Genomic DNA, 55,820 nt, shown 5'->3' with positions numbered 1-55,820 from the left:
CCGTGCTCGTCGCCTTTTGCATCGTCGTTCCGCAAGCGATCGTGGCGCTGGTGTCGCCGACGGTCGGGCGCAAGGCGCAAGCATGGGGCCGCCGGCCCCTGCTGCTGATCGGATTCGGCGCACTGGCGATCCGCGGCCTGTTGTTTGCGACCGTGCGCGATCCGTATCTGTTGGTGCTGGTGCAGGTGTTCGACGGCATTACCGCCGCGGTATTCGCGGTGATGATCCCGCTGATCGTCGCCGACGTCGCGTTCGGCAGCGGGCATTTCAATCTGGCGCAGGGGATCGTCGGTACCGCGATGGGCATCGGCGCGTCGCTGAGCACGGTGCTTGGCGGCTACGTCAGCGACAAGTTCGGCAATGCCACCGCGTTCATCGGGCTGTCCGGCGTCGCCGCAGCGGGACTGCTGCTGATCCTCTTTGTGATGCCGGAGACGCGGCGCACGGGTCTGGTCGCCGCGAAAGAAATGGCCGGCTGAACGAGTTCAGCCGGCCAAAGTGGTTGGGGAGGTAGATTAAGGATCAGGCGTCGAGATTGTGCAGGCGCTGGCGGTTGCGCAGCACGATCTGGCGGGCGCCGGAGAAACCGAGGATGCCCTGAGCGTGAAGCTGCGACAGCGCGCGCGACACGGTCTCCAGCGTGAGGCCGAGATAGTCGCCGATGTCGCGGCGGCACATCGGCAGCGCCATCATGCCGGCAACGGCGAGGCGGCGATCCATTTCGAGCAGGAAGGTCGCAACGCGCTCCATGGCGGTCTTGCGGCCCAGCAGCAGCATGTGGTCCTCGGCATGGCGAAGCTCGCCGGCGGTCATGGCCCAGAGCTTGCGGGCGACCTGCACGTCGGTGCCGGCGGCCTTTTCGAGGCTCGCGCGCTTCACGAGGCGAACGGTGGTGTCGATGATGGCTTCTGCGGCGAGGCGGTGCGTGGGACCGGATTCGAGGCCGAACACGTCGCCGGGAAGATGGAAGGCGCCGATCTGGCGGCGGCCGTCGGAGAGAAGCTTGTAGCTGCGCACCGCGCCGGTGACGACCTGGTAGACATATTCGGCCGCCTCGTCCTCGCCATAGATCTCCTCGTCCTTGCCGTAGGAGAACTCGGTGGCGACCAGGCCGACATGGCCGGCGATGGCGCCGAACTGGTCGGTAACGGGGTGGGCAGGAGCAATCTTGCCACCGACTTGGGTGTTGATCGCCTGGGTGTTGAGCGTCTGGGTCAGCATCTGCGCCATCTCCGTTGTGATGACGCTTTCCTACGCGGTATCGGGTGCTTCGAAAATTTCGCGAGATATCTTAAGGGGGGTGCCTTACGTAGAATCCCGTAGGTCAGGCGTGGGGGCGGTCCTTGATCGCGTGGCGGATGCATTTGACGAGATTTTCGTCGAGAAGCGGCTTCAAAACCACGTCCTTGATGCCCGCCGTCGCAGCCCGGGCCGAGATGTTCTCGTCGGGATAGCCGGTGATCAGGATCACGGGCGCGTCGCGGTCGGATTTGCGCAGCCGGCCGGTCAGGTCGATGCCGTTGATGTCGGGCATCTTGTAGTCGATGACGTAGCAGTCCGGCCCTGGCGCGGCGCCGAGATTGAGCAGCGCCGTGCCGCTCCTGAAGGTTCGCACGGCGAAGCCGTCGGTCTCCAGCAGAAACCGCAGGGATCCCAGGACTGCGGCATCATCGTCGACCACAAAGACGGTGGGCTGTGGGGAGGACGACGGCCGCGCACGATATGGGCTGACCTCAACCATGCTCTCTGGTTAGCACGGCGCCGTGAAGCCGCCTTGACCTGCCTCAATCCTTGAGCATGCCGGCGCGCATCGCCAGGCGAACCAGTTCCGAAAGGCTGCTCGCCTGCATCTTGGTCATGACGTTGGCCCGGTAGACCTCGATCGTCCGCGGGCTGATGTCGTATTCGCGGGCGATCAGCTTGTTGGAGAGGCCCGCGACCAGCCCCTCCATGACCTGGCGCTCGCGCGGGCTCAAGGACGCGACGCGGGCAGCGATGTCCTGCGCGACGGCCTCGTTCTTGGCGGCGGGCTCGGCCTGGCGGATCGCCGATTCGATCATGGCGGTGAGACGGTCGTCATCGAACGGCTTTTCCAGGAAGTCGACGGCCCCGAGCTTCATCGCCTCGACCGCCAGCGGCACGTCGCCATGACCGGTCATGATCACGATCGGGAACGGGCTTTGCTGCGCCTTCATCCGCTTCAAGAGCTCGATGCCGTCGAGGCCGGGCATGCGCACGTCGGAGACGATGCAGCCGAAATCGAGGCCGGGCAGGGCTTCGAGAAAGGCGAGCGCGTCGTCGAACAGGGTGACGGCGAAGCCGGCGGAATCCAGCAGGAAGTTCAGCGAGTCCCGCATCGCCGCGTCGTCGTCGATGACGTAGACATGTCCCTTGGTCGTCATGAATCAGCTCTCGTCGGTTGCCGGCAGGGTGAAGCGGAATGTCGCTCCGCCCGCTGCGTTGCTCTCGGCCCACATGCGGCCGCCATGGGCCTCGATGATCGAGCGGCTGATCGAGAGTCCCACGCCCATGCCGGTGTCTTTGGTGGTGAAGAAGGTCTGGAACAGGTTTGGAATGATGTCTTCCCGGAACCCGATGCCGGTGTCGGAGACTTCCACCTCGATCATGCCGTCGGCGACGCGGGTGTTGGCGACGACGAGCTCGCGCCGCTGCGACTGCGCCATGGCCTCGAGCGCGTTGCGGAACAGGTTGACCAGCACCTGCTGAATCTGCACCCGGTCGGCGAGAACGAGGTCGGCGTCGGGATCGAGGCTGAAGCGGAGCTGCACGTTTTGCTCGCGCGCGCCGGCGAGCCCGAGCGCGCCGGCTTCCTCGATCAGCTTGGACAGGCTCTCGACCCGCTTCTCCGATTCTCCGCGGGAGACGAAGTCGCGCAGGCGGCGGATGATCTGGCCGGCGCGCAAGGCCTGCTCCGCGGCGCGGTCCAGCGCGCTTTCGACCTTCGGCATGTTGGGATCGGTGCTGCCGGCGAGGAGGCGCCGCGATCCCTTCATGTAATTGCTGATCGCCGCCAGCGGCTGGTTGAGCTCGTGGGCGAGGGCGGAAGCCATCTCGCCCATCGCGGTGAGCCGCGACACGTGCACGAGCTCGGATTGCAGCTCCTGGAGCCGCGCCTGGGTCTGCTGGTGCTCGGTGAGGTCGCGCACGAAGCCGGTGAAATAGGGCTCGCCCGCGCGTTGCGTCTTCCCGACGGACAGGTGCATCGGGAACGTCGTGCCGTCGCGGCGTTTGCCCGTCACGATCCGGCCGATGCCGATGATGTGCGGATCATTGGTCCTGAGATAGCGCGCGAGATAGCTGTCGTGACGCGACTGATCGGGCTCCGGCATGAGAATGCTCACGTTCCGCCCGATCGCTTCCTGCCTGCTGTAGCCGAACAGCCGCTCCGCGGCGCTGCTGAAGAGCTGCATGATGCCGCGTGAATCGATGACGATCATGGCGTCGGGCACCGTTTCGAGAATCGAGCGAAGATGATTCTCCTGGGAGCGCAGCGCCTCCTCGAGCTGCTTCTCCTCGTTGATGTCGAGGAATATCCCGCTGAGGTGACGCGGCGTGCCCGCATCGTCCCGGATCACGCCGGCCCTGGCCCGGATCCATTGGCCGTTACCGGACGCGCCGCCGATCTTGAAGGACAGGTCGAGACCCCCGCCGCCTTCCGAGGCGCGCCCGATCGCTTTCAGGAGATGGTCCCGATCGGCGGGCTGCAAGAGCGAAAGAAAGAGATCGTAGCTGACGGCCTGGTCCGGCTGCAGGCCAAACAGCCGCCTGGCCATGTCCGACCATTCGAGTTCGCGGGTCTGCAGGTCGAGGTCCCAGGTGCCGACGCCGAATCCCTCGATGCGGACCCGGAAATGCTCGCCCCGACCATCGTCTGCCGGATGGGTCACGCGGGTCGGCGCCAAGCTCTGCTCCTATTCTCGGCGGGCCGGCAGGATGCCTTTACCGCTTCTACAATGTCGCCCAAGGCTTGCCAGGAGGCAAGCGCGGACGTTGAATCCACTGGCGGATTCCCATCGCACGGAGAGCGGGCCACCAGCAGCGTCGGATTTGATCTATCTCAGCCTGTTGCGCGGCAGCAGGTCTAGGATTCGAAAAAATTCTGTAATGCTGGAGATATCCGATGACATACGCGACCGTCATGGTCAGCCTGGCGCTCGATCAGCCCAACGAAGCGCGTCTTCAGGTCGCAGGCGAGCTCGCCGAACGATTCGAGGCGGCCATCATCGGGGTCGCAGCAGCGCAGTTCGCCCCGCCGCTCTATTTCACCGACGGCGCCGAGGCGCAAGCGCTGATCGACGACGGCGAAGCTTCGATCAGGCGGCGGCTCGCCGGCCTCGAAGCGCAATTCCGCGCGGCCGTAAAAAATCGCGGCGGGCATGCGGAGTGGCGCAGCGCCATGGACTATCCGGCGCGCTTCGTCGCGGCGCAGGCGCGTTGCGCCGACATCGTCGTCAGCGGTGGGCAGAGCCCGGCCTTCTCCGATGCTTTCTCGCTGGCGAGCCCCAAGGACCTGGTGATGCAGGCCGGCCGCCCGCTGCTCGTCGTTCCCGACAGGGCCAACTGGCTCGATCTGCGCAACGTGCTGGTGGCGTGGAAGGACACGCCGGAAGCGCGGCGGGCGGTGGCGGGCGCGCTGCCGATGCTGCACAAGGCGAAGGACGTCACCATCGTCGAAATCCCAGAGCGGGGCGACGACCGTTCGGCCGTGATGGCCGGGATCAGCGACGTTGCCGCCTGGCTCGGCCGTCACGGCGTCACCGCGACGGCGCGGGTCCTGGAGGCCGCAGGAAACGAAACCGCTGCTGCGCGGTTGGAGAAAGTCGCCGGTGACATCGGCGCCGGCCTGATCGTCGCGGGCGCCTATGGTCATTCGAGATTTCGCGAACTGATCCTCGGAGGCGTCACCCAATATCTGGTGACGCAAACCGCCCGCAGCGTGCTGCTGTCGCACTGACCATCCGGCCGGCCAATTGAGGAATCGAGGAGGACGCGCCGTGTATCAATTTCTTGAACAGACCGTCGACGGCTACATGACGCGCAACGTCAAGACGGTGCAGCGCGGCCTCGACTTGTTCCAGCTCAGCGAGATGTTCGAGACCGACGATTTCAACTCCTACCCCGTCGAAGACGACGGGCAGGTGGTCGGCATCGTCACCAAGTTCGACATCCTGAAGTGCTTCGCCTTCACGCCGAGCCAGATGTTGCCGCGCTACGACGACCTGATGAGCCGCAAGATCGGCGACGTCATGACGCCCGAGTTCATCTATGTGAGCCCCGACACGCGGCTGACACGCGTGCTCCAGATCATGGTCGAGCACCGCATCAGGAGCATCATCGTGCTCGACGGCATAGAGAAGCTGGTCGGCATCATCGCGCGCGAGGACGTCATCGCGGCGCTCAAGGCGACGGCGCGGGAGTGACGTCTGGATACTTCGGTTCCAACCTCCGTGATTTCACGGAGGTGTCTCCAAGCATGCCTACAGAACCAAGCTCTCGCGTGTGATGGCGCTGCGCGCGGGGCGAAAAGGCACTCAGCTGGCGGCACATCGGCTCACATTAACAGAAATCCATCCATCTTGATTTCAATCAATTCCCCGCGAGGGTGGATGTGGTTTCTGGCAGCGTGTTCTTTCAGAGAGAATCCGCATGAGCCAGCCCTCCATCTCAAAATCCATGACCATCGGTGAAAGCGGCTTGGCTGTCGTATTCGCAGTCACCGCTTTCCTCTGCGTGATCGCCTCGGCCAAGGCGCTCGATGCGCCCTTCGCATTCCACGCCGCGCTCAGCGCGGCGGCGAGCGTGGCTGCGGTGTTCTTCATCGTCAACCGCTACTTCGAACGGCCGGCGGCTTTGCCGCCGCAGGAAATCAACGGCCGACCCAACTACAACATGGGGCCGATCAAGTTCTCCGCCTTCATGGCGATGTTCTGGGGCATTGCCGGATTCCTCGTCGGTCTCATCATCGCCTCGCAGCTGGCCTGGCCCGCGCTGAACTTCGATCTGCCGTGGACCAGCTTCGGCCGCCTGCGGCCGCTGCACACCTCCGCCGTGATCTTTGCCTTCGGCGGCAACGTACTGATCGCGACCTCCTTCTACGTGGTGCAGAAGTCCTGCCGTGCGCGCCTTGCCGGCGACCTCGCGCCGTGGTTCGTCGTGGTGGGCTACAACTTCTTCATTCTGATCGCTGGCACCGGCTATCTGCTCGGCGTCACCCAGTCGAAGGAATATGCCGAGCCGGAATGGTACGCCGACCTGTGGCTGACCATCGTCTGGGTGGTTTATCTGCTGGTCTTCCTCGTCACCGTCATCAAGCGCAAGGAACCGCACATCTTCGTCGCGAACTGGTTCTATCTCGCTTTCATCGTGACGATCGCGGTGCTGCATCTCGGCAACAATCCCGCGCTGCCCGTGTCCGTGTTCGGCTCCAAGTCCTACATCGCCTGGGGCGGCATTCAGGACGCCATGTTCCAGTGGTGGTACGGCCACAACGCTGTCGGCTTCTTCCTGACCGCCGGCTTCCTCGCCATCATGTACTACTTCATCCCGAAGCGCGCCGAACGGCCGATCTATTCCTATCGGCTGTCGATCATCCACTTCTGGGCGCTGATCTTCCTCTATATCTGGGCCGGCCCGCACCATCTGCACTACACGGCGCTGCCTGACTGGACGCAGACGCTCGGCATGACCTTCTCGATCATGCTGTGGATGCCCTCCTGGGGCGGCATGATCAACGGCCTGATGACGCTGTCGGGCGCCTGGGACAAGCTGCGTACCGATCCCGTGCTGCGCATGCTCGTCGTCTCCGTCGCCTTCTACGGCATGTCGACCTTCGAAGGCCCGATGATGTCGATCAAGGTGGTCAACTCGCTCAGCCACTACACCGACTGGACCATCGGCCACGTGCATTCCGGCGCGCTCGGCTGGGTCGGCTTCGTCTCCTTCGGCGCGCTGTACTGCCTGGTGCCGTGGGCCTGGAATCGCAAGGGTCTCTACAGCCTCAAGCTCGTCAACTGGCACTTCTGGATCGCCACCCTTGGCATCGTTCTCTACATCTCGGCGATGTGGGTGTCCGGCATCCTGCAGGGCCTGATGTGGCGCGCCTACACCTCGCTCGGCTTCCTCGAATATTCCTTCATCGAGACCGTCGAGGCGATGCATCCCTTCTACATCATCCGCGCCGCAGGCGGCGGCCTGTTCCTGATCGGCTCGCTGATCATGGCCTACAATCTCTGGATGACGGTTCGCGTCGGCGAACAGGAAGTCCAGATGCCCGTCGCTCTTCAGCCGGCGGAATGAGGAGCTCAAGCAATGTCGTTCTGGACACGCCACCAAATCTTCGAAAAGAACTCGATCATCCTGATCGTCGGCATCCTGCTGGTGATTGCGGTCGGTGGTCTCGTCGAGATCACCCCGCTGTTCTACCTCAAGAGCACGATCGAGAAGGTCGACGGGGTCAGGCCCTACACGCCGCTCGAGCTCGCCGGACGTAACGTCTACGTCCGCGAGGGCTGCTATCTCTGCCACTCGCAGATGGTCCGGCCCCTGCGCGACGAGGTCGAGCGCTACGGCCACTTCTCGCTCGCCGCCGAGAGCATGTACGACCACCCGTTCCAGTGGGGCTCCAAGCGCACCGGTCCGGATCTCGCCCGCGTCGGCGCCAAGTATTCCGACGAATGGCACGTCACCCATCTGACCAACCCGCGCGCGATCGTGCCGCAGTCGGTGATGCCCGGCTATCCGTTCCTGAGCAAGGCCGAGGTCGACCCGGATGCGATCGCCGGCGACATGCGCGCGCTCAAGACCGTCGGGGTCCCCTATAGCGACGAACAGGTCGCCAATGCCGCCGCCGACCTGAAGGCCCAGGCAGATCCGGACAATGCCGGCACCGACGGCTTCACTAAGCGCTACGCCAAGGCCGTCGTACGCAATTTCGACGGCAAGACCGGCACGCCGACCGAGATGGACGCGCTCGTCGCGTACCTGCAGATGCTCGGCACGCTGGTCGACTTCAAGATCTACAACGAGAAAGCCAATCTTCGCTGAGAAGGCATGAACGATGAAAGCCATCCTGACCGTCCATAATCTTGCGTCCGATCTCGTGACGACGATCTGGACCCCGGCGTTCGTCGCGATCTTTCTCGCGATCATCGCCTACGCTTTTTGGCCCCGTAACAAGGCTGCGTTCGACAAGGCAGCGCACCTGCCCTTGCGGGAGGAGTGAGACATCATGACCGATCATTCTAGCGACATCGATTCCGTCTCGGGCAAGTCCACGACCGGGCACGAGTGGGACGGCATCAAGGAGCTCAACACGCCGCTGCCGCGGTGGTGGGTGATCTGCTTCTACCTCACCATCGTCTGGGCGATCGGCTATTGGATCGTCTATCCGGCCTGGCCGCTGATCCAAAGCAACACCACCGGCCTGTTCGGCTACTCCTCGCGCGCCGACGTCGCCGTCGAGCTCGCCAACCTCGAGAAGATCCGGGGTGACAAGATGGCGGCGCTGGGCACGGCCTCGCTCGTCGATATCGAGAAGGACCCGGCTCTGCTGGCGCTCGCCCGCGCCAAGGGCAAGACCGTGTTCGGCGACAATTGCGCGCCGTGCCACGGTTCCGGCGGTGCCGGCGCCAAGGGTTACCCGAACCTCAACGACGACGACTGGCTGTGGGGCGGCACGCTCGACCAGATCATGCAGACCATCCAGTTCGGCGCGCGTTCCGGCCACACCAAGACCCATGAGGGCCAGATGCTCGCCTTCGGCAAGGACGGCGTGCTGAAGGGCGACGAGATCGTCACGGTCGCCAATTACGTGCGGTCGCTCTCGGGCCTGTCCACCCGCAACGGCTATGACGCCGCCAAGGGCCAGAAGATCTTCGCGGAGAATTGCGCCGCCTGCCACGGCGACGCCGCCAAGGGCAACCAGGAGATGGGCGCACCTGATCTGACCGACAAGATCTGGCTCTACGGCTCCGACGAGGCGAGCCTGATCGAGACCATCAGCCAGGGGCGCGCCGGCGTGATGCCGGCCTGGGAAGGCCGGCTCGATCCCGCCACCATCAAGGCGATGGCGGTCTACGTCCACTCGTTGGGCGGCGGTAAATAGGCCGTTCCGCGACCGACGACTTCCGGCGGGGGCGAAGAAAAGCGCCCCCGTTTGAGCTGGATCAACTGATGCGGCGGTGTCGGGTCTAGGTTTAATCGCACCTCTTGAAAAGTTTTGGCGATGAACAAGACCGTGAACCCGAAAGACCTCACAACGGACGATGACTACGGGCCACTCTACGCAGCCCGCAAGAAGGTCTATCCCCAGAGCGTGTCCGGTACATTCCGCCGGATCAAATGGGGCCTGATGGCGTTCTGCCTCGGCGTCTACTATTTCCTGCCCTTCGTGCGCTGGAATCGCGGTCTCGGCGCGCCGAGCCAGGCGGTGCTGATCGATCTTCCCAACAGCCGCTTCTATTTCTTCTTCATCGAGCTGTGGCCGCAGGAGGTCTATTACTTCACCGGCCTGTTAATCGTCGCCGCGGTGGCACTGTTCCTGATGAACTCCATCGGCGGCCGGATCTGGTGCGGCTATCTCTGTCCGCAGACGGTGTGGACCGACCTGTTCTATGCGGTCGAACGCCTGATCGAGGGCGACCGGCGCGAGCGCATGAAGAAGGATGCCTCGAGCGATCCGATGAAGCTCGAGCGCATCTCCGAAATCGTGCTCAAGCATTCGATCTGGCTCTTGATCGCCTGGTGGACCGGCGGCGCCTGGGTGCTCTACTTCAACGACGCGCCGACCCTGGTGAAGGAGCTCGTCACCTTCCAGGCGCCGATGATCGCCTATACCTGGATCGGCATCCTCACCGCGACGACCTACATCCTCGCCGGCTACATGCGCGAGCAGGTCTGCACCTATATGTGCCCCTGGCCGCGTATCCAGGCCGCGCTCACCGACGAATGGGCGCTCAACGTCACCTATCGCTATGACCGTGGCGAGAAGCGCACCTCGGTGAAGAAGGCCGCCGAGCTGCGCGCGCTCGGCCAGCAGGTCGGCGATTGCGTCGACTGCTACCAGTGCGTGGCGGTCTGCCCGACTGGCATCGACATCCGCAACGGACCGCAGATGGAATGCATCCAGTGCGGGCTCTGCATCGATGCCTGCGACAACGTGATGACCAAGATCGGCCGGCCGAAGCGGCTGATCGGTTACGACAACGACATCAACATCCACCGGCGCCAGGAGGGCAAGGCGCCGATCTACCGGATCGTCCGCGCCCGCACCGTCGTCTACAGCGCGATCATCGCGGCGGTCGGCGGCATCATGATCTATACGCTGGCGACCCGCAGCCTGCTCGACGTCAACGTGCTGCACGACCGCAACCCGGTCGCGGTCAAGCTCAGCGACGGCTCGATCCGCAACGCCTATACGGTGCGGCTCCTGAACAAGAGCGGCTATGACCGCGTCATCGCGATCGACGCCAATGGGCCGGTCAACTCGACCGTTCACGTCGTCGGAGTCGATTCGGTGACGCCGGACCGGCCGATGATCGTGATCCCGCGCGATGCCACGAGCGAGCTGCGGCTCCTCGTCACCGCGCCGGCCGACAACAATCCGGAGAAGTCGATTCCGGTCCACTTCCACGTCACCGACATCGGGCTCGGCGTTGTCGCTTCCGCCACCGACAATTTCGTCTCGCCTTGAGAATCAGGAGACTGCCATGGCTTCCAAGCCGCTGACCGGAACCAAAGTCTTCCTGATGCTGGTCGCTTTCTTCGGCCTCGTGATCGGCGTCAACGTCACGATGATGAAGCTCGCGATCGCGACGCTGCCCGGCACCGACGTCGACAGCCCCTACGCCGCGGGCCTGACCTATGAGCACGAGATCTCGGCGGCGCAGGACCAGGCCGCGCGCAAATGGAAGGTCAACGCCCATATCGAGCGCCGCAACGACGGCGGCGCTTCGGTCCAGGTCGAAGCCCGCGATGCCGGCGGCCAGCCGATCTCCGGGCTGAAGTTCGGCGGCCGGCTGGAGCGGCCGACCGACAAGCGCGCCGACCTTGCGGTCGAGCTCAGCGAAGCCGGCAGCGGTCTCTATCGCGGCAATGCGGCGTCGGTCGCGCCGGGCCAATGGGACCTGGTGATCGAGGGCGAGGCGCGGGGGACGCGCGTGTTCATGTCGCGCAACCGCGTGATCCTGAACTGAAGGATTCCGTCATGCAGGTCACGCGCGATTTCTCTCACTATGTCCGCGACGCGGGTGAGGGCCTCCGGCACATCGATCTCGCCGTCGAGGGCGTTCACTGCGCCGGCTGCATGGCCAAGATCGAACGCGGGCTCTCGGCCATCCCCGACGTTACGCTGGCGCGCGTCAACCTCACCGACCGCCGGGTCGCGCTGGAATGGAAGGCGGGCACGCTCGAGCCCGACCGCTTCATCGATCGGCTCGAAGAGCTCGGCTACAAGGCCTATCCGTTCGAGACCGAGAGCGCCGAGGTCACCGAGGTCGCCGAATCCCGCTTCCTGCTGCGCTGCCTCGGGGTTGCGGCCTTTGCCACCATGAACGTGATGATGCTGTCGATCCCGGTGTGGTCGGGCAACGTCTCGGACATGCTGCCGGAGCAGCGCGACTTCTTCCACTGGCTGTCGGCGCTGATCGCGCTGCCGGCGGCGGCCTATGCCGGCCAGCCGTTCTTCCGCTCGGCTTGGCGCGCGCTGTCGGCGAAGACCACCAACATGGACGTGCCGATCTCGATCGGCGTGATCCTGGCGCTCGGCATGTCCGTGGTCGAGACGATCCATCACGCCGAGCATGCCTATTTCGATGCGGCGATCATGCTGTTGACCTTCCTGCTGGTCGGCCGCTTCCTCGACCAGAACATGCGACGGCGGACCCGCGCGGTCGCCGGCAATCTCGCGGCGCTGAAGGCGGAGACGGCGGCGAAGTTCGTCGGGCCCAGCGAGATCTCGCAGGTGCCGGTCGCGGCGATCCATCCCGGCGACATCGTGCTGCTCCGGCCCGGAGAGCGCTGCGCGGTCGACGGCACCGTGATCGAAGGGCGTTCGGAGATCGACCAGAGCCTGATCACCGGCGAGACACTCTATGTCACGGCCGAGCAGGGCACGCCGGTCTATGCGGGATCGATGAACATCTCCGGCAGCTTGCGGGTGCGGGTCTCGGCCGCCTCCGAGGCGACGCTGCTCGCCGAGATCACGCGGCTGCTCGACAACGCGCTCCAGGCGCGCTCGCGCTACATGCGCCTCGCCGATCGAGCCTCGCGGCTCTACGCGCCCGTGGTGCATGCGACCGCGCTTTTGACCATCCTCGGCTGGGTCATCGCGGGTGCCTCCTGGCATGATGCGATCGTGACCGGCGTTGCCGTGCTGATCATCACATGTCCCTGCGCGCTCGGGCTCGCGATCCCGACCGTGCAGACGGTGGCCTCGGGGGCGATGTTTAGGGCAGGTGTGCTGCTCAATGCGGGCGATGCGATCGAGCGACTGGCCGAAGCCGATCATGTGATCTTCGACAAGACCGGCACGCTGACGCTGCCCGAGCTCGAAGTCATGAACGCGGCCGATATCCCCGCCGATATTTTCGAGCTCGCCGGCCGGCTCGCGCTCTCGAGCCATCATCCGGTGGCGGCTGCGGTTGCGCAGGCTGCCAGTGCGAAGTCTCCGATCGTCGGCGCTGTGGAGGAGGCCGGGCAGGGCGTCCGTGCGACCGTCGACGGCGTCGCGCTTCGCCTTGGTCGCCCCTCCTTCTGCGGCGCCGAGGCGCTGGTCGGCGTCGCCGCCCTTGATCCCGAGGCCTCCATCGTGGCGTTCAGCAAGGGCAGCAAGAAGTTCATCCTCTCGGTTCGCCAGGGCCTGCGCCCCGATGCGCAGGCCGTGATCGCAGCGCTGAAGGAGCGCAACGTCGGCATCGAGATCTTGTCCGGCGACCGCGAGCCCACGGTGAAGGCGGCGGCGCATGCCCTCGGCATTCCCGAATGGCGTGCCGGCGTCACCCCGGCCGACAAGATCGCGCGCATCGAAGAATTGAAGCGGCGCGGCGCAAAGGTGCTGATGGTCGGCGACGGCATGAACGACGCGCCCTCGCTGGCGGCGGCCCATGTCTCGATGTCCCCGATCTCGGCCGCGCATCTCAGCCAGGCCACCGCCGATCTCGTCTTCCTCGGCCGGCCGCTGGCCCCCGTCGTCGCCGCCATCGACGCTTCGCGCAAGGCGCTGCACCTGATGCGGCAGAACCTCTGGCTTGCGATCGGTTACAATGTGCTCGCGGTGCCGGTTGCGATCAGCGGCGTCGTGACGCCCCTGATCGCGGCCGCGGCCATGAGCGGATCGTCGATCCTGGTGATGCTGAACTCGCTGCGCGCCCGCAGCGCCTCGCGGGAGTTCGTGTGATGGAGATCCTGGTCATCCTGGTCCCGCTGGCCTTGATGCTCGGAGGTGCCGGCCTCGTCGCTTTCCTGTGGTCGCTCAGGAGCGGCCAGTACGACGATCTCGACGGCGCCGCCTGGCGTGCGATTGCCGACGACGAGCCGCCGCAGGAAGCGCCGGCGAAACGCTAGCGTTTGAGGGCGAAAGTAAGCAAGGCCGCTAGCGCGAGGACGGCCCCGACACCCCAGATGCAGGCTTGCCAGCCGAAGCTGTCGAACAGCCGGCCGAGCACGGCCGTACCGACCAGCCCGCCGCAGAAATAGCACGCGAGATAAGCCCCGCTGGCGATGCCGCGGTTGTCGGCTGCGGCCTGTCCGACGAAACCCGTCGCGGCGGCCTGCGCGAAGAACGTGCCGACGCCGACCAGGACCATGCCGGCGAGCACCTCGCCGAGATGCGGCGCCAGCATCAAGGGCAAGCCGAGCCCAGCGACGGCGAGCGCACTCCAGATCGTGGGCCGCGTTCCCAGCCGCGCGGCAACCTTGCCGGCCAGAAGCGTCGTGACGATCGAGGGCAGGAAGACGAAATAGACGAGGCCGAGATCCATCATGCCGAGCGACAGCGGCGGCCGCACCAGCACGAAATTGACGTAGGTGAAGGTGCCGATGAAGGCGAACAAGATGCAGAAGCCGATGCCGAAAGCGGCGCGCAGCTGCGGATTGCGCCAATGCTCGATGGTGGCGGCAAGCGGCGAAGCCGCCGGCATCATCGCATGCATCGGCCGCACGCGGTTGACGGTGAGATAGACCAGCGCCGCGCCGGCAAGATTGAGCGCCGCGAAGAAATAGAAGTTCCAGGCGAGGCCGAGGCCATCGGCCAATGCGGCCGAGATCAGCCGGCCGACGAAATTGCTGGCGACATTGCCGGTGATGTAGGCGGCAAACGCGCCGCCGGCGTCCATGGCGCTGCATTGCTCGCCAAGATAGGTGAGGGTGAGCGCGAAGGCCGACGCCATGCACAGGCCCTGCGCGACCCGCAAGGTGGTGAAGACGGCAAGATTGGGCGCGACGGCCAGCAGGCTGGTGGGGATCGCAAGCAGGGCCAGGCTCAGCAGGATGCCGGTTCGCCGGTCGATATGCGGGCTGAAGAAGCCCACCACGAGACTTGCTGTGGCCATGCCGAAGGTGCTGGCGTTGACGGCAAAGCCCATTGCCGCGGGCGTGACGTCGTAGTGCCGCGTCAGCGAGGGCAGGATCGCCTGCGTCGCGAAGAGATCGACGACCGTCAGGAAGGCGGTGAGGCCGATCACGAGCGAGCGAAACGCGAGGCCAGGGGAATGCGCATCCGCCGTCATCGCGGTCGGTTTCACGGACGCAGAGAGAATAGTCATGACGGGGCTCTCTTTTGAGTGGCCATTCCGGGTTCGATGCTGCGCATCGCCCCGGAATGACGGGACACCTAAGGCTGTCACATGTGATGGTCGTTGGGATCCTTGCGGACGTCGCCGACGTAGAGAATGACGGTCTCCTTGCCGAGATTCTTCCACCAATGCGAGGTGCCGTAGACTTCGGGGCGGATGTCGCCGGCCTTGTGCACGATCGGGTCGACGCAGTTGGAGGCGTATTCGACGATCTCGCCCTGCTGCACGAAGATCAGGGCGGGGCGGTCGTCATGGCTGTGCCAGGGCACGATGCCGCCGGGCTCGATGGTCAGCTTGCGGAAGCGCAGCTCGCGGCCCTCGATATGGGCGGGCTGCTTGCCGAGATCGATCGCGCCGAGCGTCACGTCGGTGACGCCGACGGGCTTGTAGTCGACCATCTGCTGCGCGTTCGGCTTGGTCTTGCCGGCCGGACATTCGCCGGCGAAAACCGGCGTCGCAAATGTCAGCGCGCCGAGAGCGGCAACGCCGGTCCAAACCACGCGCGACATTGTGAGATGGCTAGACATGGAAAGTCTCCTCTGTTGGCCGCGAGCCCTGATGGCCGCGGGCTATGGCAGGAGCTTCGCCCGAGACCCTCTCCATCTTGAAATGCCGGCTTGCTCTCGATGCGATAGCCCGGCGCTATGCCGATAGGCGGCAGCTATCGAACCGATTGGGCAACGGCATTTCCGCTTTCGCGGCATTCAGCGTCCGATGCCAGCACGCCCGATTGGATTGCGGTCGCCTCTTGCGGGCGGGCGAACCGGGAAACTAATATTCGCCCTCAGAGAAAGCCGGAGCAGGAAGATGACGTCTCTCTCGCCAGCCGACGCCGAACAGCTCAGGCTCGCGTTCCAGCGCTGCCGCGACATGGACGGCACGCTGAACGAACAGCTCCGCGCCTATGCCGATGCCAGCCGCAAGGTCTTTCCGGCCTATGGCGAGGCGGTCGATCGTCTGGTCGCGCGCTTGAACGGCAACGGCGGTGGCGAGACCGCACCGCGGCCGGGCGATCCGATGCCGCCGTTCATGCTGCCGGACGAGGGTGGGCGTCTCGTGTCGCTGCCCGCGCTGCAGGCGCGCGGGCCCGTCGCGGTGATGTTCTTCCGCGGCCATTGGTGCCCCTATTGCCGGCTCAATGTCCGTGCCGTGGTCCAGTCGGTGGACCGCATCAAGGCGATGGGGGCGCAGGTCGTCGCGATCATGCCGGAGACGCAGGAATATACCGGGCAGCTCAAGGCCGAATCCGGCGCGCCGTTTCCGATCCTGACGGATCTCGACAACGGCTATGCGCTGTCGCTCAACCTCGCAATCTGGCTCGGCGCCGAGATCCAGCAATTGCTGTCCTATCAGGACATGGCGAAATTCCACGGCAATGAGGGGTGGATGCTGCCGATCCCGGCCGTGTTCGTGGTCGGGCGCGACGGCATCGTGAGGGCTCGTTTCGTCGATCCGGATTTCCGCAAGCGCATGGAGATCGACGATCTGATCGAAGCGCTGGAGCGCGCGAGCCGGGAGAATTGAGCGTCGGCGCTATCCCGCGATCTCGCGCCAGTCGGCGCCGCGCAGCATGCGCATCACGGCGTTGCCCACGGCGGTGCGTTGCCGGCCGGCGACCCCATAGAGGTTGACGGTGCGGCGGGTGTCCAGCCCCGTGACTGCGGCGCGGGTCAGCCGCTCCGGCACGGGTGAGGTGTGCGGCACCATGGCGATGCCCATGTCGGCCTCGACCAGCTCGATCAAATCGCGTTCGTTCGAGACCTCATGACCCTGTTCGATGTCGATGCCGTGCTCGCGCAGGCTCGCGGAGATGCGGCGCGCGTGCTCGCAGAAGGTTCGGCTCAGCAGCAGCTCCGATCGCAGATCGTCCAGCTCGACCGAGCTGCGGCCGGCCAGGCGGTGCCCGTCGCCGACGACGAGCTCGAAGCTCTCGGTGAACAGCGGCCAGACGTCCAGCCGGTCCCAGGCCTCGTCGATCTCGGCCGCAATGCCGAGCTCGGCTTCGCCCTTCTTCAGGAAGTCGCCGACCTCGCGGCCCGAGCCGCGCAAGAAGCGGAATTCGAGCCGGTTGAACTGCCGCTTGATCTCGTTGAGATGGGGAATCAGCAAAGCGAGGTCGATCGAATGCGTCAGCGCAATGCGGAGCGCGCCGATCTCTCCGCTCCTGAACGAGGAGGCGAGCGAGCGCGCGCCGATGGCCGCGTCATAGCACTGCTTCAGAAGCGGATGCATGCGCTGGCCGAGCTCGGTCAATTGCGCGGCGGGGCGCTCGCGGCGGAACAGGTCGCCGCCAAGCTCGGCCTCGAGCTGCTTGATCGCGCGCGTCAGCGACGGCTGCGTCACGTTGCACTCTTCGGCCGCGCGCGTGAAATTCAAGAGCTGCGCCACCGCGAGGAAATAGCGGACCTGGTGCATTTCCATGGATCGGCTCCCAGCAGAAATCGACCGGAAATCTAGCCGATCAGGGCAGGAAATGACATCCCGCCTGCGATAGCGCGGGCGTATGGACTCGGAAGCCAACCGGCATTTCCGCAAATCCCGGAGATCCCGCACCTTTCGCTCCAGCCATGGCGCAGGTCGCGCTCAGAAGAGGTCCGGATCATGAATATCCCCATCAAGACGCAGACGTCAGCTTCGTCACGCGTGCTGGCCGGCAAGGTGGCGCTGGTCACGGGGTCGACCAGCGGCATCGGTCTCGGCATCGCATGGGCCCTCGCCGCCTCTGGCGCCGACATCGTGCTCAATGGCCTTGGTGTCGCCAGCGAGATCGGCCGGACGCGCGAGCAGATCGCCGCCGAGTTCGGCGTCAAGGCCAGCTATTCGCCGGCGGACATGACGAGGCCGAATTCGATCGCCGAGATGATCGCGGCGACGGTGGCTCAATCCGGCCGGCTCGACATCCTGGTCAACAACGCCGGCATCCAGCATGTCGCGCCGCTCGACCGGTTTCCGGTCGAGAAATGGGACCAGGTCCTCGCCATCAACCTGTCCTCGGCGTTCCACACCACGCGGCTCGCATTGCCGGCGATGCGGCAGAACGGCTTTGGCAGGATCATCAACATTGCTTCCGCGCATGGCCTGGTCGGCTCGCCGTTCAAGGCGGCCTATGTGGCGGCCAAGCACGGTATCGTCGGCCTGACCAAGGTGACAGCGCTTGAAACTGCGGAGGAAGGCATCACGTGCAACGCGGTCTGCCCCGGCTATGTCTATACCCCACTTGTCGAGGCACAGATCGACGGGCAGGCGAAGGCGCACGGCATCTCGCGCGATCAGGTGATCCGCGACGTTCTGCTGGCGCAGCAGCCCAACAAGCGGTTTGCCACGGTCGAGGAACTCGGGGCGCTGGCGGTGTTCCTGTCGACGGACGCGGCGGCCTCGATCACCGGCGTTGCGCTGCCGGTCGACGGCGGTTGGACCGCGCATTGACATGAGCCGGCGCAGCAAGTCGAATATTCGAACGGTGCAAGCTCACCAGGAGCGAGACATGGGCACGCAGGACAATTCGCAGCACAAGAAGTTCGACCTGCCGGGTCAGATCGTGCTCGTGCTTCAGGGCGGCGGCGCGCTCGGCTCGTACCAGGCCGGGGTCTACCAGGCCTTGCACGAAGCCGGCATCGAGCCGGATTGGATCATCGGCACCTCGATCGGTGCGATCAATGCGAGCCTCATCGCCGGCAACGCGCCCGAGCACCGGCTCGCGCGCTTGCGGGAGTTCTGGAAGCGGATGGAGCAGCAGCCGGTCTGGGACTGGCGCGCCGCGTTTCCCGGCTTCAACGAGAAGCTGGCCTATTGGTCGACCGTGACCCACGGCATTGCCGGTTTCTTCCGGCCCAATCCGCTGGCCCATGCCGGCGATTCCTATCCGCTGGGCGCCGATCACGCCGGCTATTATTCGACCGCGCCGCTGGAGAAGACGCTGAGCGAGCTCGTCGATTTCGATCTCGCCAACCGCTGCGCGCCGCGCCTCACGGTCGGTGCGGCTCACGTCGGCACCAGCGAAATGCGCTATTTCGACAGTCGCGACGGCGAGCTGACGGTGAAGCATGTGATGGCTTCGGGCGCGCTGCCGCCGGCCTTCCCCGCCGTGCGCATCGACGGCGAGCTCTATTGGGACGGCGGCATCCTGTCGAACACGCCGACCGAAGCGGTGTTCGACGACAATCCGCGCAGGGACTCGCTGATCTTCTCCGTGCATCTGTGGAATCCGGTCGGGCCGGAGCCGACCACGATGGCGGAGGTGCTGAACCGGCACAAGGACGTGCAATATTCCAGCCGCATCGCGAGCCAGATCGTGCGCCAGCAGCAGGCCCATCGCCTGCGCCACGTCATCAACCAGCTTGCGGCGCGGCTGCCCGAGAGCGAGCGCAACGATCCCGCGGTGAGGGAGCTGACGAGCTACGGCTGCCCGACCCGCATGCATGTGGTGCGGCTGCTGGCGCCGCAGCTCGAGCACGAGACCCATACCAAGGATATCGACTTCAGTCCGTCCGGGATCACGCGGCGCTGGCACGCCGGCTATGCGCACACGAAGTCGGTGCTGGCGCGCAAGCCCTGGATCGGCGAATTCGACCCGCTCGCCGGCGTTGTGCTGCACGAGCATCTGGACGAGATGCCGATGGCGGCGGAGTGAGGGCTCTGTCCGTCATAGCTTCGCACGACGACGATTTCGCAGGCGCGCGGTCCGGAGTATGGTCGCCGTATCTTCGTCGCGAGGCCTGCAATTGGTCGCTGAGAAAGATCTGGAGGAGTCGCTCGATACGCTGCGTGCCAACGCGGCGGGACCGGTCGCGGGCGTGTTCGGTCCGGCCTCGCTGACCTGGCAGATCGACCGGGAGGCCGTGATCTTTCTCGGCGCCGGCCGTGCGCTGCTGCTGCAACTGGCCCATCCATGGGTGGCGGCGGCGATCGCCGAGCATTCGCGCACCCTTGCCGATCCGATCGGCCGCTTCCATCGCACCTTCGACATCGTCTTCACGATGGTGTTCGGCTCGCTGGACCGGGCGCTGCTGTCGTCCCGGCAGCTGCATCGGCGTCACAGCATGATCGTCGGCGAAATGCCCGAGACCGTGGGTCCGTTCGTGGCCGGCTCGCGCTACTGCGCCAACGACATCCCCGCGCTGCGCTGGGTCCATGCGACGCTGGTCGAGACCGCGCTCATGGCACATGATCTGGTGCTGCCGCCACTCTCGGCGGAGGAGCGCGATCGCTATTGGTGCGAGGCCAGGCTGTACGGCGCCCTGTTCGGATTGACGGGGGATGATTTGCCGGCGAATTGGTCCGGCTTCGCCGCCTATACCGCGGCGATGGCGCAGTCGGAGACGCTGACCGTCAGCAGCGCAGCACGCGAGATCGCGACGCAGATCTTCACGGGCGCACGCCCGTGGTTGCGGCCGCCGCGCTGGTATCGCGCGCTCACCGCGAGCATGCTGCCCGAGCGCTTGCGTGTAGGCTTCGGCTTTGAGCTCGACGCGCGCGGAATCCGATCCGCCGACAACGCACTGCGGTGGATCAGGCGCACCTATCCGAAATTGCCTGACCGGCTGCGCTATGTCGGCCCCTACCAGGAAGCGCAGGCGCGGCTGCGGGGCGAGCTGCAGCCCGACTGGATGACACGGTGTCTCAACCGCGCATGGATCGGCCGGTCGCAGATGGACGTGCGTCGCTGAGCGCTCCCGGCGTGTCCCGGACAAGCTGCAACGCGTGGAGCGTTGCAGCGCAGAGCCGGGACCCAGGGGCCACGAGCTCAGTCGAGACATGGGCCCCGGCTCAGCAGCGCACCACGTCGCAAGGGCGACGCGCTGCGCTGCGTCCGGGGCACGAGAGGGCAGTTGGACACGCAACCTTCTCCGCGTCGTCATTGCGAGCGCAGCGAAGCAATCCAGACTGTCACCGCCGAGGGATTCTGGATTGCTTCGTCGCTTCGCTCCTCGCAATGACGGAGTATGCGGAAACGCCTCAGCGTCACACCGACGCCAGCTTGCGGTACAGCGCGCTGTAGCTGCCGGCCGAGATGCTCCAGGAGAACGAGCGTCCCATGGCGCTACGGCGCATCGTATCGAGCTGGTCGTGGGCCATGAAGGCCGAGAAGGCGCGCCGCACGCCGCCGAGGAAGGACTCGCGCGAGGGCCTCGAGAACAGGAATCCGGTCTCGCCGTCGCTGATGGTCTCGGCGAGGCCGCCGGTCTGGTGACCGATCGGCAGCGAGCCGAAGCGCTGGGCGTACATTTGGCTGAGCCCGCACGGCTCGAACCGCGACGGCATCAAGGTGAAGTCGCTGCCGGCGAAGATGCGTCGCGCCTGGGCGTCGTTGAAGCCGATCGCGACCCCGATTGCGTCGGGGCGACGGCGGTGCGCGTCGATCAGGGCCTGCTCGAGCGCCGGCTCGCCGGAGCCGGTGACCACGATCTGCCCGCCGGCGTCGACGATCTCGTCCGCCGCCGACAGAACGAGGTCGATGCCCTTCTGATGCACGAGTCGCGCGACGATGCCGAACATCGGCCCGCGCGAGACCGCCAGCCCGAACTGCTTGCGGACGTAGTCCGCGTTTGCCTTCTTGCCGACCCAGTCGCCGGCGCCGAATTGCTGGGCGAGCTGGGCGCAGGAGCGTGGGTCCCAGCTCTCGTCGATACCGTTGAGGATGCCGGTGAGCTCGGCGGCGTCCGAACGCAGGCGGAGCAGGCCCTCCAGGCCACAGCCGAACTCGGCCGTGGTGATCTCCCGCGCATAGGTCCCGCTGACCGTGGTGAGGTGCGAAGCGTAGACGAGGCCTGCCTTGAGAAAGGAGACCTGATCGTAGAACTCGACGCCGTCGATGTGGAAGGAGCTCTCCGGTGCGCCGATCCGCCGCAGCGAGTCCTTAGGGAAGAGACCCTGATAGGCGAGGTTATGAATGGTCAGGATCGACGGCAGCTTGGCGCCGCGCCAGGCAAGGTAAGCCGGCACGAGCGAGGCCTGCCAGTCATTGGCATGGATCAGGTCTGCTGCCCAATTCTTGTCCAGCTTGCCCATGGCGAGCTCAGCCGCCGCCGAGGCGAAGCGCGCGAAGCGGATGTCGTTGTCGGGCCAGTCGCGCCCGAATTCATCGCCATAGGGGTTGCCGGGCCGGTCGTAGAGCTGCGAGCACAACAGCACATAGACCGGCAGGCCGTCCTTGGTCGCGGCACGGCCGAGCGAGCAGGCCGGCATCTCCGCGAATGCAGGACAACGGCCAACGACCTGAATATGCGTGAGTTGCTCGATGATGTCGCGATAGCCGGGCAGCATGATCCGGATATCGGCGAAGGAGCGAAGTGCGCGGGGGAGGGCGGCGGAAACGGCTCCCAGTCCGCCAACGCGGACGAAGTCGTCCATCTCTGTGGTGACGAACAAGACCCTCAAGAACAGCCGCCCTCTTCAGACCCCGCTTGCTGCTATGCAAGAACGGGTCCAGTTGTGCTGGAATTCCAAAGCCCGCCCACGCGGCACGTCTGTTCGGTAAACACTTTCCTACTCAGCCGCCGCCCTCTAGGGTCGCCGCATCAACAACAAAGAACTTCGACGGTTCCAAAGAGTTCCGAGGACGCAGGCAGGCATGCAGCTAGCAGATAAGCATGAGGGGACGACGACAAAGGCCTTCGCAGGCCTGCGGGTGCTGGATTTTTCGACCACGATCGCGGGGCCCCATTGCACGCGGATGCTCGCCGACATGGGCGCCGAGATCATCAAGATCGAGACCGACGGCGGGGAGACGATGCGGACCCGGCCTCCCTTGCGCAACGGCTGCAGCACCGCGTTCGGCCAGCTCAATGTCGGCAAGAAGAGCGTGGTCCTCGACCTCAAGTCCGAGGATGGCAAGGAGGCGGTGCGCCGGTTGGCCGCGACATCGGACATTCTGGTCGAGAACTTCCGTCCCGGCGTGATGCGTCGCCTTCGGCTCGACTACGACAGCCTGCGTCAGGTCAACCCGAGGCTGATCTACTGCTCGATCTCCGGCTACGGCCAGACCGGCCCTTCGGCCGAACTGCCGGCCTACGCCCCGGTGATCCACGCGGCCTCAGGCTACGACATGGCGCATCTCGCCTACCAGCCGGGTCGCAACCGTCCGGACTATTGCGGCATCTACCACGCCGACGTCGTCACCGGGACCTACGGTTTCGGCGCGATCGCGTCCGCGCTCTATCAGCGCACCGTGACCGGTGTTGGCCAGCACATCGACGTCTCCATGCTGGAAACGATGCTGTCGCTGACGCTGACCGAGTTGCAGAGCTCGCAATTCACGGTGGCGCCGCCGCCACGCTCGATGTTCGGACCGACCGAGACGGCAAGCGGCTACGTCATGATCACGATCGCCAGCGAGAAGACATTCCAGGCCCTGATGGGGGTGATCGGCCGCCCCGACTGGGTCTCCGATCCACGCTTCGCCACCTATGCCGCGCGCCGCGAGAACTGGGCCGAGCTGATGGATGGCGTCGAAGTCTGGTCGCGGCAGCTTTCGACCGATGCATGCCTGCGCGTTCTTGGTGCTGCCGGCGTGCCGGCCTCGGCCTATCGCAGCGTGTCCGAGGCCTTGGCCGATCCGCAGCTTGCACATCGCCGGGCGCTCTCGGAGGTGCGGGACGAGGGCGGCTCGTTCCAGGTGCTCAACCTGCCGTTTCGGATGTCCGCGGCTGACACGACGCCGGCCAAGACCGTGTCCGTGCTCGGCGAGCACACAAGCGCGTTGCGCGAGGAGATCGGCCTTGCGAGCGGCGTATCAATTCCGCCAGGCAAAACAGCCGCGACATCCTGAGTCGCATCGCCGCCACATGCGGCGTTTGAACTCTCGTTGGTTCCTCTTGCCGAGGCGAGCATTTGTCGCCAAGCTCGCGTCCGAGTCATTCAACGATCCGAAACATCGGACGCGGGATCCCGGGAGGAACCATGACGAACGCGGCGGCCGTGGCACGCAAGCGCGTGCCTATTTTCCTCGTTGCGGTATTTGCACTGGCAACGCCGGTGCAGGCGCAGAAATCGGGCGGCAGCATCACCGTCGGTCAGGAGCTGGAGATCGCAGGCTTCGATCCGCTCAAGGTCGGCGTCTATGACACCTCGACCTTCACCGCCGCCGCCGCGATCTTCGACACGCTCACAACGCTGAATGACAAGGGCGAGGCGGCGCCGAAGCTCGCGCTGTCCTGGACCCATTCCGACGATTACAAGAGCTGGACCTTCAAGCTCCGCGAAGGCGTGAAATTCCACGACGGCACGCCATTCAATGCGCAGGCCTTCAAGGAGAATTTCGACCGGCAGAAGGACCCCGCCAACAAGTGCCGCTGCGCCTTCTACATCACCAACGTCAAGGAGGTGCTGGCGCCGGACGAACATACGGTGATCTTCAATCTGACCGATCCTTCGGTGAATTGGCCGGCAGTGATCACCATCCAGAGCTCGAACAACGTCATTCATTCGCCGACGGCCTGGAAGACCAAGGGCGATGATTACAACCGCAATCCCGTCGGCACCGGTCCCTACATCCTGAAATCCTGGACCGCCGGCGACCGCATGGTGCTGGAGAAGAACCCCAACTACTGGGACAAGGGCCGTCCCTATCTCGACCGCATCATCCTGAAGCCGCTGCCGGATGCGCAGTCGCGCTTCGCCTCGCTGCAATCGGGCGAGGCCGACATCATCTGGGACGACGAGAACGACGCCGACAACATCATGAAGGCGCAGAAGGACTCCAAGCTCACGGTGCACACCTACAAGGGCTCGGGCGCGCAGGTCTACGCCTTCAACACCAAGGTGGCGCCGTTCGACGACGTGCGGGTGCGGCAGGCGCTGGTGATGGCGATCGACCGTCCGAAGATGTCGCAGGCGATCAGCAATGGCCTCAGTCGGCCTGCGAGCAATCCCTACGGCGACGGCTCCTGGGTCAAGTGCAAGGACGACGGTGCGCTGCCGTTCGACGTCGAGAAGGCCAAGGCGCTGATCAAGGAGTACGGCAAGCCGGTCGAGTTCAAGATGCTGGTGACCGCAACGCCCCGCGGCCGCATGATCGGCCAGGTGCTGCAGCAGTTCTGGAAACGCGCCGGCGCCAACATGGAGATCGAGCAGGTCGATCAGGCCACGATTCCGACGCGCGCCTTCACCCGCCAGTTTCAGCTGACGCCTTGGCGCATCGTCGATCTCGCCGATCCCGATCCGCAGATGTACGCGAATTTCCGCAGCGGCAGCCCGCTGGCGCTCGCCGGCTTCTCCGATCCCGAGCTCGACAGGCTTCTGGACCACGCACGCGTCACCGCCGACATCACCCAGCGCACCGAAGATTACTGCGCCATCAGCCGCCTGATCAACAAGGAGGCGATCTGGTTCTGGACCTTCCAGAATACTTACTACGCGCTGTCGAGCGCCAGGCTGAAGGGCTTTCCCAAGATCTACAACGGGGTGATCGACGTCTCGACCACCTGGCTGGAATGACCTCGCGATGCTGAACTTCGTCGTTCGGCGGCTCCTTGCGATGCTGCCGGTGCTGCTCGCGGTCTCGCTGCTCACCTTCCTGATCGCCTCGCTCTTGCCGGGCGATCTCGCGCTCGTCATCCTCGGCGACCAGGCAACGCCGGAAAATGTCGCGGCGCTGCGCCGTGACATGGGGCTCGACCAGCCGTTGTGGTGGCGCTACCTGAGCTGGCTTGGCCATGTGTTGCAGGGCGATCTCGGCCGCTCGTTCCGCACCGGGCAGACGGTGCTGCAGGCGGTGGCCGAGCGCATTCCGGTTTCGCTGCAGCTGATGCTGATGGCCGAGTTCATCGGGCTCCTGATCGGCGTTCCCGTTGCGATCGCCTGTGCCGCGCGCGCCGGCGGCGCGTTCGACCGCTTCATGACCGGCAGCGCGTTCGCGATGCTGTCGATGCCGTCGTTCCTGACCGCGATCCTGCTGATCTATCTTTTCGCGGTCGAGCTGCGCTGGCTGCCGGCGACCGGCTATGTGCCGTTCACCGAGGCACCGCTGGCCAATTTGCGCTTCTTCGTGCTGCCGGCGCTGACATTGGCGCTGGCGGAATGGCCGGGCATCATGCGCGTGCTGCGCTCCGACATGATCGCGACCTTGCAGGAGGATTACATTGCGCTGGCCAAAGCAAAGGGCCTCAAGCCATCGCGCATCCTGTTCGTGCATGCGCTCAAGCCTTCGTCGCTGACCCTGGTGACGGTGACCGGCATCAATATCGGCCGCCTGCTCGGCGGCACGCTGATCGTGGAATCGATCTTCGCGCTGCCCGGCATCGGCCGGCTGCTGGTCGGGGCGATCTACACCCGCGACCTCGTCATCCTCCAGGGCGTGGTGCTGCTGGTCGCCTGCGGCTTCGTCATCGTCAATTTCATCGTCGACATGCTCTACGCCGTGCTCGATCCGAGGATCCGCCATGGCCACGCTTGAGCTGTCGATCCAGGACGAGGAGGCGGTTGCGCCGGTCGGCCGCAAGCGCAAGCTCGGCCTGTTGTTCTGGATCGCAAGCGCCTGGCTTGCGATCATCCTTTCGCTCGCGATCCTGGCGCCGGTGCTGCCGCTGCAGAACCCCGTCGACATGGACATGCTGGAACGGCGCGCCGCCTTCTCCTGGGAGCATTGGCTCGGCACCGACGGGCTCGGCCGCGACGAGCTCGCCCGGCTGATCTTTGGCGCGCGTGTCTCTCTGGCAGTCGGGCTGATCGCGCCCATGATCGGCCTCGTCGTCGGCGGCGCGCTCGGCCTGCTGGCCGGTTATTTCCGTGGCCGGTTCGAGACGCTGGTGGTCGGCAGCATGGACGTCCTGCTCGCCTTTCCGCCGCTGATCTTCGCGCTCGCGGTGGTCGCCTATCTCGGGCAGTCGGTCCCTAACCTCACAATGGTCCTTGGCGTGCTCGGCATTCCCGCCTTCATGCGCGTGGCGCGCGCGGCGACGCTGACGCTGGCGCGGCGCGAGTTCGTGATCGCGGCCGAGGCGCTCGGCGCCAGCCATGCGCGCATCCTCCTGCGCGAGCTGCTGCCGAACGTCATCCTGCCGCTGCTCGCCTTCTTCCTGCTCGGCGTCGCCGTCACCATCGTGGTCGAGGGCGCGCTGTCCTTTCTCGGCCTCGGCGTGCCGCCGCCGATGGCGAGCTGGGGCAGCATGATCGGGGAGGGACGCGACAGCCTCGACGTCGCGCCGCGCCTCGCCTTCATGCCGGCGGCCGGACTGTTTCTCACCGTGCTGGCCTTCAACCTCGTCGGCGACACCTTGCGGGCCCTCACCGACCCACGTCAGGGGGCACTGTGAGCGCGCCGCTCTTGACCATCGAGGATGTCGCGGTCGAGCTCCCGACCCCGCGCGGAAACCTGCGCGCCGTCGATCATGTCGACCTTTCGCTGGAGGCCGGCCGCACGCTCGGGATCGTCGGTGAATCCGGCTGCGGCAAGACCATGCTCTCGCGCGCCGTGCTGCAGCTGCTGCCGAAGAAGGCGAAGCTGACGGGCCGGGTGATGTTCGACGGACAGGATCTGGTGCGGCTCGAGCCTGAAAGCCTGCGGCGCTTGCGCGGACGCGATCTCGCGGTCGTGTTCCAGGACCCCATGACCTCGCTCAACCCGGTGCTCACCATCGGCACGCAGCTGATGGAGACGATCCAGGAGCACCTCGAGCTCGACGCCCCCGCCGCGAAGGCGCGCAGCATCGAGCTGCTCGCCGCCGTCGGCATTCCCGCGCCGGAGCAGCGGCTCGCGCAATATCCGCATCAATGCTCCGGCGGCATGCGCCAGCGCATCGCGATTGCGATCGCACTGTCCTGCGAACCGAAGCTCCTGATCGCGGACGAGCCGACCACCGCGCTCGACGTCACCATCCAGGCGCAGATCCTCGATCTGCTCGCGCGCGAGCAGCGCCGCCGCCACATGGCGATGATCATTATCACCCACGATCTCGGCGTCGTCGCCGGCCGCGCCGACGAGGTCGCGGTGATGTATGCCGGCAGGGTGGTGGAGCGCGCGCCGACGCAGGCCTTGTTCAAGCGCATGCACATGCCCTACACCGAGGCGCTGCTGGCTGCGATCCCGAAGCTCGAGACCGCGCCGCATACGCCGCTGCCGGCGATCTCGGGCCGTCCACCCGATCCGACGCGGCCGCTGAAGGGCTGCTCCTTCGCGCCGCGCTGCAATTATGCCACCGCGCGCTGTCATGAGGCCAAACCGGTCCTGACGAGTGCCGAGATGCCGGGGCATGTCTATGCCTGCTTCCACCCGATCCGGATGACGGAGGGGATCGAGGCATGATGCAGCTTGCTGTGCGCCCCGCGCCGCTTCTGAGCGTCGACAATCTCGTCGTCGAATATGGCCTCGGCAACAAGATTGTTCATGCCGTCTCCGGTGTCAGCCTCCAGGTTGCGCGCGGCGAGACGCTCGGACTGGTCGGCGAATCCGGCTGCGGCAAGTCGACGCTCGGCCGCGCCGTGCTGCAACTGCGCCGCGCCAAGTCCGGCCGCGTGATGTTTGACGGCGCGGACCTCACCGCGATGGAGGGCGAGGCGCTGCGCAGGATGCGCCGCCGCGTGCAGCTGATCTTTCAGGACCCGATCGCCTCGCTCAACCCGCGCCGGCGCATCGGCGACATCGTCGCCGAGCCGCTGATCATCGCTGGCGTCAAGGATGCCGCCGAACGCAAACGGCGCGTTCACGAGGTGCTCTCTGCGGTCGGGCTCGACCCCGATCTCGTGGCCAACCGCCTGCCGCACGAATTCTCCGGCGGCCAGTGCCAGCGCATCTGTATCGCGCGGTCGCTGGTGCTCAACCCCGAATTCATCGTCTGCGACGAACCGGTCTCGGCGCTCGACGTCTCCATTTGCGCGCAGATCCTCAACCTGCTGGAGGAGATGAAGGCGCGCTTCGGCCTGACGCTGCTGTTCATCGCCCATGACCTCGCGGTGGTCAAAGCGGTCAGCGATCGCGTCGCGGTGATGTATCTCGGCCGGCTCTGCGAGGTCGGCCCTTCCGAGCAATTGTTCGCGCGGCCTGCGCATCCCTACACCGCGCTGCTGTTGCGGGCGATCCCGGCGCCCGATCCAGACGTGCGTCCCGCCGAAAGTGTGGCGGCCGGCGAGCCGCCATCGCCGATTGCGCCGCCATCCGGCTGCCGCTTCCGCACCCGCTGCCCGCGGGCCGATCAGCGATGCAGCGCGGAGATACCGGAGTTGCGCGAGGTCGCTCCCGGCCAGTTCGCGGCTTGCCACCATCCGCTGGCTTGAACTAAGACCGGTTTGTCTCGCCCCGCCGACCGTGGCATGGTGGCGCGACAACAAGAAGCATGCGGGAGGACGCCGATGAAGAGTTCAAGGTTGCCGATTTCAAGGCGCCGCTGCAGGAGTTCGACGAGGCTACGCCGCAGCCCGCGGGCACGCAGGTGCTGATCAAGGTGAAGGCCGCCGGTGTCTGCCACAGCGACCTTCACATCTGGGAAGGCGGCTACGATCTCGGCCATGGCCGCAAGCCGCTCTCGTTGAAGGACCGCGGCATCAACCTGCCGCTGACCATGGGCCACGAGACCGTCGGCGAGGTCCTCGCCTTCGGCCCGGACGTGAAGCCGACCGACCAGGGCGACCTGAAGGTCGGCGATGTCGGCCTGGTCTATCCCTGGATCGGCTGCGGCAAATGTGCCACGTGCCTCGCCGGTGACGAGAACATGTGCCTGACGCCGCGCTCGCTCGGGGTCTATTGCGACGGCGGCTATTCCGATCACATGCTGGTGCCGCATCCGCGCTACCTGCTCAATCTGAAGGGCCTCGATCCCGCGACGACCGCGCCCTATGCCTGCTCCGGCGTCACCACCTACAGCGCGCTGAAGAAGGTCGAGCAGCATTTCGACACGCCGATCGTGATGTTCGGCGCCGGCGGTCTCGGCCTGATGGCGCTGTCGCTGCTGAAAGCGATGGGCGGCAAGGGCGCGATCATGGTCGATATCGACGCCAGGAAGCGCGAGGCCGCGGAGAAGGCCTGCGCGCTCGCGACCGTCGATCCCAAGGCGCCGGATGCACTGGAGCAGCTTGCCAAGAAGGCCGGCGGGCCGATCCGCGCCGTGATCGACCTCGTCGGCAACTCTGCTACGACGCAGCTCGGCTTCGATTGCCTGACCAAAGGCGGCAAGCTCGTCATCGTCGGCCTGTTCGGCGGCGGTGCGACCTGGGCGCTGCCGCTGATTCCGATCAAGGCAGTGACGATCCAGGGCAGCTATGTCGGAAACCTGCGCGAAACGCAGGAGCTGCTCGACCTCGTGCGGTCGAAGAAGGTGCCGCCGATCCCGGTGACGCAGCAACCGCTCGCCAAGGCCAACGACGCGCTGCTGCAATTGCAGCAGGGCGCGGTGGTCGGGCGTACGGTGCTGACGCCGTAACGAACGCTCTCTCCGTCGTCATTGCGAGGAGCGAAGCGATGAAGCAATCCAGGCTGCCTCCGCGGAAAGATTCTGGATTGCTTCGCTTCGCTCGCAATGACGACTTGGCTAACTCCTTCCTCGAGGCTTCCATGTCCGCAAACAACGCCTTCCACATTGCCGTGCTCGCCGGTGACGGCATTGGTCCGGAGGTCATGGCGCCGGCGCTCGAGGTGCTGCGCAAGGTCGGCGAAAAATCCGGCCTCGGCTTCCGCTTCACCGAGGCTCCGGCCGGCGCCAACCACTATCTCGCGGCCGGCAAGTCGATGCCGGATAGCACCATCAAGCTCTGCGAGGAGGCGGACGCGATCCTGCTGGGCGCCTGCGGCCTGCCATCGGTGCGCTACCCCGACAATACCGAGATCGCGCCGCAGATCGAGCTGCGTTTCATCTTCGATCTCTACGCCGGCGTGCGTCCGGCGCGGCTCATTCCGGGCGTGCCGAGCCCGATCGTCGGCGCGGACCAGCGCGGCATCGATCTCGTCGTGATCCGGGAGTCCACCGAAGGACTGTTCGCCTCGATGGGCAAGGGCGTCGTCACCCACGAGGATGCGCGCGAGACCATGGTGATCACGCGGCGGACGTCCGAGCGCCTGTTCGAGTTCTCGTTCCGCCTCGCCGAGCGGCGCAAGGCGCGCGGCAAGCCGGGCGCACTCACCTGTGTCGACAAGGCGAACGTGTTCAAGGCCTTTGCATTCTTCCGCGGCATCTTCGACGAGATCGAGAAGAAGCATTCTGATGTGAAGACCGACCGGCTCTATGTCGACGCCTGCTCGGCGATGCTGGTCAAGCGTCCCTGGGATTTCGACGTGATGGTGATGGAGAACATGTTCGGCGACATCGTCTCCGACATCACCGCGAGCCTGATCGGCGGCCTCGGCATGGCGCCGTCGGCCGACATCGGCGACAAGTACGCGGTGTTCCAGCCGTGCCACGGCACGGCGCCCGATATCATGGGGCAGGGCAAGGCCAATCCCACCGGCATGATCCTGTCCGCCGCGATGATGCTGGATTGGCTCGCCGACAAGCACGGCGTCGAGAGCGCCGCGGAGGCCGGCGAGACGATCGAGCGTGCGGTGGACCAGGTCTATGCCGGCGGCATCAAGCCGATGGAATTCGGCGGCAGCAACGGCACGGCTGACATCACGAAGGCGGTGCTTGCGGCGCTGTAGTCGAAGCGCGCGCGAAAGCGGTCCTCGGGGCCCTACGTCATTTACCAGCGACGCCAGTGGCGGTGGCCGTAATAGCCATATGGCCGTGGCCCGTAGAAACGGCGTGGACCGTAATAGCCATAGGCACCGTAATAGTTCGGTCGCCACCAGCAGCGGCCCCAAGCGTTGCAGACCATGCGGACCTGATCGATATTCGCAGCCGGACCGCTTGCGATCTTGTCGGCCTGCGGGATGCCGTTCGGCATTGCCGCAAGCGCCGGTCCCGACGCGAGCGACACACCACCCACCGCAGCCAGCGCAAGAACAGCAATTCTGAGTTTCATCGCAATCTCCCTCGTTGGTGGCGGGAGAACTTGCGGGAGATCAACTGGTTGCTATGGCGACTGGGCCGCGCGCGGAATTTAATCTTCCTGAATGTCGGTTCAGCTTCAGCGGCCCTGAAACTGCGGCTTGCGCTTTGCCATGAAGGCCTGGCGGCCTTCCCGGAAATCATCCGAGTCCATGCAGGCATTGCCGATCGCCTTGATCGCGTCCATGTCGCGTGCGCTCTCGTCTTTCAAGACCTGCGCAATGGTGATCTTGGCGGCCTTGATCGCGAGCGGAGCATTCTGCGCGATCGTCTCGGCAATCGCCATGGTCTCGCCCCAGAGCTCGCCTTGCGGGAACACGCGCTCGACGAGGCCGATGCGCAGCGCCTCGGCGGCATCGATGCGCATGCCCGTGTACATCAGGAGCCGCGCCCAGGACGGGCCGACCAGCGACACCAGATGCTTCAAGCCGTCATAGCCATAGGCGATGCCAAGCCGGGCCGCGGGAATGCCGAACTGGCTGTCCTGCGAGGCGAGGCGGATGTCGGCGAGCATCGCGACCTGCATGCCGCCGCCGAGGCAATAACCGTCGATGCAGGCGATGGTCGGCTTGGGATAGTCGGCGAGGAGGGCGCGCTGGGCGGCGCTGCGCCTGGCGTATTGCTCGGACGCCGCCGCGTTGTGCCTGACCTTCTCGAACTGGCTGATGTCGGCGCCCGAGACGAACGCCTTGCCGCCGGCGCCGCGCAGGATCACGACGCGCACCTTGTCGTCGTCGCGCAAGGCGGTCAGCGCCTCGCCAAATCCCTCCCACATCTCCAGCGACATCGCGTTGCGCTTGTCGGGATTGTTGAAAGTGATCACGCCGACGCCGTCGGCCGTGCGCGTGAGGATCTTGCCGTCGGCGTAGGGTTTTTCGGTCATGCTGAAAGTGTCTGGCATCGCGCGCTCGCTGCTCGGTGGCGAGGCGCAATGTGCGGCGCAGGCGCCGCCGCGGTCAACCGGCGCTGGAGAGCAGAGCCTGCATCCGGCCGTGCTGCGATTGCATGGCGCACGACGCTCGACGGGGCCGAGACCCCGAAGGAAGACTGCCAGGAAAAAGGGGCGGTCAGGCCGCTCCGAAAATCAAGGCCACGCGCGAATCGCGCGCGGGCCAAGTCAAGTTCAGATCGGATCCAGCCGATCTCGTACAATCCGGCCGCGTCCCCGTGACGCGGCGGATTGAACGTCGGCCGTGAAGGCCGGACCGTCGATCGGCCTCAGCTCTCGTTCGCCGCGATCGATTCCATCAGCGAGACGAGCTGACGCTGCACCGTCTGATCCTTGATCTTGCTGTAGGCGCGCAGCAGGCGGAGGCTGAAGGCCGAGTCGAGGAAGAGCAGGCTCTCGACTTCGCGGGCCTTGTTGTCACCGTCGTAGAAGAAGGTCACGGGCACATCGAGGGCGGAGGCGATCTGCTGAAGCCGGGCCGCACCGACGCGATTGACGCCCTTCTCGTATTTCTGCACCTGCTGGAAGCTGACGCCGAGCTTCTCGCCGAGCTCGGCCTGCGAGATCTTCATCTCGACGCGCCGCAGACGAATCCGCTTGCCAAGCTCGATGTCCGGCTTGCCCGCGCTGCGCTGCTTCATTCTTTTCGCCGCTGCTTTCATCTCTGTTTTCACCTTTGTTCTTCGGTTGAAAATCCCCCGAAGAGCTGGGTCAGGGGTTCGCCCATATACGAGTGCTTGAATTCGTGCGGGTGCACGAACTCTTCCTTAAACCACGGGAAACGAGCCGGATTGAAAGCCTCGATCAGCCAGTCAATCATGTGCCTCACGCGCGGAATACGGCCGCTACCGGGATGGTAGGACAGCCAGATATCCAGCGGCCGGTTCAGCTCGACCTCCAGTGGAATCAACTTCCCGCCAAGCGCAATGGCGTAGCTCGGGAAGACGCCGATGCCGGCGCCATTCGCGACCGCCCAATAATTGGCGCTCGAGACGTTGGTCTTCATGACCAGAAGGTCACGTTCGGACACGCCCGGGAAGAAGCTCTCGAAAGATTCCTTGGCGGCGAGCTGGTCGGCGAATTGCAGCACCAGACGATGCTTGATCAATTCCGCCGCCGAGCGCGGCGCGCCATGCTTCTCGATGTATTTCTCGGAGGCCCAGAACATCAGATGCATGCGGCCGAGCCGCACCAGCTTGATGTCGAGCGCCGAGGGACGGGACAGATGGATGGCGACGTCGGCCTCGTGGCGCGAGACGTCGGCCGAGCGCATCGCGCAATGCAGGTCGACCAGGATCTTCGGATAGGCCTGCTGGAATTCGACGAGGCGCGGGGCCAGCCAGAATGTGCCGAGCCCCTCGGTGACGGCGACGCGGACCTCGCCGGACAGGGCGTTGGCCATCGAATCGCTGGCGCGCAGCACGTCGAAGGTGGCCGCCTCCATGCGCTCGACGGCGGACACCACCAGCGCGCCCTCATCGGTCAGATGGGTGCCGTGGACGTCGCGGGTGAATAACGTGGTGCCGGTCTGGCGTTCGAAATCGTCGATCCGGCGCCGCACGGCGTTGATCGACAGCGACAGGCGCTCGGCCGCCGAGCGAAAGCTTCCGCTTCGCACGACTTCCAAAAATATGCGGGCGGTGTCCCAATCCGAGAGGCCGCTGACATTTGTCTTTGGGCGTTCCGCCAGCGGAACGCCCCTTTCCGCCAAGGAGTGCATACAATTTCCTTTGGAAAGCTAAACTGGCAGAATCTGGAGCAAACCACAACCACGACGGGTTGGGGAACGACGAGTTTTGAACGTCATCCTTACTACCTGAGGGCGGTATTTGGATGCTGCCATGAGCTGGAAATTCGGGCGAGACTATCGGCTCGACTGAGGGGTATGGCGTGAGTTCCGTTGCGAGCCGCAAAATGGCTGCGGGATTGCCGGCGCTGTCCGCAATGAATGATCTTGCGCGCAAGTCCATGCTGTCGCCGCTGATGGATCGACACACCGCATCAGGCGTTTGCTCCCAAAGCATTTCGGGCGATCGCCGATGGTGCCGCATGGCGATGGCGGCCGGAAATTCGGTTCCACAGCAGAAACACACTGAAATCCGGTTCGAAGGCGCAGTCGCCTCGTGCTATCTTTTGTTTTCCATGGGGGGCCGAAGGGGCGTGAGCGATACGTCTCGCAGGCCGAATTAACGGAAAGAACGCCGGTGTCGCATTCAGACGAACAGTTGCAGTCGGTGCTGGAAACGCTCGAGGAGTGCCGCAGGGTTCTCAATGCGTGCAACAGCCGTGAGTCGGCCGAGATGCTGTCCATCGTCATCCTCGACGTCAGGATGAAACTGAAAGGAATTGACAGTGCCGATCTCAAGGCGCTGTGCGACGAAATGCTGCGGAGCGCTGCGAGCGAGCCGCCGCCCCCTTCCAAGCAGACGCAGGACCAGCCCCGGCGTCCGCTGCTCCGCGTGGTGAAGTAGCCGCGCCGCCGAATCCCGCTTTTTGGCGAGGTTTGTGCGCGTCCCGATGCCGCATCTGTGATCACGGAGGGCATCGGGAGGAGCCTTGGTTTTGTGCGCCTCTGTTGCGCATTCTCCGGCATCGGCTACACCAGAGCCGGTTCGGCTCCGGGCCGGGCGCGTTCCCTGCGCCGTACCGGGGCCTGAGATGGCTCCGACTGCATCATGCAAAATGTTTCGATCCCGGCGGCGCTGATTGCCGGCCTCGTCAGCTTCCTCTCGCCTTGCGTCCTGCCTCTGGTTCCGCCCTATCTGATCTACCTCACGGGCGCCACGATCGAGCATGTCGAGAGCGACGAGCCGGCCGCGGCCTCCAAGCGCGCGATCATGATGTCGGCGCTCCTGTTCGTGCTCGGCTTCTCCACCATCTTCGTGGCGCTCGGCGCCAGCGCTTCGCTGATCGGGGGGCTGATCCGGGCCTGGTCGGCGGAGCTGTCGATCCTCGCCGGTATCGTCATCATCATCATGGGCCTGCACTTCCTCGGCCTGACGCGCATTGGCCTTCTGATGCGCGAGGGGCGGCTGCCGATCCCCAAACCGGTCGGCCTGTGGGGCGCCTATATCATGGGTCTTGCCTTCGCATTCGGCTGGACGCCTTGCATAGGCCCGATCCTCGCCGCGATCCTCTCGATCGCCGCGGCGGAAGCCACGGTGACGAGGGGCGCCGGCCTGCTCGCGGTCTATTCCGCAGGCCTCGGCATTCCGTTCCTGATCGCCGCGCTGATGATCGAGCAGTTCTCCGCGCTGTTCGCGCGCATGAAGGGCCACCTCGTCAATGTCGAGCGCGCCATGGGCGCCTTGATGGTGATCACCGGCATCGGTTTTCTCACCGGCGCGGTCTCGAACGTGAGCATCTGGCTGCTGGAGACGTTTCCGGCGCTGCAGACGATCGGTTAGGGCGCGAGGGGACCGGGTTTTCACGGACGAAAAAGTAGAGGAACCGTTGGAACCCGTCAGGCATGCTGTCAGGGAACGACGATTCCAAACCTTTCCGGTCCCGAGACGTTTGCATCGGGACAAACTCGCATGGTGGAGATCACGTGACCAAGACATTGCGCTTAGAACCCTTGCCGGACAACGCGGCTTTGGTTGCTTGGCAATTTTTGGGGCAGCCGTTGCAGGAGTGGCCGAACTGGGTTCAGTCGAATTGCTCGCTGCAGAAGGATGCCGACGGAAAATTCGAGCTTCGGCACGAGCGGCGCAGCGGCACTCAGATCGTCTATCTCGGCGAATGGCTGGTGAGAGATCTCGATGGCGGCGTCGACTTCTACACCGACGCTGAGATCTGGTCGCGGTTCGCTGCCAAACGCTGAAGCCCGATTGGGCCGGCGGTCGATCGCGCCTTAGTCTTTCCTGCTCGAGCTGCGGGCGATCAAAAGCCTGTGTCGTCGGTGGGGCAAAAAGCCTCGCGGTAGGACACATCCATAGAATGCAATCTGTGGTAATGTTTCGTCGTACTACACCCTGAGGGGCAATTCTTCTGAACGTATACTGAAACGAGAATTTTAGATCACGACATCTTCGGCGCCCCTCTCCCCTACAGCATTTTGAGCAGGAGCAAGCGATGGGAACCGACGTGAATGTTCATCCCGGTCATGGCAAGGCCGGACGTCAACCGACGCGACAATTTCTGGATACGCTTTCCGGACACGACGATCCGGGCATGTTTGGCCGGATGTTTCCGACCCTGGAGCCGCTGGCTGTCGACGACGGTCCGCTGCATGAGCTCGCCGACGCGATGAAGGATCCCGCCCCCGGCGACGCCGCCGGAAACAATCCCAATGTCCCAGCGGGTTTCACTTATCTCGGGCAATTCGTCGATCATGATATCACGCTCGATCTGACCTCCTTCGGCGAGAAGGAAGCCGATCCGACCGCGGTCACGAATTTTCGCACGCCCGCGCTCGATCTCGACAGCATCTATGGTCTCGGTCCCGACGGAAGCCGTCATCTGTACGCGCGCAATTCGGCGACCGACAACGGCAAGACACCGGGGCCCAAGCTGCTGATTGGCAAGACCGTCAACGTCGATGCCATCACGGGCGATCATCGCAACGACCTGCCGCGCAATCCCGAGGGGTTTGCCCTGATCGGCGATCACCGCAACGACGAGAACCTGCTCGTCGCGCAAACCCATCTTGCGATGCTGAAGTTTCACAACAAGGTCTGCGATCAGCTCGCAGCGTCCGGCAAGCCGGCGGGCGAGATCTTCGAGGAAGCGCGCCGGATCGTGACCTGGCACTACCAATGGATGGTCCTGCACGATTTCGTGGAGCGGATCACCGAGAAGGGGATCGTCGCGAAGATTCTCGAGCAGGGGCGGCGTTTCTACCGCTTCAAGAAGACACCCTACATGCCCGTCGAATTTTCAGCCGCCGTCTACCGTCTCGGCCACAGCATGGTGCGCCAGGTCTATAGCCACAACCGGATCTTCACGCCCGGCGGCCTCACTCCGGCAACCCTGGATCTGCTGTTCAGGTTCACTGGGCTGTCGGGCGGCATCATCGGCGATCTGGCGCCAAACCCGATTCAGCCGCCGCTCCCGCTTCCGGTGCTTTCGAGCAACTGGATCATCGACTGGCGGCGCTTCTATCAGGTGCTGCCGAACAATCCTGCCGGCGTGACGCTCAATCCGTCGCGCAAGATCGATCCGTTCGTCGTGCCGCAACTCCACACCTTGCCCGGCGACGGCGGCAGCCTGCCGTTCCGCAATCTCAAGCGCGGCGTGCTGTTGGGCCTGCCCTCCGGGCAGGACGTCGCCAAGGCCATGAAGATCAAGAACCCGCTGACGCCGGCCGAAATCTCCAAGGGGACCGACGGCGCGGTGGCGAAGAAGCACGGCCTGCACGAGCACACCCCGCTCTGGTACTACATCCTCAAGGAGGCGGAGCAGCGGGGCGGCGGCGAAAGGCTCGGGCCGGTCGGCGCGACCCTGCTCGCCGAGGTCTTCGTCGGCCTCGTCCATGGCGACCACCAGTCGTATCTCTGGCTCAAGGGCAAGAACTGGAAGCCGACGCTGCCCTCGCAGGTGCCGGGCGAGTTCACGATGGCCGATCTGCTGCGTTTCGTCGGGGACATCAGCCCGATCGACGGCATCTCGACGGTCTAGACCATGATCCGGAAAACCGCGCGACGCGGTTTTCCGGACAGATCGACGTCATGCGATCAACTCGGGGAGGGAGGCGGCCGCCGAGACGGCCGCTCTCCGTCCTGATCAGTCGATTTCCTGCACGACGGTGCGTGAGCCGGGATCGACCAGCATCACGCGCTCTCCCGAATAGACGTAGCGATACTTCGTCAGCGACGGGCCCCAATCGGACGGAACCGCCTCGAGCTCGACGTCGCTCGGCACCGTCGCGCCGACGATGATCTTCTCCTTCGTCGTGACCGGGCGGATGCGATGTTCGGTGACGTAGGATTTGATCTTGGTCCTGTATTGCGGCTCGATCTGAACCGCGGCCGCATGGCCGGTTCCCGTCGTGGTCACCACGGTGGATTGCGCAAAAGCGCCGGTCGAGATCAACGCTGCCGCGGCGGACAGCAGGAACAGCTTCTTCATCCTGGTTCTCCTCTGAGGTGAATAGCGCCGCACCAACATCTCATCGCGGGTGGCGTTCCCGGCGATTAGGAACAAATTGCCAGTTTTTCCCGTTGGGATCAGCAGGCAACGAGCCCTGCAATCTGGAGGAGGAGAACATGAAGTTGAGAATAGCGTCCGCAGCGCTGATGGTTGCTGCGTTGTCCCTGCCGGCGTTCGCGGCCGACGAGTTTTACGTCGTCCAGGACGTCAAGACCAAGAAGTGCACCATCGTCGACAAGAAGCCGACGGACACGTCCATGACCGTCGTCAGTCCCTCGGGCACGATCTACAAGACGCGCACTGAGGCTGAAAGCGGCATGAAGACGGTCAAGGTCTGCACGTCCAACTAAGGAGGAGCGTGATGCCAGTGTTGATTCTGTGGGCCGTGCCGGCGATCATCGTGATCGGCGGCGGCATCTATCTGATCGGTCATTTGCATTAGGGCTTCGAGGAGCCGCGCGGTCCTCTTGCGTGCAGCGCACAGGTCCGCACGGCTGCCTCCTGAGCGCGCCGGCCGGAGCGCCCGTTGCAGTGCAGCAGGTCGTGCCGGAGCAGCGCCGCGACGATGAGGGCCGGCAACGCACGCGAAATCACTTCCGTCCCGTCGAGGTTTTTCATACGCTTGCCTCTCACAAGCCGCATAACGGCTGCGCTCACGGCCCGGCGACAGGGCTGGAGCATCAAAGGGAGGGGAGACGATGAAGCGAAGGTCATTTCTCGCTGGGATCGGCGCAACCACTGCGGCAGCTGCCATTGGCATGCCGTCGATCCTGAGGGCGCAAGCTCCGATCACGCTGAACGGTGCCGTGCAGTTCAATGACGATCATGCCTTCAACCGGGCCCTGCTGCGGTTCGAGGAGCTGGTGAAGAAATACTACGGCAAGCCCGTCAACTTCACCTTGCACAGGAACTCCTCGCTCGGCCTCGAGAAGCAGTATTTCGAATACATGTCGCAGGGCAAGGCGGTCGACTACGGCATCGTCTCGCCGGCCCACATGTCGACCTTCGCCAAGGCGGCCCCGTTCATCGATGCGCCCTTCGTGTTCAAGGGCATCGAGCACATGAACAAGGTGGTCGAAGCCAACATCCTGGCGCCGATCGCCGATGAGGTCGCGGCCAAGGCCGAAGTCGTTCTGATCGGCTATGCCGGCGGCGGCATCCGCAACATCTTCGCCAACAAGCCGCTCAAGAACCTCGCCGATCTCAAAGGCCTCAAGGTCCGTGTGCAGGGCGCGCCGATCTGGTCGAAGACCTTCGCGGCCGTCGGCATGAGCCCGACCGTGATCGCCTATAACGAGATCTACAACGCGATCCAGAACGGGGTCATATCGGCCGGCGAGAACGAGGCGGCCGGCGTCGAGGCGATGAAGTTCTACGAAGTGGCCCCGCATCTCAACCTGACACAGCACGCCGTGTCGATCCGGCCGATCTGCTTCTCGGTGAAGACGCTCAAGACCCTGCCCAAGGATCTGCAGGACGCGATCATGAAGGCGGGCAAGGAGGCCGGCGATTACGGCCGCCAGCTCGAGTCCAGCGAAGAGGTCGTCAAGCTCGACACGCTGGAGAAGGCCGGCAAGCTCAAGCGCGTTCCGTTCGAGGAGCGCGATGCCATGAAGAAGCTCGCCGACCCCGTGATGGCCACCTACGCCAAGGAGATCGGCGCGGAAGGCATTTTCGAGAAGATCAACGTCGTCTGAGGCCGCCCCGTCCGCCGACAGCATTCCGGGCAGGCCCCGCTTCCTGCCCGGACGTGGCGGATGAGCGCCGTACGGAGCTCCAATGTCCGAAATGCACCTCCCGTCCACGCCGTCGCTGTGGCGTCGCGTCACCGCGGCCTATGCGAAATTGCTGGAATTCCTGCTGGCCGCCTGCGTCGGCATCCTGGTCATTCCGGTCACCTTGCAAATCGTCTCGCGCTACACGCCGTTCATTCCCTCCTACATCTGGACGGAGGAGATGGCGCGCTTCCTGTTCGTCTGGACGATCATGATTGGCGCCATGGTGGGCATCCGCGAGGCGCAGCATTTCGAGGTCGACGTATGGCCCGATCTGTCGCGGCGCTCGGAGGCCGCGGTGCGGATCATCGCGCGGCTCGGCGTGCTGGCGCTGGCCCTCGTGTTCGTGTTGGCCGGAATCGAATTCACACGCTTCGCCTGGAACAGAACGTCGGAGCTGGCCGATTTGCCGCTCTGGCTGATCCACGTCGCCTGGCCGGTGGCCGGCGTGACGTGGATCGTGTTTGCGGGCGAACAGATCATTGATGAAATGCGCATTCTGGTCGGGGCACAGAAATGAGCGGCACTGTACTTTCTGCCGGACAGGCCGCGATGGTGCTGTTCGGGGTCTTCATCGGCCTGCTCATCGTGCGCGTGCCGGTCGCCTTCGCGCTCGGCCTGGCCTGTGTGCCGATCCTTCTGATCGAGCCGCGCCTGTCGCTGATGATGCTCGCGCAGGAAACCTTCAACGCCTACAATTCGTTCATCCTGCTCGCGGTGCCGTTCTTCCTCCTGACGGCGAACCTGATGAGCATCGGCGGCATCACCGACCGCCTGGTGGAGCTGTCGCGCTCGATGGTCGGGCATTGGCCGGGATCGCTGGCGCAGATCAACGTCGTGCTGTCGGTGTTCTTTGCGGGCATCTCGGGCTCGTCCACCGCGGATGCGGCGAGCCAGTCCAAGATCTTCATCGATGCGCAGAGCAAGGAGGGCTACGACCTTTCGTTCTCCATCGCCATCACGGCGGTGTCGGCGGTGCTTGCCGTCATCATCCCGCCGTCGATCCTGATGATCGTCTGGGGCGGGCTGATCTCGACCTCGATCGCGGCGATGTATCTGGCCGGCATCGTGCCGGGCCTTTTGATCGCGGGCGCGCAGATGGCGACTGTGCACGTCTACGCGGTGCGCCGCGGCTATCCGACATATCCGAAGTCGACCTGGGTCGAGATGCGATGCGCCATCTGGCGGTCGATACCGGCGCTGATGACGCCGTTCATCATCGTCGGCGGCATTCTGCTCGGCTGGTTCACCGCGACCGAGTCCGCCTGCGTCGCGGTGCTCTATTCCGTAGCGCTCTCCGCATTCTTCTATCGCGAGACAGGCTTGCGCGAATTGTACAAGGCCTTGCTCGACACCGGCCGCCTTGCCGGCGTGGCGCTGTTCTGCGTGGGCACCGCGAGCGCGTTCGGCTGGTTGCTGGCCTATTACAAGATCCCGCAGGAACTGTTGGCCAACGTCTCGACCTGGGGCATGGGCACGGTCACGGCGGGCTTCTTCATCGCCTTCTGCTTTCTGGTGGTGGGCTGCTTCCTCGACGCCATCCCGGCGATCATCATCGTCGGCACCGTGCTGGAGCCGCTCGCCAAGTCCGTCGATCTCCATCCGGTCCAGTTCGCGATCATCTCCATCGTGTCGCTGGCCTTCGGACTGGTGACGCCGCCCTATGGCCTCTGTCTGATGATCGCCTGCTCGATCGCCGGCGTGCGGCTGCGCTATGCCCTGAAGGACACGATGATCATGCTGATCCCGATGCTGCTCGTGCTGGCGGCGCTCATCGTCTGGCCCAGCGTGTCGCTGTTCCTGCCGCGCCTGATCGTGCCGGAGATGCTCAAATGAGCGCGTGATCATGCGATCCCGCGGCCGGCGGCCGCGGGGATCGGCCGCGATTGGTTACAGGTTGCTCTCGGTGATTGCGGCGTAGACCATGCTGCGCAGCTCGCGGCGGAGCGGGTAAGCACTCGACGGCAGCACCTGGGTCATCAAGATCGTGATCAGCTCCTCGGCGGGATCGATCCAGAACGAGGTCGTGGCGGCGCCGCCCCAATTGTATTCGCCGGGGCTGCCGGCGATCAGCGTCTCGGCCGGGCGCATGGTGACGGCGAAGCCGAGACCGAAGCCGATGCCGTTATAGGTCGCTTCCGAGAACAGCGAGCGCGAGACCTCCGGCAGCGCACGCCCACCCGGAATGTGGTTGGTCGTCATCAGCGCCAGCGTCTTCGGCCCGATCAGCCTGACGCCGCCGAGCTCGCCGCCATTGAGCAGCGCGCGGCAGAAGGTGAGATAGTCGGCGACCGTCGAGCACAGGCCGCCGCCGCCGGAGATGAACGAGGGCGGCGACAGGAACGAGCTCGTTGTCGGATCGTCCTGAAGTGTCAGCCCCTCGCGGCGCTGGCCGGCATGGAAGGCCGTGCCGCCGCCCGGGTCCGCCGAATAGCAGGCCGCGAAGCGATGCGCCTTCGAGGCGGGCACGTGGAAGTCGGTGTCGGTCATGCCGAGCGGATCGAGGATGCGTGACTTGAGGAACTGCTCGAACGGCATGCCCGAGATCTTGCCGATGAGATAGCCGATCACGTCGGTTGCTACGGAATAGTTCCAGGACTCGCCCGGCGAGAACTCCAGCGGGATCTTTGCCAGGCCCTCGATCATGCTCTGCAGCGTGCCTGATTTCTCGACCTCGCCGATCTTCTCGGTGCGATAGGCGGCATCGACGTTGGAGCGTTGCTGGAAGCCGTAGGTCAGTCCAGACGTATGGCGCAAGAGGTCGACGATCAGCATCGGCCGGGAGGGCGGCCGGGTCAGGAACGCCGGATAGGTGCCGGCGACGAACACGCCGAGATCCTTCCACTCCGGAATGTATTTGGCGACGGGCTCGTCGATCGCGACGAGCCCTTCCTCGACCAGCATCATGAAGGCGACGCTGGTGAGCGGCTTGGTCATGGAATAGATGCGGTAGATCGTATCGTCCTTCACCGCCACCTTGCGCTCGACGTCGGCAAAGCCCTGCACCGAGCTGTGCGCGACCTTGCCGCGGCGGTAGACCAGAAGATGCGTGCCCGGGAAGCGTCCGGCATCGATGTACCGGCGCTTGAGATGCGCATCGACGCGGTCGAGCGCAGCCTTGGACATGCCGACGGATTCGGGCGAGGCAGGGGTGGGGGCGAGCATCAGTTCCTCCGGGGCGTTTTGTCGGAAAGTTGATACCGAAATGGCGGCCGCATTCCAAGTCGGTTGCGCTTAACGAGGCCGGGCCGCGTGGTGTAGACTCGGCCTCGGAACGCAAGGAGCCCGCCCGGGCCAACGATAAAAACGCGAGGGCAAACGCACCATGACGCAATTCAATGAGACCGACCTCACCGAAGCCGTCGTCAAAAGCTTCGATCAGACGCCCGATACGCGTGCGAAATTCCTGCTGCAGGAATTGGTGAAGTCGCTGCACGATTACGTGAGCAAGACCGGTCTCACCTTCGAGGAATGGGAATACGCCATCGATTTCCTGACCCGCACCGGGCAGAAATGCACCGACACCCGCCAGGAATTCATCCTCTTGTCCGACGTGCTCGGCGTCTCCATGTTGGTCGACGCCGTCAATCACAGGGATCGCGACGGTGCCACTCAGACTACGGTGCTTGGTCCGTTCTATGTCGGCGAGCACAAGGTGACTGCGCACGGCACCGACATCTCGCCGAACAACCAGACGGGCGAGCGGATGTTCGTGCAGAGCCGTGTCACCGATCTCAAGGGCAAGCCGCTCGCCGGCGTTCCCGTCGACGTCTGGCACGCCGATGACGACGGCTTCTACGACTCCCAGAAGCCGAACTATGACGAGGTCGGCGCCTCGGCGCGGGCGCGTTTCATCACCGACAGCGACGGCCGCTTCTTCTTCCGCACCATCCTGCCGTGTAGCTATCCGATTCCGACCGATGGTCCCGTCGGCGAGATGATCGTGCAGACGGGCCGCCACCCGATGCGCCCGGCGCATGTGCACTTCCTGGTCAATGCCAAGGGCTATGAGCCGCTGATCACCCACGTCTTCATGGACGGCGACAAATATCTCGATTCCGACGGGGTGTTCGGCGTGAAGGACGATCTCGTCGCCAAGGTCGAGCACGCAACGATCCCACAATGCCCGACGGCACCAAGGCGAACGGGCGGTGGCACCTGATGACTTACGAATTCCACCTCAAGCCCGGCGGCGGCGTGGCGCCGACACCGCTGGGGGTGAAGACGGCGGAGCCGGCGTGAGGATCAGGAAATCGGCGCGCGCAGCGACTATCTTTCGAGATAGGCGGCAAGCTCCTCGGGCGTGCCCTTCGGAAAGGCTTCCTTCAGGAAGTCGAGGAAGGCGGAAACACGTGCGCTCAGCAATCGCCGCGACGGGTAGAGCGCCCACAGCTGGATCTCGGGAGCGTCGATGTCACCCCAATGGCTCAACGTGCCAACGGATAGATCGGGACTGACGAGGGACAGGGGAAGGCATCCAGCACCGACGCCGGCTCTGACCGCGTCACGGACCATGATCAGGGATGCCAGGCTGAGCACTGGATCGACTGCAAAACGCAATCGACCAGTCGCCCCCGTCACGTTCCAGGCGGCACTCCGGTCACCCGTCCCGCGGACGACGGCGGGTACTGCGAGCTTGTCCTTTGGTCGTTTCAGGTGGGGGTTCGCCACGACCACCAGCCGGTCGCGCAGGAAGATGCGACCGACGAGGCTCTCATCCGGGTCGGGACCGACCCGAATGACGAGGTCATAGCCTTCCTCGACCATATCGACGGCCCGGTCTTCCGTCGTTATTTCCAGGCGGACCTCCGGATATTTCAGGGCGAAGGCGGCGGCCAGCTTCCCCATGGCGATCTGAGAGAACAGCAAGGGTGCGCTGATGCGCAACTTGCCGCGCGGCCTGTCGCCTCCGGAAGCGATCGCTGCGGCGGTCTCGTCGAGCTCGGTCAGCAACGTCCCGGTCCGCTCGTAAAGCGCGCGTCCTTCCTGGGTGAGTTTCAAGGTGCGCGCGCCGCGTTCGAACAGGCGCAGGTTGAGCGCCGCCTCGAGCTCCGCGACCCGGCGGGACAAGGTAGCCTTCGGACGACCCGCAGCACGCGCGGCGCGTCCGAACCCGCCATGCCGGGCGACCAGATTGAAATCGGCGAGGGCTAGGAGATCCATGTGTTCCACCAGTGAGACGGTCTGTCCAAATATACCGTCTATCAGTCAGATTGTGGATCACTAGTTTCGGGGTGTCTTCAAACCCAACCCGGAGTGACCCCCATGACCATTCTCGTTACCGGCGCCACCGGCACCGTTGGCCGCCACGTCGTCGAACAACTCGTCAAGCGCGGCGCCGACCTGCGCGCGCTCGTCCGCGATCCCGCGAAGGCGAACCTGCCTGCAGAGGTCACGCTCGTGCAGGGCGACCTCCTCGACGTCGACGCGCTGCGCGGCGCCTTCACGGGAGTCTCGACCCTGTTTCTGCTCAACGGAGTCGTCGCGGATGAATTCACCCAGGCGCTGGTCGCGCTCAACGTCGCGCGGGAGGCCGGCGTCGAGCGGGTCGTCTACCTGTCGGTGATCCACAGCGATCGCTACGTCAACGTGCCGCACTTTGCCGGCAAGTTCGGTGTCGAGCGCATGATCGAGCAGATGGGCTTCAACGCCACCATCCTGCGCCCGGCCTACTTCATGAACAACGATCTCACGATCAAGGACGTCGTGCTCGGTTATGGCATCTATCCGATGCCCATCGGCAACAAGGGCCTCGCGATGATCGACGCACGCGACATCGGCGAGATCGCCGCGATCGAGCTCATTCGGCGCGAGCGAGCTGCAACGCCGCTTCCGCTCGCACGCTTCAATCTCGTCGGTCGCGATCAGTTGACCGGCGCGAAGGCTGCCGCCATCTGGTCCGAGGCGCTGGGCCGCACGATCGTCTACCCGGGCGACGACACTGCTGGCTTCGAAAAGAATCTGAGGCAGTTCATGCCGAGCTGGATGGCCTTCGACATGCGCCTGATGAGCGAGCGCTTTCTCACGGAGGGGATGATACCCGATGCCGGCGACGTCGAGCGTCTGACCGAGATGCTGGGTCGCCCACTGCGCTCCTACCAGGACTTTGTCTCCGAGATCACGGCCTCCGCCTGAGGCGGCGGCATTCCCCGATCACGTCAAGGAATTCCATCATGATCTATTCGATTACGACGCAGCTCGCACGTTCGCGGATCTCTCCACGCCTCAGCGCGCGTGCAGCAGCGCCAGCAGCACGACGACAGCGCAGGCGAGCGCGGCCGAGGTCAGCTTCCAGAACATCAGCGGATTGCGCTCGAGGAGGGGCGTGATGCGCGTGTTCAGATAGGCCGGATTGGGATTTCTGAGCTCGAAGACGAACTCGGACATGTCCTCGTGGCGCTTGTAGGGATCGGGATGCAGCGCTTTCCTGAGTGCGCCGTCGATCCAGCCCGGGATGCCGCGCTCGGCATCGATCGCGGGGCGATATCGCAATTTCCACGCGTCCGATCGTCCGCGGATTTTCGCAAGCTGGGCGCCGTAGGGCAGATGCCCGGTCAGCATCTGGTAGCAGATGGCGGCCAGCGAGAACATGTCGGACCGGGGCGAGCCGCCCTGCCCAAGGAAATATTCCGGCGCCGTATATTGAACCGTGCCGAGAATTTCTGCGTCGGCCGCTCTCGGCGCGGCTTCGGCGACGCCCGCGACCCTCACTGATCCGAAGTCGATGATCTTGGCGGTACCGGTCTTGTCGATCAGGACGTTGTCGGGCCGGAGGTCCTGGTGCAGCATCTCCATGCGGTGGAAGGCGCGAAGCCCGGTGGCGATCTGCTCGATGATCCTGCGCACCGTCTCCAGATCGGGCCGCGGATTGTCGAGCATCCATTGTCGCAGCGTCTGCCCCTCGACGAACTCGGTCGCGACGTAGAGATAATTGCGCCGCGTCGATCGCGATCGCGGCTTGAGCACGTACGGACTGTCGATCCGCCGCGCGATCCACTCTTCCATCAGGAAACGTTTCAGATAGGCCTGGTTGTCGCGCAGGTCGATCGACGGAATCTTGAGCGCGACCGTTTCCTCGGTTTCCGCATCGACGGCGAGATAGATGTGGCTGCGGCTGCTGCCATGGATCTCCCGGATGATCCGGTAGCCGTCGAACATCGCGCGCGGCTCCAATAGAGGCGGGAGTGGCAGCGTCGAGGTCCGATCGAAAACGCCGGTTTCCTCCGGCACCGCGTCGATCCGCAGAATCTGGACCGTGATGTTGTCGTCGCTGCCGCGCCGATAGGCTTCCTCCACGATCGCCTTCGCCGCGCCGTCGAGCTCGGCTGCGTGCTCGTTGATGGCACTCGTGACGAAACGCGCATCGACAAACTCATAGGCACCGTCCGTCGCCAGCAGGAAGGTGTCGCCGGCCTGGATCTCGACCGTCTGGTAGTCGATCTCGAGTTGCGGGTTGATACCGAGCGCGCGGCCGAGATAGGTCTGCTCCGACGACACGATGATGCGGTGATCGTCGGTCAGCTGCTCGAGCGCCTTGCCGGCGAGGCGGTAGATGCGGCAGTCGCCGACATGGAAGATGTGCGCGGTCGCCGCCTTGATGACCATGGCGCTGAGCGTGCAGACATAGCCCTTGTCGCGGTCATAGGCATATTGGCTCTTGCGCGTCTGCGCATGCAGCCAGGAATTGGTCGCCTCCAGCACGCGGCGGGCGGAGGTCTTCACCGTCCATGATTCCGACGTGCAGTAATAGTCCATCAGGAAGCTCTTGACCGCCGACTCGCTGGCGATCTGGCTCACCGTGCTCGAGGAGATGCCGTCGGCGAGGACGGCCGCGATGCCCTTCAGGCTGAGCAGCGGCTCCTCCGGAATGAGGACCCCGTGAAAGTCCTGGTTGACGGGCTTGCGGCCCTTGTCGGAGTGCTGGCCGACCGAAATCAGGAGTCCGCGGGTCATCGTCGTCACCAAGGCAAAGAGAGCCTCACCCTATACGGGCGAGGCTCTCGTGTTGAGGTGCGTGTGATCAGGCCGCGACGCGGGGCTTTGCAGCCTTCTCCGCCTGGCGCTTCGGCAGGGTCATGACGTGGGTGGCATAGAGGGTCATGCCGGTGAAGGCGAGGCCGCCGACGAGGTTGCCGAGCACGGTCGGGATCTCGTTCCAGATCAGATAGTCCATGATCGAGAACTTCGCGCCGAGCAGCAGGCCCGACGGGAACAGGAACATGTTCACGACGGAATGCTCGAACACCATGTAGAAGAACACCAGGATCGGCATCCACATCGCGATGACCTTGCCGGGGACAGAGGTCGAGATCATGGCGCCGACGACGCCGGTCGAGACCATCCAGTTGCAGAGCATGCCGCGCAGGAACAGCGTCGCCATGCCGGCCGCGCCGTGCGCGGCATAACCCAGCGTTCGGCCTTCGCCGATATTGCCGATGGCCGCGCCGACCTTGTCGGGGGCTTGCGTGAAGCCGAACGTCGTGACGAAGGCCATCATGAAGGCCACGGTGAAGGCGCCGGCGAAATTGCCGACGAAGACGAGGCCCCAATTGCGTAGCACGCCACTGAGCGTGACGCCCGGGCGCTTGTCGATCAGCGCGAGCGGCGAGAGCACGAACACGCCCGTCAGCAGGTCGAAGCCGAGGAGATAGAGCATGACGAAGCCGACGGGGAACAACAGCGCGCCGACCAGCGGCTGGCCGGTGTTGACGTTGATCGTGACGGCGAACCAAGCCGCGAGGGCCAGGATGGCTCCGGCCATGTAGGCGCGGATGATGGTATCCCGGGTGGACATGAAGATCTTGGACTCGCCCGCATCCACCATCTTGGTGACGAATTCCGAAGGCGCGAGATACGACATCAATGGTTCCTTTTGCTTCGTAAGTGAGATCGACACGCCCCCAGGCGAGAGCGCGGCTGAACATCATCGGTCGTGCGGGCTGCCTGCCGCGCACGAGGGGCTATGGAAAGTCTGGAAGCCTTGGGAATCGCGTCACGAGGACTCTGAAGCCGGGAGACCGCGAAGCAGGTGAGCTTCCGGGACGCAGCCGCCAGAGGCTGCATCAATGCGGCCAAGCCGCAGTCGTCGTTGACGGCAATTGCGAAGCAAGTTGCGTGCCGCTACAGCGCGCCAGAAATAGAGAGCAATTTCAATGCAATCCCGCTCTGGCTGATCTCGTTCTGCCGCCCTCGCGGCCTCTTGATTGAGCTGATGCACAAGCTTTGTGCGTCGCACAAGGAATGTGCAAATCGCAAATTTCGCATGCGGAACCGGTCTGCGACAGTTTGGCGCGATCGTTGTAATGCTTTGAACAATCATCACTTTTTGCGACGGCAAGCTTGGCATGAAGCTTGAATACGACCAGCCCGACGCCATTGAAGCCGTCCCGCGAGACATCTCATCCGATTTTGCTGACGCCACCAGACGGGGGTCCCCCGTCATGCGTTCGCACGCGCCAAGGACGGCGCAACCGGACGGACGGGCAGCTCGCGCGCACAGCCGCAAATCATTCCGCAACGACGCCAAAGGACGACACTGCCTATGACCAAGCGCATCCGCCGGCCCTCGGAAACGACCGGCCTCAGCCGCCGGCAATTGTTGAAGGCCACCGGCTCGACCGCCGCTCTTCTTGCCGCCGCCAAACTGAATTTTCCCGCCGGCGCCTTCGCGCAGGACGCAGGCCCCGAGGTCAAGGGCGCCAAGCTCGGCTTCATCGCGCTCTCCGATGCCGGCCCGCTGTTCGTCGCCAAGGACAAGGGCCTATTCGCCAAGCACGGCGTGCCCGACACCGACGTGCAGAAGCAGGCGTCCTGGGGCACCACGCGCGACAACCTCGTGCTCGGCTCCGAAGGCAACGGCATCGACGGGGCGCATATCCTCACCCCGATGCCGTATCTGATCTCGGCCGGCAAGGTGACGCAGAACAACCAGCCGACGCCGATGTACATCCTGGCGCGGCTCAATCTCGATGCCCAGTGCATCTCGGTCGCCAAGGAATATGCCGGCCTCAAGGTCGGCGCGGATGCCTCGGTGCTCAAGGCCGCGTTCGAGAAGAAGAAGGCCGAAGGCAAGTCGGCCAAGGTCGCGATGACCTTCCCGGGCGGCACGCATGACCTCTGGATCCGCTACTGGCTTGCAGCCGGCGGCATCGACCCCGACAAGGACGTCGAGACCATCACGGTGCCGCCGCCCCAGATGGTGGCGAACATGAAGGTCGGCACCATGGACGCCTTCTGCGTCGGCGAGCCCTGGCCCGGTCAGCTCGTCCACCAGGGCATCGGCTATACCGCCGTCAACACCGGCGAGATCTGGAGCAAGCATCCCGAAAAGTCGTTCGGCATGCGCGCGGCCTGGGTCGACAAGAACCCGAAGGCCGCAAAGGCGATCCTGATGGCCGTCATGGAGGCCCAGCAATGGGCCGACAAGATGGAGAACAAGGAAGAGCTCGCCACCATCATGGCGAAGCGCCAGTGGATCAACTGCCCGGTCGAGGACATCGCCGACCGCGCCAAGGGCAAGTTCGACTACGGCATCCCCGGCAAGGTGGTCGAGAACTCGCCGCACATCATGAAGTACTGGCGCGACCATGCCTCCTATCCGTTCCAGAGCCACGATCTCTGGTTCATGACCGAGGACATCCGCTGGGGCAAATACGAGGCTGGTTTCGACAGCAAGGCGCTGATCGCCAAGGTCAACCGCGAGGACCTCTGGAAGGACGCGGCCAAGACCCTTGGCGTCGCCGCCGCCGACATTCCGGCCTCCACCTCGCGCGGCAAGGAGACCTTCTTCGACGGCAAGGTGTTCGATCCGGAAAATCCGGCCGCCTATCTGAAGTCGCTCGCGATCAAGCGCGTCGAAGTCTGATGGAGCCCTGCGGCCGCCTTCAGGGGCGGCCGCATCGTCCTTGCCACGCCGGAGAGAGATAGCGATGAACATGACTGCCACGAAGATCGAGGTTGAGACCGCGACGCCTGCCGCAACGATTGCGCCCGTCGTCGCGCTGACGCCGAAGCGTCCCCCGCGCGCCGAAGTTTACGCTCGCATCGCACGTGAGACGGCCGTGCGCGTGATCCCGCCGCTGGTCGTGATCGCGCTGCTGACGCTGGTGTGGGAGCTGGTCTGCCGGAGGGCCGGCTCGGCATTGCCGCCGCCGTCGAGAGTCTTCAAGGACACCAAGGAGCTGATCTTCGATCCGTTCTTCGACCATGGCGGCATCGACAAGGGGCTGTTCTGGCATCTCTCCGCCAGCCTCCAGCGCGTCGCCTTCGGCTACTCGCTCTCGGCGATCGCCGGCATCGGGCTCGGCGTGCTGGTCGGGCAGTCGGTCTGGGCCATGCGCGGGCTCGATCCGCTGTTCCAGGTGCTGCGCACCATTCCGCCGCTGGCTTGGCTGCCGCTCTCGCTCGCGGCCTTCCGCGACGGCCAGCCTAGCGCGATCTTCGTCATCTTCATCACCTCGATCTGGCCGATCATCATCAACACCGCGGTCGGCATCCGCAACATCCCGCAGGACTATCGCAACGTCGCCGCGGTGGTGCAGCTCAATCCGCTCGAGTTCTTCTCCAAGATCATGATCCCGGCGGCGGCGCCCTATATCTTCACGGGCCTGCGCATCGGCATCGGCCTGTCCTGGCTCGCGATCGTCGCCGCCGAAATGCTGATCGGCGGCGTCGGCATCGGCTTCTTCATCTGGGACGCCTGGAACTCCTCGCATATCAGCGAGATCGTCCTGGCGCTGTTCTATGTCGGCATCGTCGGCTTCGTGCTGGACCGCCTGATCGCGGGCCTCGGCAAGGTCGTCACCCGCGGCACTGCGCAGAACTGAGGAGAGGGGACATGACCGCCTATCTGAAGCTCGACCACATCGACAAGGTCTTCACCCGCGGCGCCGCCGCCACGGAGGTGCTGAAGGACATCAACCTGACGATCGAGAAGGGCGAATACGTCTCGATCATCGGCCATTCCGGCTGCGGCAAGTCGACCCTGCTCAACATCATCGCGGGGCTGACCGGCGCCACTACGGGTGGCGTGCTGCTGGAAAACCGCGAGGTGAACTCGCCGGGGCCCGATCGCGCCGTGGTGTTCCAGAACCACAGCCTGCTGCCGTGGCTGACCGTTTACGAGAACGTCAGGCTCGGCGTCGACAAGGTCTTCGCCAAGACCAAGTCCCGTGCCGAGCGCGACGCCTGGGTGATGCACAATCTCAACCTCGTGCAGATGGCCCATGCCAGGGACAAGCGTCCTTCGGAAATCTCGGGCGGCATGAAGCAGCGCGTCGGCATCGCGCGGGCGCTGGCCATGGAGCCGAAGGTGCTGCTGCTGGACGAGCCATTCGGCGCGCTCGACGCGCTGACCCGTGCTCACCTGCAGGACTCGGTGATGGCGCTGCATCAGAAGCTCGGCAACACCATCCTGATGATCACCCACGACGTCGACGAAGCCGTGCTCCTGTCCGACCGCATCGTGATGATGACCAACGGACCGAGCGCGCGCATCGGCGAGGTGCTGGAGGTGCCGCTGGCGCGGCCGCGCAAGCGGCTCGACCTCGCGACCAACGCCACCTATCTGAAGTGCCGCCAGCGCGTGCTCGAATTCCTCTACGAGCGTCATCGCTTCGTCGAGGCCGCGTAAATCACGGGTTCACGCGAGATATGCCCGCGCCCAATTAATCGACATCAAGCTCAATCCCTGTGCGTCGCACAGGGATTGAGCGAATCGCAAATTTAGCGTGCGGAAACGCCCTGCAAACAATTCGGGCAATACGAATAACGTCCTGAAATCCCTGTGTTTCCTGCGTGCGCGCAACTGGCACGGAAATTGAAGCGTCTTTGCGCGACGCCAACGACGACGTCCCTCAACATCATCAATCAGCATCGTGAACTCGCCACCGGGGGTGAAGCCTCGGAGCGCGCCTCCGTGACCGGAGGCAGAGCCTGCAACGACGCAGCGGTGAGCCTGGAAGGGATACTCAATGACGAAGAATCCGACCCTGAACTCCAGCTGGATTTCAGATTGGCGCCCCGAGGACGAGGCGTTCTGGAACGCGACCGGCAAGTCGATCGCGCGGCGCAACCTGATCTGGTCCATCGTGGCCGAACATATCGGCTTCTCGGTCTGGCTGATCTGGAGCATCGTCACCACCAAGCTGCCGCAGGCCGGCTTCCACTACACGACCGACCAGCTGTTCCAGCTTGTTGCCGTGCCGGGCCTGATCGGCGCCTTCATGCGCTTTCCCTACACTTTCGCGGTGACGACGTTCGGCGGCCGCAACTGGACCATCTTCAGCGCGGCGATCCTGTTCATCCCGACCTTGTCGCTTGCCTACTTCGTCAGCCAGCCCGATACGCCGTTCTGGCTCATGCTGCTGGTCGCATCGACCGCGGGTCTCGGCGGCGGCAATTTCGCCTCCAGCATGACCAACATCTCCTTCTTCTTTCCTGACCGGATGAAGGGATGGGCGCTCGGCCTCAACGCGGCCGGCGGCAATATCGGCGTCTCCAGCGTGCAGCTCCTGACCCCGATCCTGATGACGCTCGCCGTCTTCAACCTGTTCCAGGCAACGCCCGTTGACGGCATCTTCCTGCAGAATGCCGGCCTGATGTGGGTGCTGCCGATCGGCATCGCGGTGTTCGGCGCAGTGTTCTTCATGAACAACCTGACCACGGCGAAATCATCGGTGAAGAACCAGCTCGCGATCGTCAAGCGCAAGCACACCTGGATCATGGCGTATCTCTATATGGGCACGTTCGGGTCCTTCATCGGCTATTCGGCGGCGTTTCCGCTGCTGCTCAAGACGCAATTCCCCACCGTGACGATCTCGATCGCCTTCCTCGGCCCGCTGGTCGGCTCGCTGTCGCGTCCGCTCGGCGGCTGGCTCGCGGACCGGGTCGGCGGCTCCATCATCACGTTCTGGAATTTCATCCTGATGGCGGGCGCCACGGTCGGCGCGCTCTACTTCGTCGGGCACAAGGACTTCGCCGGCTTCCTGTCGATGTTCCTGATCCTGTTCGTGACGACGGGCATCGGCAACGGCTCGACCTACCGCATGATCCCCTCGATCTTCCGCGAGGAGAACCTGTTCAAGGTGCGCGGTAAGGGCGATGCGGCACGCAGCGCTGCCCTGAAGACCGCGAGCATCGAGAGCGGCGCGGCCGTCGGCTTCATCGGTGCGGTCGGCGCCGTCGGCGGCTATCTGATCCCGAGTGGCTTCGGCAAGTCGATCGCCATGACCGGCGGGCCGCAGCTCGCGCTCGCGATCTATCTCGGCTTCTACGGCTCCTGCCTCGCTCTGACCTGGTGGTTCTACCTGCGTCGCAGCCCGCAGGGTGAAGGCGCCCCAAGCCTCGCCGAGGCGCGTGTGTGAGCACAACAAACTGGCACGAATGTCGCTTCTCCCCGTACGCGGGGAGAAGTCTCTCTGATGACGTTTGATCCATGAACTTTTTCCGCAATGGCGCGGACGAAGGCAGACCGAAACAGACAGGAGAACATTATGACGCCCGAGCAGATTACCCTCATTCAGCAGAGCTTCGCCAAGGTCGCCTCGATTTCGGAAGCCGCCGCGGTGCTGTTCTACGACCGCCTGTTCGAGGTGGCGCCGTCCGTGCGCGCGATGTTTCCCGAGGACATGACCGAACAGCGCAAGAAGCTGATGGGCATGCTCGCCGCCGTGGTCGGCGGCCTGTCGAACCTGGAGTCGATTCTTCCCGCGGCTTCCGCGCTCGCCAAGCGTCACGTCGATTATGGCGCCAAGGCCGAGCACTACCCCGTGGTCGGCGCGACCTTGCTGTGGACCCTCGAGAAGGGCCTTGGCGAGGCCTGGACGCCCGAGCTCGCCGCAGCCTGGACCGACGCCTACGGCGTGCTGTCCGGCTACATGATTTCCGAGGCCTACGGCGCGCAGGCGCAGGCCGCCGAATAGGAGATGCGTTGTGAGTGAACCGCTGGTCATCGTCGGTAACGGTATGGCGGCCGCGCGTCTGGTCGACGAGCTCGCCAAGACCGCGCTCGGCCGCTATGCGGTCGCCGTGATCGGCGAAGAGCCGCGGCTCGCTTACAATCGCGTGCTGCTGTCCTCCGTGCTGGCCGGCGAGACCGGCTCGCACGAGATCGAGCTGCGGCCGGCCGATTGGTGGCGAAACCGCGGCGTCACGGTGCGCTACGGCTATCGCGTCACCGAGATCGATGTCGGCCGCCGCGAGCTCAAGATCGCGGGCGAAGAGAGCATGGAATATTCCAAGCTCGTGCTCGCCACGGGATCGACGCCGCTGCGGCTCAATGTGCCGG

Annotated in this window: 56 protein-coding genes and 1 pseudogene (2 of these 57 cut by a window edge); 39 read left to right on the top strand and 18 right to left on the bottom strand. The window is 64.7% G+C overall.

Annotated elements, in window-relative coordinates; all coding sequences use genetic code 11:
- A protein-coding gene (locus tag ACNJYD_RS27650) for an MFS transporter (RefSeq protein ID WP_439363883.1) crosses the window boundary here: on the top strand, positions 1-479 show its 3' end. It extends 835 nt beyond the left edge of the window; 479 of the gene's 1,314 nt are visible here — the last part of the coding sequence; the start codon falls outside the window, past its left edge; it ends in the stop codon at positions 477-479.
- A 43-nt stretch (positions 480-522) separates the two neighbouring features.
- On the opposite strand, the gene ACNJYD_RS27645 is transcribed toward ACNJYD_RS27650, so the two are convergent.
- From ACNJYD_RS27645 to fixL, 4 genes are all read right to left on the bottom strand, one after another.
- Entirely contained in the window at positions 523-1,221 is a 699-nt protein-coding gene (locus tag ACNJYD_RS27645; RefSeq protein ID WP_172783911.1) for a helix-turn-helix domain-containing protein, read from the bottom strand.
- Between the two features lie 103 nt (positions 1,222-1,324).
- Entirely contained in the window at positions 1,325-1,741 is a 417-nt protein-coding gene (locus ACNJYD_RS27640; RefSeq protein ID WP_172783912.1) for a response regulator transcription factor, read from the bottom strand.
- 43 nt (positions 1,742-1,784) lie between these two features.
- Positions 1,785-2,402, bottom strand: coding sequence for a response regulator FixJ (gene fixJ / locus ACNJYD_RS27635; protein ID WP_172783913.1), 618 nt, complete (start codon positions 2,400-2,402; stop codon positions 1,785-1,787).
- 3 nt (positions 2,403-2,405) lie between these two features.
- Entirely contained in the window at positions 2,406-3,923 is a 1,518-nt protein-coding gene (fixL, locus tag ACNJYD_RS27630) for a sensor protein FixL (protein WP_172783914.1), read from the bottom strand.
- A 218-nt stretch (positions 3,924-4,141) separates the two neighbouring features.
- Here fixL and ACNJYD_RS27625 point away from each other — a divergent pair, with 218 nt between their 5' ends.
- From ACNJYD_RS27625 to ccoS, 10 genes are all read left to right on the top strand, one after another.
- The gene (locus tag ACNJYD_RS27625) at positions 4,142-4,975 is read left to right on the top strand and encodes a universal stress protein (RefSeq protein WP_172783915.1); all 834 of its coding nucleotides are present in this window, start codon (positions 4,142-4,144) and stop codon (positions 4,973-4,975) included.
- A gap of 40 nt (positions 4,976-5,015) precedes the next feature.
- On the top strand, positions 5,016-5,441 hold the full coding sequence (locus ACNJYD_RS27620; protein WP_172783916.1) for a CBS domain-containing protein: 426 nt from the start codon (positions 5,016-5,018) through the stop codon (positions 5,439-5,441).
- 226 nt (positions 5,442-5,667) lie between these two features.
- On the top strand, positions 5,668-7,317 hold the full coding sequence (gene ccoN / locus ACNJYD_RS27615; RefSeq protein ID WP_172783917.1) for a cytochrome-c oxidase, cbb3-type subunit I: 1,650 nt from the start codon (positions 5,668-5,670) through the stop codon (positions 7,315-7,317).
- Positions 7,318-7,329: 12 nt separating this feature from the next.
- Entirely contained in the window at positions 7,330-8,064 is a 735-nt protein-coding gene (gene ccoO, locus ACNJYD_RS27610; protein ID WP_439363882.1) for a cytochrome-c oxidase, cbb3-type subunit II, read from the top strand.
- A 13-nt stretch (positions 8,065-8,077) separates the two neighbouring features.
- Complete coding sequence (locus ACNJYD_RS27605) at positions 8,078-8,242, top strand: cbb3-type cytochrome oxidase subunit 3 (RefSeq protein WP_172783919.1); 165 nt, start codon at positions 8,078-8,080, stop codon at positions 8,240-8,242.
- A gap of 6 nt (positions 8,243-8,248) precedes the next feature.
- The gene (ccoP, locus tag ACNJYD_RS27600; RefSeq protein WP_172783920.1) at positions 8,249-9,124 is read left to right on the top strand and encodes a cytochrome-c oxidase, cbb3-type subunit III; all 876 of its coding nucleotides are present in this window, start codon (positions 8,249-8,251) and stop codon (positions 9,122-9,124) included.
- 120 nt (positions 9,125-9,244) lie between these two features.
- Positions 9,245-10,711, top strand: coding sequence for a cytochrome c oxidase accessory protein CcoG (ccoG, locus tag ACNJYD_RS27595; RefSeq protein WP_439363881.1), 1,467 nt, complete (start codon positions 9,245-9,247; stop codon positions 10,709-10,711).
- Between the two features lie 16 nt (positions 10,712-10,727).
- Positions 10,728-11,213 (top strand): FixH family protein, encoded by a 486-nt coding sequence (locus ACNJYD_RS27590; RefSeq protein ID WP_212254757.1) that lies wholly within the window; start codon positions 10,728-10,730, stop codon positions 11,211-11,213.
- 11 nt (positions 11,214-11,224) lie between these two features.
- The gene (locus tag ACNJYD_RS27585; RefSeq protein ID WP_439363880.1) at positions 11,225-13,414 is read left to right on the top strand and encodes a cation-translocating P-type ATPase; all 2,190 of its coding nucleotides are present in this window, start codon (positions 11,225-11,227) and stop codon (positions 13,412-13,414) included.
- Positions 13,414-13,581, top strand: coding sequence for a cbb3-type cytochrome oxidase assembly protein CcoS (ccoS, locus tag ACNJYD_RS27580; protein WP_008550618.1), 168 nt, complete (start codon positions 13,414-13,416; stop codon positions 13,579-13,581). Before ACNJYD_RS27585 ends, ccoS begins: the two co-directional genes overlap by 1 nt.
- Here the strand turns inward: ccoS and ACNJYD_RS27575 are convergent.
- On the bottom strand, positions 13,578-14,780 hold the full coding sequence (locus tag ACNJYD_RS27575) for an MFS transporter (protein ID WP_439363879.1): 1,203 nt from the start codon (positions 14,778-14,780) through the stop codon (positions 13,578-13,580). The genes ccoS and ACNJYD_RS27575 overlap by 4 nt on opposite strands.
- A 77-nt stretch (positions 14,781-14,857) precedes the next feature.
- A complete protein-coding gene (locus ACNJYD_RS27570) occupies positions 14,858-15,337 on the bottom strand; it encodes a cupin domain-containing protein (RefSeq protein WP_439363878.1) in 480 nt (159 codons plus the stop codon).
- Between the two features lie 280 nt (positions 15,338-15,617).
- Here ACNJYD_RS27570 and ACNJYD_RS27565 point away from each other — a divergent pair, with 280 nt between their 5' ends.
- A complete protein-coding gene (locus tag ACNJYD_RS27565) occupies positions 15,618-16,334 on the top strand; it encodes a peroxiredoxin-like family protein (protein ID WP_439363877.1) in 717 nt (238 codons plus the stop codon).
- 9 nt (positions 16,335-16,343) lie between these two features.
- On the opposite strand, the gene ACNJYD_RS27560 is transcribed toward ACNJYD_RS27565, so the two are convergent.
- Entirely contained in the window at positions 16,344-17,231 is an 888-nt protein-coding gene (locus ACNJYD_RS27560) for a LysR family transcriptional regulator (protein ID WP_172783927.1), read from the bottom strand.
- 180 nt (positions 17,232-17,411) lie between these two features.
- Between ACNJYD_RS27560 and ACNJYD_RS27555 the strand changes: the two genes are divergently transcribed.
- From ACNJYD_RS27555 to ACNJYD_RS27545, 3 genes are all read left to right on the top strand, one after another.
- Positions 17,412-18,236: a 3-hydroxybutyrate dehydrogenase gene (locus tag ACNJYD_RS27555; protein WP_439363876.1), complete on the top strand. Its 825-nt coding sequence runs from the start codon at positions 17,412-17,414 to the stop codon at positions 18,234-18,236.
- Positions 18,237-18,294: 58 nt separating this feature from the next.
- A complete protein-coding gene (locus ACNJYD_RS27550) occupies positions 18,295-19,440 on the top strand; it encodes a DUF3734 domain-containing protein (protein ID WP_439363875.1) in 1,146 nt (381 codons plus the stop codon).
- Between the two features lie 91 nt (positions 19,441-19,531).
- Positions 19,532-20,476 (top strand): oxygenase MpaB family protein, encoded by a 945-nt coding sequence (locus ACNJYD_RS27545; protein ID WP_212254764.1) that lies wholly within the window; start codon positions 19,532-19,534, stop codon positions 20,474-20,476.
- 295 nt (positions 20,477-20,771) lie between these two features.
- Here the strand turns inward: ACNJYD_RS27545 and glgA are convergent, their stop codons facing one another.
- On the bottom strand, positions 20,772-22,187 hold the full coding sequence (glgA, locus tag ACNJYD_RS27540) for a glycogen synthase GlgA (RefSeq protein WP_212254765.1): 1,416 nt from the start codon (positions 22,185-22,187) through the stop codon (positions 20,772-20,774).
- Positions 22,188-22,380: 193 nt separating this feature from the next.
- On the opposite strand from glgA, the gene ACNJYD_RS27535 reads away from it, so the two are divergent.
- The 8 genes from ACNJYD_RS27535 (at position 22,381) to ACNJYD_RS27500 (ending at position 31,371) form a co-directional block, all read left to right on the top strand.
- Positions 22,381-23,577 (top strand): CaiB/BaiF CoA transferase family protein, encoded by a 1,197-nt coding sequence (locus ACNJYD_RS27535; RefSeq protein ID WP_439363874.1) that lies wholly within the window; start codon positions 22,381-22,383, stop codon positions 23,575-23,577.
- A 131-nt stretch (positions 23,578-23,708) separates the two neighbouring features.
- On the top strand, positions 23,709-25,244 hold the full coding sequence (locus ACNJYD_RS27530; RefSeq protein WP_439363873.1) for an ABC transporter substrate-binding protein: 1,536 nt from the start codon (positions 23,709-23,711) through the stop codon (positions 25,242-25,244).
- A 7-nt stretch (positions 25,245-25,251) separates the two neighbouring features.
- The gene (locus ACNJYD_RS27525) at positions 25,252-26,202 is read left to right on the top strand and encodes an ABC transporter permease (RefSeq protein WP_172783934.1); all 951 of its coding nucleotides are present in this window, start codon (positions 25,252-25,254) and stop codon (positions 26,200-26,202) included.
- On the top strand, positions 26,189-27,061 hold the full coding sequence (locus ACNJYD_RS27520) for an ABC transporter permease (RefSeq protein WP_439363872.1): 873 nt from the start codon (positions 26,189-26,191) through the stop codon (positions 27,059-27,061). Before ACNJYD_RS27525 ends, ACNJYD_RS27520 begins: the two co-directional genes overlap by 14 nt.
- Positions 27,058-28,050 carry an ABC transporter ATP-binding protein gene (locus ACNJYD_RS27515; protein ID WP_439363871.1) on the top strand — a complete coding sequence of 331 codons (993 nt, stop codon included), beginning with the start codon at positions 27,058-27,060 and terminating at the stop codon, positions 28,048-28,050. The genes ACNJYD_RS27520 and ACNJYD_RS27515 overlap by 4 nt, the downstream gene beginning before the upstream one ends.
- An 11-nt stretch (positions 28,051-28,061) precedes the next feature.
- Positions 28,062-29,018, top strand: a complete 957-nt coding sequence (locus ACNJYD_RS27510; protein WP_439367519.1) for an ABC transporter ATP-binding protein — start codon at positions 28,062-28,064, stop codon at positions 29,016-29,018.
- A gap of 59 nt (positions 29,019-29,077) precedes the next feature.
- Positions 29,078-30,160, top strand: coding sequence for an alcohol dehydrogenase (locus ACNJYD_RS27505; protein WP_439363870.1), 1,083 nt, complete (start codon positions 29,078-29,080; stop codon positions 30,158-30,160).
- 131 nt (positions 30,161-30,291) lie between these two features.
- Entirely contained in the window at positions 30,292-31,371 is a 1,080-nt protein-coding gene (locus ACNJYD_RS27500; protein WP_439363869.1) for an isocitrate/isopropylmalate dehydrogenase family protein, read from the top strand.
- 41 nt (positions 31,372-31,412) lie between these two features.
- Here ACNJYD_RS27500 and ACNJYD_RS27495 read toward each other — a convergent pair whose 3' ends face one another.
- The 4 genes from ACNJYD_RS27495 to ACNJYD_RS27480 form a co-directional block, all read right to left on the bottom strand.
- A complete protein-coding gene (locus ACNJYD_RS27495) occupies positions 31,413-31,694 on the bottom strand; it encodes a hypothetical protein (protein ID WP_172783940.1) in 282 nt (93 codons plus the stop codon).
- A gap of 105 nt (positions 31,695-31,799) precedes the next feature.
- Positions 31,800-32,621: an enoyl-CoA hydratase gene (locus ACNJYD_RS27490; protein WP_439363868.1), complete on the bottom strand. Its 822-nt coding sequence runs from the start codon at positions 32,619-32,621 to the stop codon at positions 31,800-31,802.
- A gap of 317 nt (positions 32,622-32,938) precedes the next feature.
- On the bottom strand, positions 32,939-33,310 hold the full coding sequence (locus tag ACNJYD_RS27485; RefSeq protein ID WP_020608151.1) for a helix-turn-helix domain-containing protein: 372 nt from the start codon (positions 33,308-33,310) through the stop codon (positions 32,939-32,941).
- Positions 33,311-33,339: 29 nt separating this feature from the next.
- Positions 33,340-34,389 (bottom strand): LysR family transcriptional regulator, encoded by a 1,050-nt coding sequence (locus ACNJYD_RS27480; protein ID WP_172783942.1) that lies wholly within the window; start codon positions 34,387-34,389, stop codon positions 33,340-33,342.
- Positions 34,390-34,873: 484 nt separating this feature from the next.
- Here ACNJYD_RS27480 and ACNJYD_RS27475 point away from each other — a divergent pair, with 484 nt between their 5' ends.
- From ACNJYD_RS27475 to ACNJYD_RS27460, 4 genes are all read left to right on the top strand, one after another.
- Positions 34,874-35,140: a hypothetical protein gene (locus ACNJYD_RS27475; protein ID WP_025034806.1), complete on the top strand. Its 267-nt coding sequence runs from the start codon at positions 34,874-34,876 to the stop codon at positions 35,138-35,140.
- A gap of 204 nt (positions 35,141-35,344) precedes the next feature.
- A complete protein-coding gene (locus ACNJYD_RS27470) occupies positions 35,345-36,076 on the top strand; it encodes a cytochrome c biogenesis CcdA family protein (protein WP_212254774.1) in 732 nt (243 codons plus the stop codon).
- Positions 36,077-36,219: 143 nt separating this feature from the next.
- Complete coding sequence (locus tag ACNJYD_RS27465) at positions 36,220-36,492, top strand: hypothetical protein (RefSeq protein WP_439363867.1); 273 nt, start codon at positions 36,220-36,222, stop codon at positions 36,490-36,492.
- Between the two features lie 251 nt (positions 36,493-36,743).
- Positions 36,744-38,288, top strand: coding sequence for a peroxidase family protein (locus tag ACNJYD_RS27460; RefSeq protein WP_212254775.1), 1,545 nt, complete (start codon positions 36,744-36,746; stop codon positions 38,286-38,288).
- A 105-nt stretch (positions 38,289-38,393) separates the two neighbouring features.
- Here ACNJYD_RS27460 and ACNJYD_RS27455 read toward each other — a convergent pair whose 3' ends face one another.
- Positions 38,394-38,738, bottom strand: a complete 345-nt coding sequence (locus tag ACNJYD_RS27455) for a DUF1236 domain-containing protein (RefSeq protein WP_212254776.1) — start codon at positions 38,736-38,738, stop codon at positions 38,394-38,396.
- 137 nt (positions 38,739-38,875) lie between these two features.
- On the opposite strand from ACNJYD_RS27455, the gene ACNJYD_RS27450 reads away from it, so the two are divergent.
- Positions 38,876-39,109: a hypothetical protein gene (locus tag ACNJYD_RS27450; protein ID WP_172783947.1), complete on the top strand. Its 234-nt coding sequence runs from the start codon at positions 38,876-38,878 to the stop codon at positions 39,107-39,109.
- An 88-nt stretch (positions 39,110-39,197) separates the two neighbouring features.
- On the opposite strand, the gene ACNJYD_RS27445 is transcribed toward ACNJYD_RS27450, so the two are convergent.
- Positions 39,198-39,377: a hypothetical protein gene (locus tag ACNJYD_RS27445; RefSeq protein WP_172783948.1), complete on the bottom strand. Its 180-nt coding sequence runs from the start codon at positions 39,375-39,377 to the stop codon at positions 39,198-39,200.
- Between the two features lie 80 nt (positions 39,378-39,457).
- Here ACNJYD_RS27445 and ACNJYD_RS27440 point away from each other — a divergent pair, with 80 nt between their 5' ends.
- The 3 genes from ACNJYD_RS27440 to ACNJYD_RS27430 all read left to right on the top strand — a co-directional run bounded on the left by ACNJYD_RS27440 (position 39,458) and on the right by ACNJYD_RS27430 (position 42,370).
- The gene (locus tag ACNJYD_RS27440) at positions 39,458-40,456 is read left to right on the top strand and encodes a TRAP transporter substrate-binding protein (RefSeq protein WP_212254777.1); all 999 of its coding nucleotides are present in this window, start codon (positions 39,458-39,460) and stop codon (positions 40,454-40,456) included.
- Between the two features lie 82 nt (positions 40,457-40,538).
- On the top strand, positions 40,539-41,054 hold the full coding sequence (locus ACNJYD_RS27435) for a TRAP transporter small permease (RefSeq protein ID WP_212254778.1): 516 nt from the start codon (positions 40,539-40,541) through the stop codon (positions 41,052-41,054).
- Positions 41,051-42,370: a TRAP transporter large permease gene (locus ACNJYD_RS27430; protein WP_212254779.1), complete on the top strand. Its 1,320-nt coding sequence runs from the start codon at positions 41,051-41,053 to the stop codon at positions 42,368-42,370. Before ACNJYD_RS27435 ends, ACNJYD_RS27430 begins: the two co-directional genes overlap by 4 nt.
- A 54-nt stretch (positions 42,371-42,424) precedes the next feature.
- Here ACNJYD_RS27430 and ACNJYD_RS27425 read toward each other — a convergent pair whose 3' ends face one another.
- Positions 42,425-43,699, bottom strand: coding sequence for a serine hydrolase domain-containing protein (locus tag ACNJYD_RS27425; protein ID WP_439363866.1), 1,275 nt, complete (start codon positions 43,697-43,699; stop codon positions 42,425-42,427).
- A gap of 160 nt (positions 43,700-43,859) precedes the next feature.
- Between ACNJYD_RS27425 and ACNJYD_RS27420 the strand changes: the two are divergent.
- Positions 43,860-44,776, top strand: a pseudogene (locus ACNJYD_RS27420) (intradiol ring-cleavage dioxygenase).
- A gap of 27 nt (positions 44,777-44,803) precedes the next feature.
- On the opposite strand, the gene ACNJYD_RS27415 reads toward ACNJYD_RS27420, so the two are convergent.
- Entirely contained in the window at positions 44,804-45,697 is an 894-nt protein-coding gene (locus ACNJYD_RS27415; protein ID WP_439363865.1) for a LysR family transcriptional regulator, read from the bottom strand.
- Between the two features lie 102 nt (positions 45,698-45,799).
- On the opposite strand from ACNJYD_RS27415, the gene ACNJYD_RS27410 reads away from it, so the two are divergent.
- The gene (locus ACNJYD_RS27410; protein ID WP_212254782.1) at positions 45,800-46,669 is read left to right on the top strand and encodes an SDR family oxidoreductase; all 870 of its coding nucleotides are present in this window, start codon (positions 45,800-45,802) and stop codon (positions 46,667-46,669) included.
- A gap of 90 nt (positions 46,670-46,759) precedes the next feature.
- Here ACNJYD_RS27410 and ACNJYD_RS27405 read toward each other — a convergent pair whose 3' ends face one another.
- Positions 46,760-48,487, bottom strand: a complete 1,728-nt coding sequence (locus ACNJYD_RS27405) for a bifunctional protein-serine/threonine kinase/phosphatase (protein ID WP_212254783.1) — start codon at positions 48,485-48,487, stop codon at positions 46,760-46,762.
- 67 nt (positions 48,488-48,554) lie between these two features.
- A complete protein-coding gene (locus tag ACNJYD_RS27400) occupies positions 48,555-49,394 on the bottom strand; it encodes a formate/nitrite transporter family protein (protein WP_172783957.1) in 840 nt (279 codons plus the stop codon).
- Positions 49,395-50,075: 681 nt separating this feature from the next.
- Between ACNJYD_RS27400 and ACNJYD_RS27395 the strand changes: the two genes are divergently transcribed.
- The 6 genes from ACNJYD_RS27395 to ACNJYD_RS27370 form a co-directional block, all read left to right on the top strand.
- On the top strand, positions 50,076-51,398 hold the full coding sequence (locus ACNJYD_RS27395; protein WP_212254784.1) for a CmpA/NrtA family ABC transporter substrate-binding protein: 1,323 nt from the start codon (positions 50,076-50,078) through the stop codon (positions 51,396-51,398).
- Positions 51,399-51,462: 64 nt separating this feature from the next.
- Positions 51,463-52,359 carry a nitrate ABC transporter permease gene (gene ntrB / locus ACNJYD_RS27390; protein ID WP_212254785.1) on the top strand — a complete coding sequence of 299 codons (897 nt, stop codon included), beginning with the start codon at positions 51,463-51,465 and terminating at the stop codon, positions 52,357-52,359.
- A gap of 11 nt (positions 52,360-52,370) precedes the next feature.
- Positions 52,371-53,165, top strand: coding sequence for an ABC transporter ATP-binding protein (locus tag ACNJYD_RS27385; RefSeq protein WP_212254786.1), 795 nt, complete (start codon positions 52,371-52,373; stop codon positions 53,163-53,165).
- Between the two features lie 340 nt (positions 53,166-53,505).
- A complete protein-coding gene (locus tag ACNJYD_RS27380) occupies positions 53,506-54,897 on the top strand; it encodes an MFS transporter (protein WP_439363864.1) in 1,392 nt (463 codons plus the stop codon).
- Positions 54,898-55,026: 129 nt separating this feature from the next.
- Positions 55,027-55,455: a globin family protein gene (locus ACNJYD_RS27375; RefSeq protein ID WP_439363863.1), complete on the top strand. Its 429-nt coding sequence runs from the start codon at positions 55,027-55,029 to the stop codon at positions 55,453-55,455.
- Positions 55,456-55,465: 10 nt separating this feature from the next.
- A protein-coding gene (locus tag ACNJYD_RS27370; RefSeq protein ID WP_439363862.1) for an NAD(P)/FAD-dependent oxidoreductase crosses the window boundary here: on the top strand, positions 55,466-55,820 show its 5' portion. 863 nt of this gene lie beyond the right edge of the window; the window shows 355 of its 1,218 coding nt (coding positions 1-355); its start codon is at positions 55,466-55,468; its stop codon lies off the right edge, out of view.

It is taken from the genome of Bradyrhizobium sp. SPXBL-02 (genome assembly GCF_051853065.1).
In the GTDB taxonomy this organism is placed as follows: domain Bacteria; phylum Pseudomonadota; class Alphaproteobacteria; order Rhizobiales; family Xanthobacteraceae; genus Bradyrhizobium.
The sequence above is the reverse complement of the archived record's forward strand: the minus strand, read 5'-3'. Positions and strand labels throughout refer to the sequence as shown.

Bases quoted from the DNA above. Each gene is read 5' to 3' on its own strand.
- ACNJYD_RS27645 (WP_172783911.1), bottom strand. From the start codon at position 1,221: ATGCTGACCCAGACGCTCAACACCCAGGCGATCAACACCCAAGTCGGT.
- ACNJYD_RS27640 (WP_172783912.1), bottom strand. From the start codon at position 1,741: ATGGTTGAGGTCAGCCCATATCGTGCGCGGCCGTCGTCCTCCCCACAG.
- fixJ (WP_172783913.1), bottom strand. From the start codon at position 2,402: ATGACGACCAAGGGACATGTCTACGTCATCGACGACGACGCGGCGATG.
- ACNJYD_RS27625 (WP_172783915.1), top strand. From the start codon at position 4,142: ATGACATACGCGACCGTCATGGTCAGCCTGGCGCTCGATCAGCCCAAC.
- ccoN (WP_172783917.1), top strand. From the start codon at position 5,668: ATGAGCCAGCCCTCCATCTCAAAATCCATGACCATCGGTGAAAGCGGC.
- ccoO (WP_439363882.1), top strand. From the start codon at position 7,330: ATGTCGTTCTGGACACGCCACCAAATCTTCGAAAAGAACTCGATCATC.
- ACNJYD_RS27605 (WP_172783919.1), top strand. From the start codon at position 8,078: ATGAAAGCCATCCTGACCGTCCATAATCTTGCGTCCGATCTCGTGACG.
- ccoP (WP_172783920.1), top strand. From the start codon at position 8,249: ATGACCGATCATTCTAGCGACATCGATTCCGTCTCGGGCAAGTCCACG.
- ccoG (WP_439363881.1), top strand. From the start codon at position 9,245: ATGAACAAGACCGTGAACCCGAAAGACCTCACAACGGACGATGACTAC.
- ACNJYD_RS27590 (WP_212254757.1), top strand. From the start codon at position 10,728: ATGGCTTCCAAGCCGCTGACCGGAACCAAAGTCTTCCTGATGCTGGTC.
- ACNJYD_RS27585 (WP_439363880.1), top strand. From the start codon at position 11,225: ATGCAGGTCACGCGCGATTTCTCTCACTATGTCCGCGACGCGGGTGAG.
- ccoS (WP_008550618.1), top strand. From the start codon at position 13,414: ATGGAGATCCTGGTCATCCTGGTCCCGCTGGCCTTGATGCTCGGAGGT.
- ACNJYD_RS27575 (WP_439363879.1), bottom strand. From the start codon at position 14,780: ATGACTATTCTCTCTGCGTCCGTGAAACCGACCGCGATGACGGCGGAT.
- ACNJYD_RS27570 (WP_439363878.1), bottom strand. From the start codon at position 15,337: ATGTCTAGCCATCTCACAATGTCGCGCGTGGTTTGGACCGGCGTTGCC.
- ACNJYD_RS27565 (WP_439363877.1), top strand. From the start codon at position 15,618: ATGACGTCTCTCTCGCCAGCCGACGCCGAACAGCTCAGGCTCGCGTTC.
- ACNJYD_RS27560 (WP_172783927.1), bottom strand. From the start codon at position 17,231: ATGGAAATGCACCAGGTCCGCTATTTCCTCGCGGTGGCGCAGCTCTTG.
- ACNJYD_RS27555 (WP_439363876.1), top strand. From the start codon at position 17,412: ATGAATATCCCCATCAAGACGCAGACGTCAGCTTCGTCACGCGTGCTG.
- ACNJYD_RS27550 (WP_439363875.1), top strand. From the start codon at position 18,295: ATGGGCACGCAGGACAATTCGCAGCACAAGAAGTTCGACCTGCCGGGT.
- ACNJYD_RS27535 (WP_439363874.1), top strand. From the start codon at position 22,381: ATGCAGCTAGCAGATAAGCATGAGGGGACGACGACAAAGGCCTTCGCA.
- ACNJYD_RS27530 (WP_439363873.1), top strand. From the start codon at position 23,709: ATGACGAACGCGGCGGCCGTGGCACGCAAGCGCGTGCCTATTTTCCTC.
- ACNJYD_RS27525 (WP_172783934.1), top strand. From the start codon at position 25,252: ATGCTGAACTTCGTCGTTCGGCGGCTCCTTGCGATGCTGCCGGTGCTG.
- ACNJYD_RS27520 (WP_439363872.1), top strand. From the start codon at position 26,189: ATGGCCACGCTTGAGCTGTCGATCCAGGACGAGGAGGCGGTTGCGCCG.
- ACNJYD_RS27505 (WP_439363870.1), top strand. From the start codon at position 29,078: ATGCGGGAGGACGCCGATGAAGAGTTCAAGGTTGCCGATTTCAAGGCG.
- ACNJYD_RS27500 (WP_439363869.1), top strand. From the start codon at position 30,292: ATGTCCGCAAACAACGCCTTCCACATTGCCGTGCTCGCCGGTGACGGC.
- ACNJYD_RS27495 (WP_172783940.1), bottom strand. From the start codon at position 31,694: ATGAAACTCAGAATTGCTGTTCTTGCGCTGGCTGCGGTGGGTGGTGTG.
- ACNJYD_RS27490 (WP_439363868.1), bottom strand. From the start codon at position 32,621: ATGCCAGACACTTTCAGCATGACCGAAAAACCCTACGCCGACGGCAAG.
- ACNJYD_RS27485 (WP_020608151.1), bottom strand. From the start codon at position 33,310: ATGAAGCAGCGCAGCGCGGGCAAGCCGGACATCGAGCTTGGCAAGCGG.
- ACNJYD_RS27480 (WP_172783942.1), bottom strand. From the start codon at position 34,389: ATGCACTCCTTGGCGGAAAGGGGCGTTCCGCTGGCGGAACGCCCAAAG.
- ACNJYD_RS27470 (WP_212254774.1), top strand. From the start codon at position 35,345: ATGCAAAATGTTTCGATCCCGGCGGCGCTGATTGCCGGCCTCGTCAGC.
- ACNJYD_RS27460 (WP_212254775.1), top strand. From the start codon at position 36,744: ATGGGAACCGACGTGAATGTTCATCCCGGTCATGGCAAGGCCGGACGT.
- ACNJYD_RS27455 (WP_212254776.1), bottom strand. From the start codon at position 38,738: ATGAAGAAGCTGTTCCTGCTGTCCGCCGCGGCAGCGTTGATCTCGACC.
- ACNJYD_RS27450 (WP_172783947.1), top strand. From the start codon at position 38,876: ATGAAGTTGAGAATAGCGTCCGCAGCGCTGATGGTTGCTGCGTTGTCC.
- ACNJYD_RS27445 (WP_172783948.1), bottom strand. From the start codon at position 39,377: ATGAAAAACCTCGACGGGACGGAAGTGATTTCGCGTGCGTTGCCGGCC.
- ACNJYD_RS27440 (WP_212254777.1), top strand. From the start codon at position 39,458: ATGAAGCGAAGGTCATTTCTCGCTGGGATCGGCGCAACCACTGCGGCA.
- ACNJYD_RS27435 (WP_212254778.1), top strand. From the start codon at position 40,539: ATGTCCGAAATGCACCTCCCGTCCACGCCGTCGCTGTGGCGTCGCGTC.
- ACNJYD_RS27430 (WP_212254779.1), top strand. From the start codon at position 41,051: ATGAGCGGCACTGTACTTTCTGCCGGACAGGCCGCGATGGTGCTGTTC.
- ACNJYD_RS27425 (WP_439363866.1), bottom strand. From the start codon at position 43,699: ATGCTCGCCCCCACCCCTGCCTCGCCCGAATCCGTCGGCATGTCCAAG.
- ACNJYD_RS27415 (WP_439363865.1), bottom strand. From the start codon at position 45,697: ATGGATCTCCTAGCCCTCGCCGATTTCAATCTGGTCGCCCGGCATGGC.
- ACNJYD_RS27410 (WP_212254782.1), top strand. From the start codon at position 45,800: ATGACCATTCTCGTTACCGGCGCCACCGGCACCGTTGGCCGCCACGTC.
- ACNJYD_RS27405 (WP_212254783.1), bottom strand. From the start codon at position 48,487: ATGACCCGCGGACTCCTGATTTCGGTCGGCCAGCACTCCGACAAGGGC.
- ACNJYD_RS27400 (WP_172783957.1), bottom strand. From the start codon at position 49,394: ATGTCGTATCTCGCGCCTTCGGAATTCGTCACCAAGATGGTGGATGCG.
- ACNJYD_RS27395 (WP_212254784.1), top strand. From the start codon at position 50,076: ATGACCAAGCGCATCCGCCGGCCCTCGGAAACGACCGGCCTCAGCCGC.
- ntrB (WP_212254785.1), top strand. From the start codon at position 51,463: ATGAACATGACTGCCACGAAGATCGAGGTTGAGACCGCGACGCCTGCC.
- ACNJYD_RS27385 (WP_212254786.1), top strand. From the start codon at position 52,371: ATGACCGCCTATCTGAAGCTCGACCACATCGACAAGGTCTTCACCCGC.
- ACNJYD_RS27380 (WP_439363864.1), top strand. From the start codon at position 53,506: ATGACGAAGAATCCGACCCTGAACTCCAGCTGGATTTCAGATTGGCGC.
- ACNJYD_RS27375 (WP_439363863.1), top strand. From the start codon at position 55,027: ATGACGCCCGAGCAGATTACCCTCATTCAGCAGAGCTTCGCCAAGGTC.